At 71.4% G+C, this 56705-nt stretch carries 51 protein-coding genes and 3 pseudogenes (2 of these 54 cut by a window edge); 33 read left to right on the plus strand and 21 right to left on the minus strand.

Going from position 1 to position 56705, the window contains the following annotated elements:
* A protein-coding gene (locus tag V1J52_RS24135) for an NAD(P)H-dependent oxidoreductase (RefSeq protein WP_330142081.1) crosses the window boundary here: on the minus strand, window positions 1-89 show its start. 1198 nt of this gene lie to the left of the window's left edge; the window shows 89 of its 1287 coding nt (coding positions 1-89); the start codon lies at window positions 87-89; the stop codon falls past the left edge of the window.
* Window positions 90-562: 473 nt separating this feature from the next.
* Here V1J52_RS24135 and V1J52_RS24140 point away from each other — a divergent pair, with 473 nt between their 5' ends.
* The 6 genes from V1J52_RS24140 to V1J52_RS24165 all read left to right on the plus strand — a co-directional run bounded on the left by V1J52_RS24140 (window position 563) and on the right by V1J52_RS24165 (window position 7290).
* Window positions 563-2263 carry an ABC transporter transmembrane domain-containing protein gene (locus tag V1J52_RS24140; protein WP_330142082.1) on the plus strand — a complete coding sequence of 567 codons (1701 nt, stop codon included), beginning with the start codon at window positions 563-565 and terminating at the stop codon, window positions 2261-2263.
* Window positions 2260-4002 carry an ABC transporter ATP-binding protein gene (locus V1J52_RS24145; protein WP_330142083.1) on the plus strand — a complete coding sequence of 581 codons (1743 nt, stop codon included), beginning with the start codon at window positions 2260-2262 and terminating at the stop codon, window positions 4000-4002. Before V1J52_RS24140 ends, V1J52_RS24145 begins: the two co-directional genes overlap by 4 nt.
* A 68-nt stretch (window positions 4003-4070) precedes the next feature.
* Window positions 4071-4832, plus strand: a complete 762-nt coding sequence (locus V1J52_RS24150) for a class I SAM-dependent methyltransferase (RefSeq protein WP_330142084.1) — start codon at window positions 4071-4073, stop codon at window positions 4830-4832.
* Between the two features lie 91 nt (window positions 4833-4923).
* Window positions 4924-5613: a StsF protein gene (locus tag V1J52_RS24155; protein ID WP_330142085.1), complete on the plus strand. Its 690-nt coding sequence runs from the start codon at window positions 4924-4926 to the stop codon at window positions 5611-5613.
* The gene (locus tag V1J52_RS24160; RefSeq protein ID WP_330142086.1) at window positions 5610-6602 is read left to right on the plus strand and encodes a phosphotransferase family protein; all 993 of its coding nucleotides are present in this window, start codon (window positions 5610-5612) and stop codon (window positions 6600-6602) included. Before V1J52_RS24155 ends, V1J52_RS24160 begins: the two co-directional genes overlap by 4 nt.
* 43 nt (window positions 6603-6645) lie before the next feature.
* Window positions 6646-7290 carry an HAD family hydrolase gene (locus V1J52_RS24165; protein WP_330142087.1) on the plus strand — a complete coding sequence of 215 codons (645 nt, stop codon included), beginning with the start codon at window positions 6646-6648 and terminating at the stop codon, window positions 7288-7290.
* 6 nt (window positions 7291-7296) lie between these two features.
* Here V1J52_RS24165 and V1J52_RS24170 read toward each other — a convergent pair whose 3' ends face one another.
* On the minus strand, window positions 7297-8571 hold the full coding sequence (locus V1J52_RS24170; RefSeq protein WP_330142155.1) for a DegT/DnrJ/EryC1/StrS aminotransferase family protein: 1275 nt from the start codon (window positions 8569-8571) through the stop codon (window positions 7297-7299).
* A 232-nt stretch (window positions 8572-8803) separates the two neighbouring features.
* On the opposite strand from V1J52_RS24170, the gene V1J52_RS24175 reads away from it, so the two are divergent.
* Together V1J52_RS24175 and V1J52_RS24180 are read left to right on the plus strand one after the other, a co-directional pair.
* Window positions 8804-10327: a GMC family oxidoreductase gene (locus V1J52_RS24175; protein ID WP_330142088.1), complete on the plus strand. Its 1524-nt coding sequence runs from the start codon at window positions 8804-8806 to the stop codon at window positions 10325-10327.
* A gap of 43 nt (window positions 10328-10370) precedes the next feature.
* On the plus strand, window positions 10371-11606 hold the full coding sequence (locus V1J52_RS24180) for a DegT/DnrJ/EryC1/StrS aminotransferase family protein (RefSeq protein WP_330142089.1): 1236 nt from the start codon (window positions 10371-10373) through the stop codon (window positions 11604-11606).
* A gap of 49 nt (window positions 11607-11655) precedes the next feature.
* On the opposite strand, the gene V1J52_RS24185 is transcribed toward V1J52_RS24180, so the two are convergent.
* The gene (locus V1J52_RS24185; protein WP_330142090.1) at window positions 11656-12429 is read right to left on the minus strand and encodes an inositol monophosphatase family protein; all 774 of its coding nucleotides are present in this window, start codon (window positions 12427-12429) and stop codon (window positions 11656-11658) included.
* A 128-nt stretch (window positions 12430-12557) separates the two neighbouring features.
* On the opposite strand from V1J52_RS24185, the gene V1J52_RS24190 reads away from it, so the two are divergent.
* Genes V1J52_RS24190 through V1J52_RS24200 form a run of 3 tightly spaced genes read left to right on the plus strand, consistent with a single transcriptional unit; the run spans window position 12558 to window position 15215 of the window.
* Entirely contained in the window at window positions 12558-13490 is a 933-nt protein-coding gene (locus V1J52_RS24190) for a phosphotransferase (RefSeq protein ID WP_330142091.1), read from the plus strand.
* Window positions 13491-13545: 55 nt separating this feature from the next.
* Window positions 13546-14598 (plus strand): inosamine-phosphate amidinotransferase 1, encoded by a 1053-nt coding sequence (locus tag V1J52_RS24195; protein WP_330142092.1) that lies wholly within the window; start codon window positions 13546-13548, stop codon window positions 14596-14598.
* A 14-nt stretch (window positions 14599-14612) separates the two neighbouring features.
* The gene (locus V1J52_RS24200; protein WP_330142093.1) at window positions 14613-15215 is read left to right on the plus strand and encodes a dTDP-4-dehydrorhamnose 3,5-epimerase family protein; all 603 of its coding nucleotides are present in this window, start codon (window positions 14613-14615) and stop codon (window positions 15213-15215) included.
* Window positions 15216-15294: 79 nt separating this feature from the next.
* Here V1J52_RS24200 and rfbD read toward each other — a convergent pair whose 3' ends face one another.
* The 3 genes from rfbD to V1J52_RS24215 all read right to left on the minus strand — a co-directional run bounded on the left by rfbD (window position 15295) and on the right by V1J52_RS24215 (window position 18410).
* Window positions 15295-16209, minus strand: coding sequence for a dTDP-4-dehydrorhamnose reductase (gene rfbD / locus V1J52_RS24205; RefSeq protein ID WP_330142094.1), 915 nt, complete (start codon window positions 16207-16209; stop codon window positions 15295-15297).
* Window positions 16210-16303: 94 nt separating this feature from the next.
* Window positions 16304-17293, minus strand: coding sequence for a dTDP-glucose 4,6-dehydratase (rfbB, locus tag V1J52_RS24210; RefSeq protein ID WP_330142095.1), 990 nt, complete (start codon window positions 17291-17293; stop codon window positions 16304-16306).
* A 49-nt stretch (window positions 17294-17342) separates the two neighbouring features.
* Entirely contained in the window at window positions 17343-18410 is a 1068-nt protein-coding gene (locus tag V1J52_RS24215) for a glucose-1-phosphate thymidylyltransferase (protein WP_330142096.1), read from the minus strand.
* Between the two features lie 481 nt (window positions 18411-18891).
* Here V1J52_RS24215 and V1J52_RS24220 point away from each other — a divergent pair, with 481 nt between their 5' ends.
* From V1J52_RS24220 to V1J52_RS24265, 10 genes are all read left to right on the plus strand, one after another.
* Window positions 18892-19938, plus strand: a complete 1047-nt coding sequence (locus V1J52_RS24220; protein WP_503676895.1) for a ParB/RepB/Spo0J family partition protein — start codon at window positions 18892-18894, stop codon at window positions 19936-19938.
* Between the two features lie 165 nt (window positions 19939-20103).
* Window positions 20104-21027 carry an APH(6)-I family aminoglycoside O-phosphotransferase gene (locus V1J52_RS24225; RefSeq protein WP_330142097.1) on the plus strand — a complete coding sequence of 308 codons (924 nt, stop codon included), beginning with the start codon at window positions 20104-20106 and terminating at the stop codon, window positions 21025-21027.
* Between the two features lie 579 nt (window positions 21028-21606).
* Window positions 21607-22653, plus strand: coding sequence for an inosamine-phosphate amidinotransferase 1 (locus tag V1J52_RS24230; protein WP_185014835.1), 1047 nt, complete (start codon window positions 21607-21609; stop codon window positions 22651-22653).
* A 40-nt stretch (window positions 22654-22693) separates the two neighbouring features.
* Window positions 22694-23539, plus strand: coding sequence for a glycosyltransferase (locus tag V1J52_RS24235; RefSeq protein WP_330142098.1), 846 nt, complete (start codon window positions 22694-22696; stop codon window positions 23537-23539).
* A gap of 9 nt (window positions 23540-23548) precedes the next feature.
* Window positions 23549-24148, plus strand: coding sequence for a streptomycin biosynthesis protein StrG (locus V1J52_RS24240; protein ID WP_330142099.1), 600 nt, complete (start codon window positions 23549-23551; stop codon window positions 24146-24148).
* A gap of 41 nt (window positions 24149-24189) precedes the next feature.
* Complete coding sequence (locus V1J52_RS24245) at window positions 24190-25347, plus strand: dTDP-dihydrostreptose--streptidine-6-phosphate dihydrostreptosyltransferase (protein WP_330142100.1); 1158 nt, start codon at window positions 24190-24192, stop codon at window positions 25345-25347.
* Window positions 25348-25408: 61 nt separating this feature from the next.
* Complete coding sequence (locus V1J52_RS24250) at window positions 25409-26455, plus strand: Gfo/Idh/MocA family protein (RefSeq protein WP_330142101.1); 1047 nt, start codon at window positions 25409-25411, stop codon at window positions 26453-26455.
* Window positions 26452-27840 (plus strand): alkaline phosphatase, encoded by a 1389-nt coding sequence (locus V1J52_RS24255; protein WP_330142102.1) that lies wholly within the window; start codon window positions 26452-26454, stop codon window positions 27838-27840. The genes V1J52_RS24250 and V1J52_RS24255 overlap by 4 nt, the downstream gene beginning before the upstream one ends.
* Window positions 27841-27910: 70 nt before the next feature.
* Window positions 27911-29053 (plus strand): DegT/DnrJ/EryC1/StrS family aminotransferase, encoded by a 1143-nt coding sequence (locus V1J52_RS24260; protein WP_330142103.1) that lies wholly within the window; start codon window positions 27911-27913, stop codon window positions 29051-29053.
* Between the two features lie 106 nt (window positions 29054-29159).
* Window positions 29160-30107, plus strand: coding sequence for an aldo/keto reductase (locus V1J52_RS24265; protein ID WP_330142104.1), 948 nt, complete (start codon window positions 29160-29162; stop codon window positions 30105-30107).
* Between the two features lie 832 nt (window positions 30108-30939).
* Here V1J52_RS24265 and V1J52_RS24275 read toward each other — a convergent pair.
* Window positions 30940-31896, minus strand: a complete 957-nt coding sequence (locus tag V1J52_RS24275) for an MBL fold metallo-hydrolase (protein ID WP_330142105.1) — start codon at window positions 31894-31896, stop codon at window positions 30940-30942.
* Between the two features lie 68 nt (window positions 31897-31964).
* Window positions 31965-32819: an MmyB family transcriptional regulator gene (locus V1J52_RS24280; RefSeq protein WP_330142106.1), complete on the minus strand. Its 855-nt coding sequence runs from the start codon at window positions 32817-32819 to the stop codon at window positions 31965-31967.
* A gap of 167 nt (window positions 32820-32986) precedes the next feature.
* On the opposite strand from V1J52_RS24280, the gene V1J52_RS24285 reads away from it, so the two are divergent.
* From V1J52_RS24285 to V1J52_RS24295, 3 genes are all read left to right on the plus strand, one after another.
* Window positions 32987-33811, plus strand: coding sequence for a helix-turn-helix domain-containing protein (locus V1J52_RS24285; RefSeq protein ID WP_330142107.1), 825 nt, complete (start codon window positions 32987-32989; stop codon window positions 33809-33811).
* Between the two features lie 42 nt (window positions 33812-33853).
* Window positions 33854-34558 (plus strand): beta-ketoacyl-ACP reductase, encoded by a 705-nt coding sequence (locus V1J52_RS24290; protein WP_330142108.1) that lies wholly within the window; start codon window positions 33854-33856, stop codon window positions 34556-34558.
* A gap of 384 nt (window positions 34559-34942) precedes the next feature.
* Entirely contained in the window at window positions 34943-36091 is a 1149-nt protein-coding gene (locus V1J52_RS24295) for a hypothetical protein (protein WP_330142109.1), read from the plus strand.
* A 228-nt stretch (window positions 36092-36319) separates the two neighbouring features.
* Here the strand turns inward: V1J52_RS24295 and V1J52_RS26200 are convergent.
* Window positions 36320-36400: pseudogene (locus tag V1J52_RS26200) on the minus strand (IS5/IS1182 family transposase); the annotation flags it as partial.
* Window positions 36401-36542: 142 nt separating this feature from the next.
* Here V1J52_RS26200 and V1J52_RS24300 point away from each other — a divergent pair.
* From V1J52_RS24300 to V1J52_RS24310, 3 genes are all read left to right on the plus strand, one after another.
* A complete protein-coding gene (locus V1J52_RS24300; protein WP_443075914.1) occupies window positions 36543-37826 on the plus strand; it encodes an IS701 family transposase in 1284 nt (427 codons plus the stop codon).
* 252 nt (window positions 37827-38078) lie between these two features.
* Window positions 38079-38414 (plus strand): hypothetical protein, encoded by a 336-nt coding sequence (locus tag V1J52_RS24305; RefSeq protein ID WP_330142110.1) that lies wholly within the window; start codon window positions 38079-38081, stop codon window positions 38412-38414.
* A gap of 58 nt (window positions 38415-38472) precedes the next feature.
* A complete protein-coding gene (locus tag V1J52_RS24310) occupies window positions 38473-40803 on the plus strand; it encodes a tetratricopeptide repeat protein (protein WP_330142111.1) in 2331 nt (776 codons plus the stop codon).
* 554 nt (window positions 40804-41357) lie between these two features.
* Here V1J52_RS24310 and V1J52_RS24315 read toward each other — a convergent pair.
* Together V1J52_RS24315 and V1J52_RS24320 are read right to left on the minus strand one after the other, a co-directional pair.
* Window positions 41358-41807 carry a hypothetical protein gene (locus V1J52_RS24315; protein WP_330142112.1) on the minus strand — a complete coding sequence of 150 codons (450 nt, stop codon included), beginning with the start codon at window positions 41805-41807 and terminating at the stop codon, window positions 41358-41360.
* Window positions 41808-41837: 30 nt separating this feature from the next.
* Window positions 41838-42686 carry a helix-turn-helix domain-containing protein gene (locus V1J52_RS24320; RefSeq protein WP_330142113.1) on the minus strand — a complete coding sequence of 283 codons (849 nt, stop codon included), beginning with the start codon at window positions 42684-42686 and terminating at the stop codon, window positions 41838-41840.
* 1145 nt (window positions 42687-43831) lie between these two features.
* On the opposite strand from V1J52_RS24320, the gene V1J52_RS24325 reads away from it, so the two are divergent.
* On the plus strand, window positions 43832-43999 hold the full coding sequence (locus V1J52_RS24325) for a hypothetical protein (RefSeq protein ID WP_330142114.1): 168 nt from the start codon (window positions 43832-43834) through the stop codon (window positions 43997-43999).
* Window positions 44000-44417: 418 nt separating this feature from the next.
* Here the strand turns inward: V1J52_RS24325 and V1J52_RS24330 are convergent, their stop codons facing one another.
* Together V1J52_RS24330 and V1J52_RS24335 are read right to left on the minus strand one after the other, a co-directional pair.
* The gene (locus tag V1J52_RS24330) at window positions 44418-45062 is read right to left on the minus strand and encodes a hypothetical protein (protein ID WP_330142115.1); all 645 of its coding nucleotides are present in this window, start codon (window positions 45060-45062) and stop codon (window positions 44418-44420) included.
* Window positions 45063-45885: 823 nt separating this feature from the next.
* On the minus strand, window positions 45886-46491 hold the full coding sequence (locus V1J52_RS24335; RefSeq protein ID WP_330142116.1) for a hypothetical protein: 606 nt from the start codon (window positions 46489-46491) through the stop codon (window positions 45886-45888).
* Here V1J52_RS24335 and V1J52_RS24340 point away from each other — a divergent pair.
* Both V1J52_RS24340 and V1J52_RS24345 read left to right on the plus strand, forming a co-directional pair.
* A complete protein-coding gene (locus V1J52_RS24340; protein WP_330142117.1) occupies window positions 46490-48586 on the plus strand; it encodes a pentapeptide repeat-containing protein in 2097 nt (698 codons plus the stop codon). The genes V1J52_RS24335 and V1J52_RS24340 overlap by 2 nt on opposite strands.
* A gap of 190 nt (window positions 48587-48776) precedes the next feature.
* Window positions 48777-49049 (plus strand): annotated as a pseudogene (locus tag V1J52_RS24345) (Tn3 family transposase); the annotation flags it as partial.
* A gap of 64 nt (window positions 49050-49113) precedes the next feature.
* On the opposite strand, the gene V1J52_RS24350 reads toward V1J52_RS24345, so the two are convergent.
* The 3 genes from V1J52_RS24350 to V1J52_RS24360 are packed head-to-tail and all read right to left on the minus strand — an operon-like array spanning window position 49114 to window position 51380.
* Complete coding sequence (locus V1J52_RS24350; RefSeq protein WP_330142118.1) at window positions 49114-49821, minus strand: B3/B4 domain-containing protein; 708 nt, start codon at window positions 49819-49821, stop codon at window positions 49114-49116.
* 45 nt (window positions 49822-49866) lie between these two features.
* Window positions 49867-50514, minus strand: coding sequence for an FMN-binding negative transcriptional regulator (locus tag V1J52_RS24355; protein WP_330142119.1), 648 nt, complete (start codon window positions 50512-50514; stop codon window positions 49867-49869).
* Window positions 50515-50543: 29 nt separating this feature from the next.
* The gene (locus V1J52_RS24360; RefSeq protein ID WP_330142120.1) at window positions 50544-51380 is read right to left on the minus strand and encodes an EamA family transporter; all 837 of its coding nucleotides are present in this window, start codon (window positions 51378-51380) and stop codon (window positions 50544-50546) included.
* Window positions 51381-51502: 122 nt separating this feature from the next.
* Here V1J52_RS24360 and V1J52_RS24365 point away from each other — a divergent pair, with 122 nt between their 5' ends.
* Both V1J52_RS24365 and V1J52_RS24370 read left to right on the plus strand, forming a co-directional pair.
* Window positions 51503-52078 (plus strand): helix-turn-helix domain-containing protein, encoded by a 576-nt coding sequence (locus V1J52_RS24365; protein ID WP_330142121.1) that lies wholly within the window; start codon window positions 51503-51505, stop codon window positions 52076-52078.
* Between the two features lie 202 nt (window positions 52079-52280).
* Complete coding sequence (locus V1J52_RS24370) at window positions 52281-53198, plus strand: recombinase family protein (protein WP_330142122.1); 918 nt, start codon at window positions 52281-52283, stop codon at window positions 53196-53198.
* A 12-nt stretch (window positions 53199-53210) separates the two neighbouring features.
* On the opposite strand, the gene V1J52_RS24375 is transcribed toward V1J52_RS24370, so the two are convergent.
* The 4 genes from V1J52_RS24375 to V1J52_RS24390 form a co-directional block, all read right to left on the minus strand.
* On the minus strand, window positions 53211-53711 hold the full coding sequence (locus V1J52_RS24375; RefSeq protein ID WP_330142123.1) for a hypothetical protein: 501 nt from the start codon (window positions 53709-53711) through the stop codon (window positions 53211-53213).
* A 35-nt stretch (window positions 53712-53746) separates the two neighbouring features.
* Window positions 53747-54493 carry a phosphotransferase family protein gene (locus V1J52_RS24380; protein ID WP_330142124.1) on the minus strand — a complete coding sequence of 249 codons (747 nt, stop codon included), beginning with the start codon at window positions 54491-54493 and terminating at the stop codon, window positions 53747-53749.
* A gap of 458 nt (window positions 54494-54951) precedes the next feature.
* Window positions 54952-55263: a replication initiation protein, RepL2 gene (locus V1J52_RS24385; RefSeq protein WP_142197592.1), complete on the minus strand. Its 312-nt coding sequence runs from the start codon at window positions 55261-55263 to the stop codon at window positions 54952-54954.
* Window positions 55260-55712 carry a MarR family transcriptional regulator gene (locus V1J52_RS24390; protein WP_330142125.1) on the minus strand — a complete coding sequence of 151 codons (453 nt, stop codon included), beginning with the start codon at window positions 55710-55712 and terminating at the stop codon, window positions 55260-55262. The genes V1J52_RS24385 and V1J52_RS24390 overlap by 4 nt, the downstream gene beginning before the upstream one ends.
* 83 nt (window positions 55713-55795) lie before the next feature.
* On the opposite strand from V1J52_RS24390, the gene V1J52_RS24395 reads away from it, so the two are divergent.
* A complete protein-coding gene (locus tag V1J52_RS24395) occupies window positions 55796-56017 on the plus strand; it encodes a hypothetical protein (protein WP_330142126.1) in 222 nt (73 codons plus the stop codon).
* A gap of 590 nt (window positions 56018-56607) precedes the next feature.
* On the opposite strand, the pseudogene V1J52_RS24400 reads toward V1J52_RS24395, so the two are convergent.
* Window positions 56608-56705, minus strand: a pseudogene (locus tag V1J52_RS24400) (hypothetical protein) (its annotated part continues 138 nt past the right edge of the window); the annotation flags it as partial.

Here is a 56705-nt window from a genome sequence, read left to right on the forward strand (position 1 = left end):
CGCCCCATGTAGCCGGCGCCCACCATGCCGACCCTGATCGGCCGATCCTCTTCCGCGCGGCGGCACAGCGCGGTGTCGACGATGATCATCGGCTGCCCGCCGGAACCTCGGCCGACCCGGGTCGGCGGGCGGGGCGCGGGGCGCCCGCGCGGCGGCCAGGCGACGCGTCACACCGTTCGCCCGAGCGGAGAGGGCGTAAGGAGCGGGTGGGTATCCCGCGGTCGTCATTCGGTTGTTTCCGCTCGATGAGCGCCGCACCCGTCGGCGGAGTGGCGTGAACCAGCATGGCGAATCTCCGATGCCTGTCGATGCGTCAGGGAATTGCGAGGCTAGGTCGGTGGCACGAAGCTGGGCAACAGCCGCCGGAGCGCGTCACGCCGAAAGCGGCGTGGGGCTCTGGTGGTCGGCCTTTCGACTGCTTACCGTACGCAGTCGAACAACGAACAAGGTCACTGTGCAACGGAGTTGACGGTCCGACTGGCGCACTCGATATCGTCGCGCAATGCGTCCGCTCCCCGTCGCAGACCCAGGTCATCCCGATATCCGATCGGCCTCGCGCTATATGCTGTGGCTCGCCGGCCGTATCGCCGGGCCACTGAGCGCGGCGGCCTTCCTGGGCCTGCTCTGGCTCGGCTCGCAGGCACTCATGCCGGTCGTCGTCCGCGAGGCCATCGACGAGGGGCTCGTTCCCGGCGACATGCGCGCCGTGCTGCTGTGGTCCGCCGTGCTCCTCGGCCTCGGCGTGGTGCAGGCGGTGTCCGGCATGATCCGGCGCCGGCTGAGCATGCACAACGCGCTGGCTGCGGGCTTCCGCACGGTGCAACTCGTGGTCGGCCACGCGGGCCGGCTCGGCGCGGACCTCGAACGCCGCGTCGACGACGGTGAACTCGTCAGCGTCGGCACCTCCGACATGACGACCATCGGCAACGCCTTCGACGTCGTCGGCAGGGCCTTCGGCGCCGTCGTCTCGACCCTGCTGGTGGCCGTGGTGCTGCTTGACCAGTCGCCCTCCCTCGCCGTGCTCCTGATCGTCGCCCTGCCCGCGATCATCCTCACCATGGGCTACACCCTGCGCCCGCTGCACCGCAGACAGAGCGCCTATCGGGAGCTCCAGGGCGAACTGACCTCCCGGCTCACCGATGTGGTCACCGGCCTCCGGGTCCTGCACGGCGTCGGCGGCGAGACCTCCTTTGCCCGCTCCTACCGCGAGCGCTCCCAGCGGGTGCGCGCCGCCGGCTCCCGGGTCGCCGGCGCCGAGGCCCTGATCCGTGCCGCCCAGGTGCTGCTGCCCGGCCTGCTGGTCGGCACCGTCACCTGGATCGGCGCCCGCGCCGCGCTGACCGGCGCGGTCACGCCCGGCGAGCTCGTCGCCTTCTACGCGTACGCCGCCTTCCTCGTCGAACCGCTCGCCATCTTCACCGACACCGCCGACCGGTTCGCCCGCGCCCATGTCGCCGCCCGCCGCGCCATCGCCGTGCTCGCCCTGCCGGCCGGTCCGCCCGACGGCACGCACGGCCGCACCCCGGTACCCGCCGGTCCGCACGACCTGGTCGACGAGCGCACCGGACTGGTCGTGACCGCCGGCTCGTTCCTCGTGGTCGTCGCGCCGCCGGCCGACGGCGTACACCTGGCCGACCGGCTCGGAGGCTACGCCCACGGGCCCGTCCGCTACGCCGGGCTGCCGCTGACTGAGCTGCGCCGCGACGACCTCCTCAAACGCGTCCTCGTGGTCGACAACCGCTCCCGGCTCTTCCGCGGCCCCCTGCGCGACAGCCTCGACCCGCACCGCACCGCCGGCGACGACGAGGTGCTCGCCGCGCTGCGGGTGGCCGCCGCGGAGGACATCGTCGAGGCGCTGCCCGACGGCCTGGACACCGAGATCACCGCCGACGGGAGCCGCTTCTCCGGCGGCCAGCGCCAGCGGCTGGTCCTCGCCCGCGCCGTGCTCGCCGACCCGGACGTCCTCGTCGTCGTCGACCCCACCTCCGCCGTCGACGCGCACACCGAGGACCGGATCGGCCGTCGGCTGCGGGGCGCCCGCGAGGGCCGCACCACCGTTCTCGTCAGCTCCAGCCCGCTGCTGCTCGACCACGCCCAGCAGGTCGCCCTCGTCCACGACGGCTCGGTCGTCGCCACCGGAGGCCACCGCGACCTGCTCGCCACCAGCGCCCCGTACCGCCGGGTCATCCAGCGCGAGACCGGCGCGGAGCCCACCGGGGACGCGCCCGCCACCAGCCTCGTCACCCGGGAGAACACGGAATGAGCAGGGCAGCACTGCCGGTCGCCGACACGGCCGAGGTGCGCCGGCACGCCCGCGCCCTGGCCCGCCGTCACACCGGCGACCTCGGCCGGCTGCTGGCGCTGCACGGACTGGCCGCGGCGTGCGGCCTGGTCGCCCCCTGGCTGATCGGCCGGCTCATCGACGAGGTGGTCGGCGGCACCACGGCCGGCACCGTCGACCTGCTCGCCCTCGGCCTGCTGGCCTCACTGGTCGCCCAGGCAGCGCTCACCTACGGTGCGATGCAGCGCTCCTGCCGGTTTGGCGAGAAGATCACCGCCGAGGTCCGCGAGGACTTCGTCGACCGGATGGTGGACCTGCCGCTGTCCACCGTCGAGGACGCCGAACCCGGCGACCTGATCACCCGCGCCTCGCGCGACACCGACGCCCTCACCAACACCGTCCGCTACGCCGCGCCCGAGACCCTGATCGCCTCGCTGACCTGCCTGTTCACCTTCGGAGCCCTGCTGCTGACCGGCCCGCTCACCGCGCTGCCCAGCCTTCTCGTCATCCCGCCCCTGTGGATCGGCACCCGCTGGTACCTGCGGCGCTCCGGCATCGCCTACCGCAGGCGCGGGGCCAGTTACGTGGCGCTCGGCGACAGCCTCGCCGAGACGGTGCCAGGGGCCCGCACCGCCGAGGCGTTCGGCCTCCAGCAATGGCGCCGCCGGGCGCTCGACCGCGACCTGGGCACGGCCTACCGGGCCGAGCGGCACACCATGTGGCTGCGCAGCTCCTGGTACCTGCTGGTGGAGCTCAGCTACGCCGTCCCGCTGGTCGCCACCCTCGCCATCGGCGGGCTGCTCCACACCCAGGGCCTCGCCTCGCTGGGCCAGGTGGTCGCCGCGACCCTCTACGTACGGCAGCTGATCTTCCCTCTGGACGACGTGCTGAGCTGGATGGACGAGCTCCAGATCGGCTCGGCCTCGCTGGCCCGGGTCCTCGGGGTGAGCAAGCTGCCCGCCGACCGCGAGCCCACCGGCGCCCGGCCCGCGGGCCAGGACCTCACGGCCCGCGCGGTCACCTACTCCTACGTGCCAGGGCGCCCCGTCCTGCACGGCGTCGACCTGGAACTCGCGCCGGGCGAACGGCTCGCCGTGGTCGGCCCCTCCGGCTCCGGCAAGTCCACCCTCGGCAAGCTGCTCGCCGGCATCTACCACCCCGGCTCCGGCACGGTCCGCCTCGGCGGCGTACCGCTGGTCGAGCTGAGCACCCGCGACCTGCGCGGCCGCATCGCCCTGGTCACCCAGGAACACCACATCTTCCGCGGCACCCTGCGGGAGAACCTCACCCTCGCCCGGCCGGTCGCCGACGACACCGAGGTGCGCCGCGCCCTGAAGGTGGTCGGTGCTGGCGACTGGGCGGCGGCCCTGCCGGACGGCCTGGACACCCCGGTCGGCTCCACCGGGCACGACCTCACCGCCGCACAGGCCCAACAGGTGGCACTGGCCCGCCTGTTGCTCGCCGACCCGCACGCCCTGGTGCTCGACGAGGCCACCGCGCTGCTCGACCCGGCCACGGCACGGCACACCGAACGAGCCATGGCCGCCGTCCTGAGCGATCGGTCCGTCATCGCCATCGCGCACCGGCTGCACACCGCCGAGGACGCCGACCGGATCGCGGTCGTCGAGAACGGCCGTATCACCGAACTGGGCAGCCACCACGAACTGCTGGCCGCCGGCGGCGCCTACGCCGCACTGTGGCGGGCCTGGCACGGCGAATGAAATAGCGGTACCCGGACGGCGATTGAAATCGTTGCGGCGAATACGGCTCCGGCCCTAGCCTGAGGAATATGAATCCAAGGAAGCCGCATGTGGATTGGGGCGCCCTTTTCGGCGACGCCTACGACTACTTCGATCTCCCCGATCTCACACCGGAACTGAGTGAGAAGGAAGCGTCCAGCATGGTCGCACTCGGCGGATTCGAATCGGGGATGGACCTCCTGGACGCCCCGTGCGGGCACGGCCGGCACGCCAACGTGCTGGCCTCGCACGGCTATCGGGTGGTCGGCATCGACCGCGACGAGCGCTTTCTCGCGATGGCCCGCAGCGAGGCCGGGGAAATGGGCATCCAGGTCGATTACCGGCACGTCGACCTGCGGGAGATGTCCTTCGAGGCAGAATTCGACGCGGCCGTCTCCTGGTACAGTTCCTTCGGCTACTTCGACGACGAGACGGACCGCGACATTCTCCGGCGCTATCGCCGCGCACTCCGTCCCGGCGGCCGGTTCCTGCTCGACATGCATTCCCCCTACCGGCACATTCCGAGCGTGCTCGCCAATCACGAGATGCACGTCGACATCCTGCGCCGGGGATCGGACATGGCCGTTGACATCCAGGAACTGGACGCCGAGGCCAGCCGCTACTACGCGGAGAAGATCACCATCCGCGACGGCAAGGCGGAGCGGGCCCGCTACAGCGTCCGCATGTTCACCGCCCCCGAGATCCTCGAGTGGTTCCGGGCCGCCGGCTTCTCCCAAGCGCGGGTCATGAACGAGTCCGGCGGCACCTTTACCGTCAGCAGCCGCCGCCTGGTGGTCCTCGGCACCGCCTGACCCACCCCGCGCCCGTCCCCGCCGGGTCACGCGTGCCCGGCCTCGTCCAAGACAGCCCACCGTGACGACCATCCGCGAAAGAGGGGTTTTTGTGGACGTCCACTCCGCCCATCCCGTGGCCTCGACCGGCCGGTTCCGCACCGAGGGCGCCGACATCGGCGTCGACGCCCTGCGCGCCCACTACTCCGCCCACCGCTGCGCCCAGATACCGCGGGTCACCGACGTCACCGAGCTCAAGGCGGCGGCCCTGTCGGCCTACCGCGAACTGGGCGACGAGGTCGAGCTCGACGCCCAGAAGCACACCTCCGCCGACGGCGCGCTCGGCTACGGCTTCCGGCTGCGGCGCATCGACGCCAAGACCGACTCACCGGCCCGCGCCGAACGCGTCACCACCGTCCTGCGGGACCACGGCCTGCTCGACTGGGCCGAACACGCGGCACACCAGCTGCTGCCCGTCGTCGACACCATCACCGGCCGCCGGCTGCACTACGAGCGGGTGTTCGTCCTGGTCTACCGCGAGGGCGACTACATCGGCCCGCACGGCGCCGAGGAGGACACCGACCTCGACCGGTTCAACCTCCAGTTCCCGCTCTGCTACGGCACCGTCGGCTCCATGCGCGTCCTGCGCGAGGGCTTCCTGGAGCCGATGTACGACCGCGACGGCGACGCCCGCCTCCTCGGCCCGCGCATGTGGCACGAGGTACCGCCGCTGCTCCGGCTGCCCGACGGTCCGGACCCGCTGCGCCTGGTCGTGTCGCTGCGACTGAGGGCGCACGGATGACCGGCATCACCAACGGCGCCGAACGCGCGGCGCGCGCCGCCGAGACCGCCGCCGTGGCCGCCGAGGTCTTCCGGCGCCACGGCGCGGACTTCGCGGCCGCCCGCCGCGCGGCCGGCTGGACGAACGCCACCTGGCTGGGCGGCGGGCTCGCCGTACGCGTCGCTGGTTCCGCCGGCGCCCGGGACCTGGTCCGCGAGACCCGGCTGGCCGCTCTGCTGCCCCCCGAGGTGGGCTACCCGACGGTGCTGGACTCCGGCGCGACCCGCGGCTTCGAGTGGGTCGTCACCCGGGAGATCGCCGCGACCAGCCTGGACGAGGCCTGGGACACCCTGGACGGCGAACGGCGCGTGGCCGCGGCCCGCCGGCTGTGGGAGCGCGCCCGGGCGGTGCACCGGGTCGACCCGGCCGCCGCCGCGGCCGTGGCCCGGCCCCACAACCCCTTCTACGCGCGCTCCCCGGACGAGGCCGGGGCCGCCCTCCTGCGGCTGCACACGGCCGGGGTGCTCACCCGGGACGAACGCGCACGGCTGAGTGCCGCGCTCGACCGCCACTGGGCGGCCCTGCCCGACGCCCCCCGGGTGCTCAACCACGGCGACCTCTCCCCGGTCAACGCGCTGTGGGACGGCACCGACGTGGTGGCTCTGCTGGACTTCGAGTTCGCCGTGCTCGCCCCCATACAACTGGACCTGAACGAACTAGTGAAGCTGGCCTTCGCGCCCCAGCCGGCCGGCGCCGGGCCGACCGCCCGGGAACGCGTCGACCGGGCACTGCTCCAGGAGGCGGTGGCCGAACTGGCCCGGCCCCTGCTGCGCACCGACGCGGACGACGACCTGCTGATCGGCCACTCCATCCAGCTGGAGACCTGGGGGCTGGAGCGCGAGCTGGTCAAGCCCGGCAGGAAGTCCTACGAGGACTGGGAGCCGTACCGGATGCTCGTCGCCTGCGCGCACACCGACGGCGGTCATTACGCCCCCCTGCTGGGGCGTTGAGCCCGCGGGGCCGTCACCGGCCCCCGGGGAAAGGGTCTGAAGCATGATTCGAGCGCTGTTCGTGGACGCCGGCGGCGTGCTCTACAACAACATCAACGAGGAGACGGACTTCCTCGACCGGGTCGCCGACCGGTACGGCGTGGACCGCGCCGAACTCGCCCGGCGTGTCGAGGCGTCGGCGCCCCGGTACGAGAGCGGCACCCGCCATGTGCACCAGGTGCTGAGAAGCCTCGTCGCGGACGGAGCGGGGCCACCGGCCGGCACACCCGAGGAGGCGCGGTGGCTGGACCGCGCGTACCTGGATTCCGTCCGTGCCCACCGGGACAACTTCCGCGCCCTGCGCCGCCTGCGGCAGGAGCGGCCGGGCCTGACGACGGTCCTCACCAACAACGAGGCGGAGCACTGGGACCGTATGAAGGACGCCGCCTACGGGCACTTTGCCCTGTTCGACGCGCTGTACTCGTCATGGCGCGTGGGCCGGGTGAAACCAGCGCTGTCGTTCTTCACCGAGGCCCTGCGGGGCTGCCGGGTGGCGGCCGCCGAGACGCTGCTCGTCGACGACCGCGTCACGGTGCTGCGGGTGGGAGCGGAACTGGGGATGCACACGCTGCACGTGTCCACCCCCGAGGTCCTCGCCGAGCGGCTCGGCCCGGCGATCCGTGGGGACGTGCTGCCTTCCATTCCGTGACCCCCTTCAGCGGTGGATCTCCCGGACGTTGTCCAAGACCTTCCGGAACGCCCGGGCGATGTCGTCGATGGCGTCGAGCGGGGCCAGCAGCACCTCGTGTCCGAAGCTCACCACGCTCTCGTGGATGCGCTTGGCGACCGGAAGGTCGAACCGCGCCGGGTCCACCCGCTGCAGGTAACGCGCGTCGGTGGCGAACCGCCGGCGCGAGGCGGGCCGGTGCAGCGGATTGTCGTTCAGCGGCCGGTGGGTCAGCATCACCGGGAAGCCCAGCTCGGCGGTGAGCGCCCGGGCGATCCGGTCCACCGGCGCCACCGCCAGCACCTCGTCGGGCAGCCGCACCATGTAGCGGTAATAGGCCCGGGCGGTGGTCCCCGGTGAGGTGTCCTGCACCGTCATCCCCATGTCGGTGAGCCGGCCGGTCAGATGGTCGGCGGCACGCACCCGGCGGGCGTTCTGCCCGTCGAGCAGGGCCAGCTGGTCCAGCAGCACAGCCGCGTGGAACTCCGACAGGCAGGCGTTGCTGCCCATCAGCCGGCCGGTCTCCTCCAGCTCCATCTCGCCCACACCCACCGGTTCCTGGCGCAGCACCCGCCCGTCCGCCCGCAGGTGCTCCGCGCGGTTGGAGATCTCCGCGTCATCGGTCACCAGCGCACCGCCCTCGCCGCAGGTCAGCAACTTGCTGCCCTGCATGCTGAACACCCCCGCCGCACCGAACGCACCCACCGGCCAGTCGCCGTAACCGGCGCCGTGCGCGTGCGCGCAGTCCTCGATCAGGGGCAGACCGTGCCGCTGGGCGATGTCCAGCAGCGAGTCCAGGTCCGCCACGGCCGAGTACGCGTGCACCACGGTGATGGCCCGGGTCCGCTCCGTGATCGCCGACTCCACGGCCGCCGGATCGAGGCAGTACGTGGCCGGATCGACGTCCACCAGCACCGGTACGGCGTTGATGCCGAGCACGGCCGACGCGGACGCCACCCAGCTCAGCCCGGGCACGATCACCTCGTCCCCGGCCCCCACCCCGCACGCCTCCAGCGCGATGGCCAGCGAGGCGGTTCCCGTCGCCATCGGCACGCACATCGCCGAACGGCAGTATTCCGCGAATGCGGCCGCGAATTGGCGCTCGTAGGACTGCCGCCCCTGATATGCGCAGCTGATGGTCCAACGGCCGCTGGCCAATACGTCCTCGAGGCTTTTCAGTGCCCGCTCGCCCGACTGTGGCCAACGGGGCCACTCCCGCTCCGTCAGACGCGGTCCACCGGAGATCGCCAGTGCATTTCCCATGATTGCCCTCGCTTTCGAGAATGCGACGGATGGGCATAGGAATTTACGCACCCCCACCAGCCGTACGCCACAGTGCGTACGGTACGCACGGACCACCAGGAACTTCCGGCCGTGTTCGACCGGGGAAGGCACGCAGTCGAACGGGATGGGTACGCTGCGGCGAACCGGCCGCCCGGATATCAGGTCGCCTCTCCGCGGCCGGAGGCGGGAAGAATCAGGCGAGGAGTCAGAGATGTCCGGCAGTCCCCCGTCGCACCGCGACCCGGCCGCCTCCCGTGCCGATGGACCAGGCCCGTGGGGGCCCCTCCCGGGGCACGCCCGGACGGTCATCGTCGGCGGCGGCCTCGCGGGCGTCGAACTCGCCGCCGCGCTGGCCGGCCACGGCGCTGAGGACGTCCTGCTGCTGGAGGCGGGCCCCGGGGAGGACCTGGCCCACATCCACATGACCCACCCGCGGGGGGCCGCCACCGAGGTCGTCTTCGCGCCGGAGCGCGACCCGCACTTCCACCGGCCCTGGCGGTCCGACGCGCCCCCGCACTACACCGGCATCTCCGGGCTGCGACGCCGGCTGGGGGGCCGGTCCCTGTACTGGCACGGCGTCATCCTGCCGCTGGAGGACTGGGCGCTGCGCCCGCCCGCGTGGCCCGCCGAGGTCGTGGCCGACCTGACCACCGCCGCCGCCGGAGGGCCGTCCTGGTACGACCGGGTCACCGCGGACCTGACCGCCTGGAGCGGCGGCGTCCTGTGGGACCCCGCGCAGCCCGCCCGGACCCCGTTCGGCGGCCGGGAGTTCCGCCCGCTGCCCCGGGCCTGCCGGCACCTGCCCGGCACCGGCCGCTGGGAGGCGTACACCGCGCTGGCCGCCTGGCGCGGGCCCGGCGGCCGCCCCGCCCCGCCCCCCGGTGTCCGGGTGCGCTGCGACACCGACGTGCTCGCCGTGGACGTGCGGGACGGACGGGCCCGCGGGGTCCGGGTGCGCGCCGCCGACGGCACCGTGGCAACGGTCGCCGCCGACACCGTGGTGCTGTGCGCGGGCACCGTGGAGAGCACCCGGCTGGCCGCGCACGCCCTCACCGAGGCGGGCGCACTGCGCGCCCCACGGCTCGGCGGCCTCGCCGACCACATCGTGCAGGGCTTCGTGGTCCGGCTGCCCGCCGACCGACTGCCCGCACCCAGCTCGTACCACCTCCCGGCGGACCCCGTGCTGCGCTCCTACCTGCGGATGGACGTGTACGACGAGGGTCACGGCGAGGCGCTGCTGGACGTGCGGGTCACCGGCGAGCAACTCCCCAGCGATGACAGCGTGGTGGAGTGCCGGCCGTCCGCCGGACAGCCCTGGCGGGCGCACGTCCGCACCGAACTGCTGCCCGAGGACCGCAAGATGATCGGCGGACAGCGCGACCTGCTGCGCGACTTCTGGGCGGCGGCCGCCCGGGAACTGGGACTGCCCGCCACTCCGCTGGAGTTCACCGGCTTCGGCGACGCCGACCGCGACAACACCCGGGTGCTGCCCGACCACACCCGCGGCCAGTCCACCGGCCGGCCCGAGACCTGGGCGAGCCTGCTCGGCACCGAGGACCACGAGGGCGGCAGCCTGCCGCTCGGCCGGCTGCTCGACGCGCGCCAGGCCTTCCCCGCGCTGCCCGGCCTGTACGCCGCCGGGCCGGCCGTGTTCCCCCGGCTGGGCGCTGCCAACCCGTCCTTGACCACCATCGCGCTGTCCCGTCGCCTCGCCGCCCTGCTCGCGGCCGGCTGACACCGCACCCCGGACCACGGGGCGACACCCAGGAGGGACCACAGTGCCGGGACCGGGCTACCGCTTCTTCGGCAACGAGGAGCGCGCCAATGTGATGGCCGTGCTCGACCGCTGGTACGCGGGCCGAGAGGCGTTCGACGACCCCGGCGAGGGGGAGTGGGTACGCCGCTTCGAACGGGCGGCGGCCGAGCGCTTCGGCGCCGCCCACTGCCTCGGCGTCAACAGCGGGACCTCCGCGCTGGTCGCCGCCCTCGTGGGCCTCGGCATCGGACCGGGTGACGAGGTCATCGTGCCCGGCTACATGTTCGTCGCCTCGATCGCCGCGGTACTGCACTGCGGTGCCGATGTGGTGCTCGCCGAGATCGACGAGTCCCTCACCCTGGACCCGGTCGACGTACGGGCCAGGATCACCCCCCGCACCCGGGCGATCATGCCCGTGCACATGCTTGGTGCCCCTTCGGACATGGACGCGCTGCGCGCCCTCGCCGACGAACACGGCCTGCTCCTGCTGGAGGACTGCGCCCAGAGCGCCGGCGGCAGTCACCGGGGCCGCCCGCTCGGCACCCTGGGCAGCGCCGGCACCTTCTCCCTCAACCACTACAAGGTGATCACCTCGCTCCAGGGCGGGTTCGTGCTCACCGACGACGCGCTGGTCTTCCAGCGCGCCTACTCCTTCCACGACCAGGGCTGGTTTCCCTACCGCCAGGACAGTGGCCGGGGCGACCTACTGCTCGGCATGAACCTTGGACTCGGCGAACTGCACGCCGCCCTGGCGCTCGCCCAGCTCGGCAAGCTCGACCGCATCCTCGGCCGGGTCCGCGACGTCAAACAGCGGCTGGTCCGGGCCGTCGGCGAACTGTCCGGAGTGCGCCGCAGGCACCTGCACGACCCCGAGGGGGAGTGCGGCACGACCGCCGTGTACGTCTTCGACGACGCCGCGCACGCCCGGGACGTCGCCGCCCGGCTCGGCACCCGGACGCTCCTCGACTCGCCGACGCACTACTACGGCGGGCTGCCCGCGCTCACCGCGTTCGGCCGCGGCGACCGTTCCACCGTGCCCTTCCGCGCCCCCGGAGGGCGCCCCGCCCCGCACGCGTTCGAGCCCGGCGCCCTGCCCCGCACCGACAGCGTCCTCGCGCGTTCCCTCGCCCTGGCCACCGGCGTCTCCGACGGCTACCTCGGCCCCGGATTCGGCGTCCACCCCGGCTCCTCGGACGCCGAGATCGACCGCGCGGCGGACACCTTCCGCCGCGCCGTCAAGGGCGAGGCGCTGACCTGAGCGGTGCGGGCCGCCCGGGACCGGCCGGCGGCGGTGCCGGCCGGTGACGTCACACCCCCGCGTCCCGCAGCAGCCCGGTCAGCCCGTCCGCGACGCCGTCCGCCGCGTACACCAGCCAGCGTCCGTCCAGCCGGCTGCCGCCGCACAGGTCGTCGACGCGCCCCCCGGCCTCCCGCACCAGCAGGGCGGCCGGGGCGCGGTCCCAGACGTGGCCGCCCTCGTCGACCACCGCGTCGGCCCAGCCCTCCAGCAGGTCCGCGACCAGGCACACCGAGGACTCCACCCACCGGACCCGGCCGCGCACCGGCTCGACGGGGGAACCCGGCATCAGGAAGCCGCCCACTCGGGCCTCACCCAGCGGCACCGCGGCCCCGGGGATGCGCAGCGGACGTGCCGCCGACAACGGCTGTCCATCGGTGGACGCGAACGCCCCCCGGCCCTGGACCGCCCACCACCTCACACCCTCGGTGGGCCGGCTCAGCACGGCGGCCCGCAGCGCACCGTCGACCTCCAGGGCCACATGGGTGCCCCAGTCGCGCGCCCCGGCCAGGAACGGGATCGTCCCGTCGATGGGGTCCAGTATCCAGCGGCGCCGCGACGTGGTCCTCAGCGCGCCGCACTCCTCGCTCAGCACCGCGTCCCCGGGCCGTTCCGCCGCCAGCACCGCCAGCATCGCCTGCTCCACGGCGAGGTCGGCATCGCTGACCGGGCTGCCGTCGCTCTTGTGCCGCGCGGCCAGCCGCCGTCCGAAGAATCCCAGCGCCAATTCACCCGCCAGATCGGCGAGTCGGTGCGCCAGCAGTACGTCACTGTCATTCTCCATCGGCCCACCATATCCACGGATGGATTACCGGCGGCGCGCCGCATTCCCCGCCGCCGTTTCCCGGCACCGGACAGTTGAACACCCGCGAGGAAAAAGTCCCGTGGCCGTTCCCGGTGTTAGCCTCTGGCATGCTGTTGGAGAACAAGCTCGTGGATCGCCGGAGCCTCGTCCGGCTTGTCGAGGAGAACTTCCAGGAATACATACCGAGCGGCCGGGAATTGCCCGAGCCGGAATTCTTCCCGCTCGGCGAGGACAGTTGGTCCTACCGCTGTGGACCCCTGTGGATCAGTGTCCGCCGCGATCTGGACGGGCATTCCCCCGGGGCGTACGAAGTGGCGCTCCTGCTGCGCGAGAGCGGCAAGGAGTACGTGCTCGCCCCGCTCGCCGGGCGGGACGGACGGGTGGTGCACCGGATCGCCGACTTCCCCGTCGTAATCTTCCCGTACGTGGAGCGTGCCACCGCCTCCTCGGCACCACCCAGCCCCGCACAACTGGACCTGCTGATACGCCAGTTGCGTGACGTGCACGGCTTCGAGCCGCCCGCCACCCGGCACGTCGACGTACCCACCGAGGACTTCCGCTTCCCCTTCGAGAACGACCTCGACAAGGCGCTGGAGGCGGCCCTGAACGGCGGCGCCGCGGAGTGCGGCCCCTACGGCGGCCGGCTGGCCGGTCTGGTGGCCCGTCGGTGGGACCACCTCACCGCGCTGCGCGAGGAAGCCGCCCGGGTGGCCGCCCGGTGCACCGCGCAGTGGCGCGGCGAACGCCCCGCGCTGACCCACGGCGACCCCAGCCCGGCGAACGTCCTGTTCGGGCGGGGCGTGGACATCATCGACTGGGGCGGGGCGATGTGGGCCCCGCCGGAACGCGACTGGGCCGCCCTGACCCGGGTGTTCGGCGCCGCCCCCGAGGGCCGCCCGGTGTTCCTGCGCTTCTACGAACTGCGCTGGACGCTCGCCGAGATCGCCGAGTACGCCAGCCGCTTCGCCGGCCCCCACACCGGGGACGCCGACGACGACGCCATGTGGGGCCGGCTGGCCCGCTACCTGCCCGCCGCCTGAAGCCCCGTACACCACCGCAAGCGTCCCGTGACCGACTCGTACCGGAGGGTTGGCCGTGAGCCTGGTCAGTGTCCACAACGAATGGGACCTGTTGGAGGAGGCCGTCGTCGGCACCGCCCTCGGCGCCCGGGTGCCGGTCGCCGACCGGAGCCTGCTCGCCGTCGAGTACGCCGAGTACGCCGGGCCCGGCCGCTGGCAGGACGTGCCCACGGGCCCCTACCCGGACCGGGTCGTCAAGGAGACCGAGGACGAACTGGAGGAGCTGTGCGAGGAGTTGCGAGGCCTCGGCGTGACCGTCCGCCGCCCCCGCGCCCGCGACCACGCCGCCCGCGTGCGGACCCCCGACTGGGAGAGCGACGGGTACCACGACTACTGCCCCCGCGACGGGCTGCTCACCGTCGGGAACACCGTCATCGAGGCCCCGATGGCACTGCGCGCGCGGTACCTGGAGTCGTCGGCCTACCGGGAGCTGCTGATGGAGTACTTCACCAGCGGCAGCAGATGGGTGTCCGTGCCCAAGCCCCGGCTCGCCGACACGATGTACGACCCGGCCGCGCCCCCCGGCGAGCGGCTGCGCGAGCTGGAGCCGGTGTTCGACGCGGCCAATGTGCTGCGGCTGGGCACCGACCTGCTGTACCTGGTCTCCGACAGCGGCAACGAGCTGGGAGCCCGCTGGCTCCAGTCGGCCCTCGGCGAGACGTACACCGTCCACCCCTGCCGCGGCCTGTACTCCTCCACCCATCTCGACTCCACCCTCGTCCCCCTGCGGCCGGGCCTCGTCCTGGTCAACCCCGCCAGGGTGACCGAGGACAACCTGCCCCATGTGCTGCACTCCTGGGAGCGGATCGAGTGCCCCGAGCTCATCGGCCTCGGCTACGCCGGGGCCGTACCGCACTGCTCCCCGTGGATCGGGATGAGCCTGCTGGTGCTCCGGCCGGGCCTGGTCGTCGTGGACCGCAGGCAGCGGGGGCTGATGCGGGTGCTGGAACGGCACGGCGTGGACGTCCTGCCGCTGCGGCTCACCCATGCCCGGATGCTCGGAGGGGGCTTCCACGGCGTCACCCTCGACGTCCGCAGGACCGGAACCCTCGAGACCTACCGCTTCTGACGAGAGGAGAGCGGATGCGTCCGCTGAGTGTGGACGGCGCCTGGCTGGCCGAGACCCGTGCGTTCGCCGACGACCGGGGCGTGTTCCAGGAGCTGTACAGCGGCCGGGAGCTGAGCGCAGTGCTCGGTTACGAACCCGGCGTCGCCCAGGTCAACCGGTCCGTCTCGCGGCGCGGGGTGCTGCGGGGCGTGCACTTCGCCCAGGTCCCGCCCGGCCAGGCCAAGTACGTCACCTGTCTCAGCGGTGCCGTACTGGACGTGGTGGTCGACATCCGCGTCGGCTCGCCCACCTACCGTGCCTGGGACGCCGTCCGACTCGACGACCCGCACCGCAGCCTGTACGTCGAGGTCGGGCTCGGCCACGCGTTCATGGCGCTCACCGACGACGCCGTCGTTGTCTACCTCACCTCGCGGGGCTACGCCCCCGGGCGGGAGCACGGCGTGCACCCGCTCGATCCGGACCTCGGCATCGCATGGCCCGAGGACATCGAGCCGGTGCTCTCGCACAAGGATCGGCAGGCCCCCGGCATCGCGGAGATGGAGCGGCGCGGCCTGCTGCCGGCGTACGGGGAGTGCGTCGCCTTCCACCGCTCCCTGCGCGAGCGGTCCGTGGCCTGAGCGCACGACCGGACGGCCCGCCGGTGGACCTCCACCGGCGGGCCGTCGTCCGCGTGCGCCCCAGGCCGGGGGCGGCACCTCACCGCGGGGGCACCGCCGAACGGCCCACCGCACCGCACAGCGTGGGGAACGCCTCCGCCAGCGCGGCGCGCCAGTCCCGCAACGGCTCCATGCCCACCTCCCGCCAGCGCGGCTGGTCCAGCACGCTGTAGCCGGGCCGCGTGGCCGGCCGGGCCAGCGCCCGGCTGGTGGTGGGACGGACCCGGTCGGGATCGGCGCCGAGCAGCCGGAACGTCTCGCGGGCCAGGGCGTACCAGGTGGTGGTACCGGTGTTGGTCGCGTGGTAGACACCGGCGGGCGCCGCACCGGCGAGTGCCGCCGAGCCCAGCGCCGCCAGCCGGTCGGCGAGGTCGGCAGTCCAGGTCGGCTGGCCGTGCTGGTCGTCCACCACGAGCACGGTGTCCTGCTCGGCCTCCAGGCGGATCATCGTGGCCACGAAGTTGGGCCCGCCCGCCCCGTACAGCCAGGCGGTGCGGACCACGTAGCCGGCCTCCGGCAGGGTGCTCAGCACCGCCCGTTCCCCGGCCCGCTTGGTGTAGCCGTACACCGTGCGCGGAGCGGCGGGGTCGTCCTCCCGGTACGGCCGCGCGGCCGACCCAGCGAACACGTAGTCGGTGGAGAGCTGGAGCAGGACGGCGTCCAGGGCGCGGCAGGCCCCCGCGAGATGACGCGGCCCGTCGCCGTTCACCGCCATGGCCCTCGACGGCTCCGACTCCGCCGCGTCGACCGCGGTCCACGCCGCGCAGTTGACCACCACCGCCGGCCGGTGGCGTGCCAGTGCGGCCCGCACGGCCGCGCCGTCCGTGATGTCCAGGGCACCGCGGCCGAGCGCGGTCACCGCCGCACCCCGGCGCAGCAGCAGGGAGGTGAGTTCGCGCCCCAGCATGCCGGACGCACCGGTGACGAGCCAGCGCGGGCGAGGGTACGGGGACATGGTGTCGGTCTCCGGGGGATGCGCGCCCGGCGTCGGGCGGAGGGAACCCAGGGGCGTGCTTTCGGATCGTGCCGGGCGCGGTCCGAAAGACGCCCTAGGCGGGCAGCGAGCCGGCCGGGAGCAGCGGCTCCCACCAGGAGCGGTTCGTCCGGTACCAAGCGACGGTGGCGGCCAGCCCCTCGGCCAGGCCGGTGGCCGGCGCGAAGCCCAGTTCCCGCCGTATCCGGGTGGAGTCCACCGAGTAGCGCCGGTCGTGCCCCTTGCGGTCCTCGACGTGCACCACGCTGCTCCAGTCGGCACCGCACGCCTCGAGGAGCAGCCCCACCAGCTCCCTGTTGCTCAGCGTGGTGCCCCCTCCGATGTTGTACACCCGGCCGGCCCGGCCGCGGGTGCGGACCGCCTCGATGCCCCGTACGTGGTCGTCGACGTGCAGCCACTCGCGCACGTGCAGCCCGTCCCCGTACAGCGGCACCCGGTGTCCGTCCATCAGCAGGGTGATGAAGCGGGGGACCAGCTTCTCCGGGAACTGGTGAGGCCCGTAGTTGTTGGAGCAGCGGGTCACCCGCACGTCCAGGCCGTGGCTGACGTGGTGGGCCAGCACCAGCAGGTCGGCGGACGCCTTGGAGGCGGAGTAGGGGCTGTTGGGCCGCAGCGGTTCGTGCTCGGTCCACGAGCCGTGCTCGATGGACCCGTAGACCTCGTCGGTGGACACCTGGACGAACGGCGCCGCCCCGTGCCGCCGCGCCGCGTCCAGCAGCGTCTGGGTGCCGTGCACATTGGTGCGTACGAAGGCGGAGGCGTCGACCAGGGAGCGGTCCACGTGGGACTCGGCGGCGAAGTGCACGACCTGGTCCTGGCCGGCCATCACCCGGTCGACCCGCGCCGCGTCGCAGATGTCGCCGTGCACGAACCGGTACCGAGGGTGGTCGCGCACGGTTGCCAGGTTGGCCGGATTGCCGGCGTAGCTCAGGGCGTCCAGCACGGTCACCACCACATCGGGCGGGCCGTCGGGGCCGAGCAGGGTGCGGACGTAGTGGGAACCGATGAAACCGGCTCCCCCGGTGACAAGCAGATGTGTGGTCATGGGAACGGGCTTCCGCCTTCCGGTCGGAACGGGTCGGGGTCGGGAGGCATCAGGAGGAGATCTGCGCCTTGCTGTGGTCGCCGAGCACGAGGCGATGGGCGTGCGGCACCGGCGGCGCGGAGGTCACCCGCACATGGCGGCCGATGAGCGACGCCTTGATGCGCCGCACCCCGCTGATGGAGGCGCCGCGCAGCACGATGGAGAACTCGACCTCGCTGTCCTCCACGAGGCAGTCCTCGGCGATGGAGGTGAACGGTCCCACGTACGAGCCGGCCACGACCGAGCCCGCACCGATCACGGCGGGGCCCACCACCCGGGAGTTGCGTACCTCGGCGCCCTCCTCGACCCGGACGCGGCCGATGAGGTTGCTGTGCTCGTCCACCAGGCCGTCGCAGCGCGGCTCGGTCGCCTCCAGCACGAGCCGGTTCACCTCCAGCATGTCGGCCACGTTGCCGGTGTCCTTCCAGTAGCCGGTGATCTGCGTGGAGCGCACGTCCCGGCCGGCGTCGATCAGCCACTGCACCGCGTCGGTGATCTCCAACTCCCCGCGCCACGAGGGCCTGATAGCCCGCACGGCCTCGTGGATGGCGGGGGAGAAGAGGTACACCCCGACCAGGGCCAGGTCGCTCCTGGGGTGGGTGGGCTTCTCCTCCAGCCCGCACACCCGCCCCGAGGCGTCCAGTTCGGCCACGCCGAAGGACCGGGGGTCGGACACATGGGTGAGCAGCAGATGCGCGTCCGGCCGGGCGGCGCGGAAGTCCCGGATAGGTCCCTCGATGCCCCCCACCACGAAGTTGTCGCCGAGATACATGATGAAGTCGTCCTCGCCCAGGTAATCGCGGGCGACCAGGACGGCGTGCGCGAGTCCCAGGGGTTTCGGCTGCGGTATGTAACTCACGTCGAGACCGAATTTCGAACCGTCCCCGACGGCGTCGGTGATTTCACCGAAGGTGTCGCCGACGACAATACCGACATCGGTGATGCCGGCCGCGGCGATCGCCTCCAGCCCGTAGAACAGGACGGGTTTGTTGGCCACCGGCACCAACTGCTTCGCGGACGTGTGCGTGATGGGCCTCAGGCGCGTGCCCGCTCCGCCGGCCAGTACGAGCGCTTTCATGTCGTTCTCCCTGTGTGGTCTTGGGAACACGGGGGTGTGGGAACACGGGTGCGCGGCGCTGCCGCGGGGAAGGCCGCGCCGCCGGACAGCGGCGGGGGGCGGCGGACGGTGTGACGTTTTCCCGCCGCGCGATGAATCCTTTTGCGTTAAGACCGCGTTGACGAGGACGACTGATCGATCGTCGGCAGTGGCCGGAAAGGAGTGCATGGCCCGGGCCGTCGTCCCCGCGGCCCTGTCCGGCACCCCCTGTCCTGCCGGTCCGCCCTGCGGCGACGGTGCCCGCGCCGGTGAGGGCCCGTCCGCCCCGGGGTCGCCTTTCGGCCGCTTAGGGTTACTTTACTTAAACGTTCATGGATGCTAAGCATATGCCAGGTGAAAGAGAGAAGGCCCTGACCCGTGCTGCCGTGAATGGCCGGCGACCTAAGGATAGGTAATGGAGCCTGTTTTAGGTAACAGTCCTGTTCAAGCGCATGACCAGCCAATGGGGTGCCTGGGAGAATCCGACGAGAACAGCTTCCAATTGTCCGACGTGGTCATGGTGCCGATCGATTCGCTCCGGGCCTCCGACTCCCCCCGCAGCTCCGGCGAGGATGCCGAACACATTCGTACTCTCGCAGAATCCGGAGCGGAACTTCCTCCCATTGTGGTGATGCGCTCCACGCTGCGGGTGATCGACGGCATGCACCGGCTGCGGGCCGCCGGACTCCGCGGCGCCACCGAGATCGCAATCCGGTACTTCGAGGGGGAGGAGAAAGAGGCATTCGTCCTCGCGGTCAAAGCGAACATCGCCCACGGCCTGCCGCTCTCCCTCGACGACCGAAAGGCCGCCGCGAGCCGCATCCTCACCAGCCATCCGCTCTGGTCCGACCGGGCCATCGGACGGGCGACCGGCCTCTCGGCGAAAACGGTGGGAACCCTGCGGTCCTGTTCGACCGCGGGAGTTACACAGTCGAACGTACGGGTCGGCCGGGACGGGCGGACCCGCCCCCTGGACGCCACGGAGGGACGGCAGTTGGCGGGCCGTCTGATCCAGGAGAACCCCACGGCGCCGCTGCGTCAGATCGCCGCCCAGGCCGGGGTGTCCCTGGGCACCGCCTCCGACGTCCGCAAGCGGCTGCGCCGGGGCGAGAGTCCGCTGCCCGGACGCGACCGTGCGCGGGAGAGGCCGGCGGTTGCCGAACAGCCACCGGCCCGCGCCAAGCCGGCCGAGGAGGCCGCTCCCTCACGGGTGCTGATGCTGCGTCACCTCAGCCGCGACCCGTCCATACGGTTCACCGAGGACGGCCGGGTGCTGCTGCGCTGGCTCAACGTGGTGGCCGTGCGCAGCCAGGACTGGGACCGGCTGCTGGGCAACGTGCCGCCGCACCGCGCCGAGGTCATCGCCGAACTCGCCCGGGGCTGCGCCGAGATATGGCAGCGCGTGGCCGAACAGCTCGAGCGGGCCGACGCCGACAGGACCGACGAGCGGGCTCCGGACGTCACCGACGGCGACACGGACGCCCCCCTGCACCGGGCCAGCCTGCGGTGAGGTGCCCGGGCACGGCCAAGGACGGCGTCCCCGAGAACCCCGGCCCCGTGGCCGGCCACGCGCACACCGCGCGACCCTGGTAGACCGCCCGGCCCCGCCGGCGGGGCCCGATCGGGTCACCACGGCCGGGCCGCGGCGGGCAACTCCCCCGTGAAGGAAAAACCGATGAGTACGCCGGAAACAATCGAAGTCCCCGACGCCCTGGCGGCGTCCCTGACGAGGAACGGTGGTGAGGAGGAACGGGCCTGGATCACCGCCCTGCCCGCCCTGGTCGCGCAACTGCTCAGCCGGTGGGAGCTGAAGCGGGACGGCCGCGTCGCCTCCGGTGAGGCCTCGCTCGTGGTGCCCGTACGGCGCGCCGACGGCACCCGGGCCGCGCTCAAGCTCCAGATGCCCCGCGAGGAGACGACCGCCGCGCTGACCGGGCTGCGCGCCTGGAACGGCAACGGCGTCGTGCGGCTGCTCGACCACGACCCGGTGAGCAGCGCCATGCTGCTGGAACGCCTGGACGCCTCGCGCACCCTGGCGTCCGTCGAGGACGACGACGTGGCCATGCGCACCCTGGCCGGCCTGCTGGAAAGGCTGCACTCCGTCCCGGCACCCGACGGGCTGCGCGGTCTCGGCGGGATCGCCCGCGAGATGCTGGAGGCCGTGCCCGAGGCCGTCGGCTCGCTGACGGACCCGGCCGACCGGCAGCGCCTGCGCGCCTGGGCGTCGGCCGTCACCGAGCTGGTGGGCGAGCCGGGGGACCGGATGCTGCACTGGGACCTGCACTACGACAACGTGCTGGCCGCCGAGCGTCAACCATGGCTGGCCATCGACCCTGAACCCCTGGCCGGTGACCCGGGCTTCGACCTGTGGCCCGCGCTGGACACGGGCTGGGAAAAACTCGTGGCGGCCGGGGACCCCCTGCGGGTGGTCCGCCGGCGATTCGACCTGCTGACCGAGGCGCTGGGACTGGACCGCGAACGCGCGGCCGGCTGGACCCTGGGCCGGCTGCTCCAGAACACGCTGTGGGACCTCGAGGACGGGCGGACCACGATCGACCCGTCGCAGACCGCCGTGGCCAACGCGCTGTCGCGCCGCTGACCCGGCACACGCACCACGGCACACCGACCGCACGAGCCGTACGCCGCTGAACGCGACGCGCACCCACCCGGATGCGCGTCGCGTTCTTCGCGTTGGCCGGACGCCCCAATCGCGTTGCCCGGACCCCCGTGCACCGCGCGCCGCCCTCCCGGTGCCCGCGGAAGGCGGCGCGCTGCGCGGGCGTTGACCGCGTGCCCGGGAAAGCCCAGGTGGCGATCTCGTCCGAGACAGCGCGGAGCGGCAGCGGACACAGTCGCGGATCGAGGCGGCGGTTGTTAGCCTTCAGGCGGTCCGGTGGTCCGGGCGGCACCACTGAGGAACATCACACCGGAATCCCGCGCGGTCCCCCGGAGCGGGGTCCGAACGCCCATCGGCACCGTCGAGGCCGTTCCCGCCGTTCCTTCCGTACCTCCCGTCGTACGCCGTGCCTGCCGGGCCGTTCCCGGCGGGCCGGCACACGTCCCGGCCCGCCTTCCGCCCACCGCCGCGCCCCGGGGCCGGCGGCCCACGCCGCGGGCCGGCCCACGCCGCACCGGTCACCGGTCGTCGCACCCCCTGCCCATCCACGTGAGGAGTGTCATGAGCCTTGTCAACGTGCACAACGAATGGGACCCGCTGGAGGAGATCATCGTCGGCACGGCGGTGGGCGCCCGCGTCCCCCGCGCCGACCGCAGCGTGTTCGCGGTGGAGTACGCGAGCGAGTACGACAGCCAGGACCAGGTCCCCTCCGGCGCCTACCCGGACCGGGTGGTGAAGGAGACCGAGGAGGAACTCCAGATCCTGGTGGAGGAGCTCACCAAGCTCGGGGTCACGGTGCGCCGGCCCCAGGCCCGCGACAACGCGGCACTGATCAGGACCCCCGACTGGGAGACGGACGGCTTCCACGACTACTGCCCGCGCGACGGGCTGCTGTCCATCGGCCGGACCGTCATCGAAACCCCGATGGCGCTGCGCGCCCGCTTCCTGGAGTCGCTCGCCTACAAGGACATCCTGCTGGACTACTTCGCCAGCGGGGCACGGTGGCTGTCCGCGCCCAAGCCGCGGCTGACCGACGCCTCCTACGACCCGCAGGCCCCGGCCGGTGAGCGGCTGACCGACGTGGAGCCGGTGTTCGACGCCGCCAACGTGCTGCGCTTCGGCACCGACCTGCTCTACCTGGTGTCCGACAGCGGCAACGAACTCGGCGCCAAGTGGCTCCAGTCGGCGGTCGGCGACACCTACACGGTGCACCCCTGCCGGGGGCTGTACGCGTCCACCCACGTGGACTCCACCATCGTGCCGCTGCGGCCCGGCCTCGTGCTGATCAACCCCTCGCGGGTGAACGACCGGAACATGCCCGACTTCCTGCGGTCGTGGGAGACCATCACCTGCCCGGAGCTGGTGGACATCGGCTTCACCGGCGACAAGCCGCACTGCTCGGTGTGGATCGGCATGAACCTGCTGGTGGTGCGACCCGACCTGGCCGTCGTGGACCGCCGACAGACCGGCCTGATCAAGCTGCTCGAGAAGCACGGGATGGACGTGCTGCCGCTCCAGCTCACCCACTCGCGCACCCTCGGCGGCGGTTTCCACTGCGCCACGCTCGACGTCCGCCGCACCGGCTCGCTGGAGACCTACCGGTTCTGATGTCCCGCCACGTCCGCTACCGCCAAGGGAGATTGACCACGTGATCGGTTACGGCGTCTGCGTAGGCCCGGGCAATCTGTTCGAGCGCATCTGCCTGCCGGGTATCGAGCGGGTCCGGGCACCGGGCAGCCCGGTGTTCACCATGCGCAACCAGCGTTCACTGTTCTCGGCGTACAACGCCATGTTCGACCAGGCGGCCGCCAACTCCGACATCACCGGGCTGGTGATGCTCCACGACGACGTCGAGCTGCGGAAGAACCCGGCCGAGGTGGCACAGCCGGTGTTCGAGGACGACTCCGTGGGGATGCTCGGCTCGGTCGGCGGCTCCGACACCGTCTCGCTGGCCTGGTGGAACGAGAAGGAGACCAGGCGCGGCCGGGTCACCGACTACGACAAGGTCCACGACTACGGGTCGGACCGCTACGAGGTCCACGCCGTGGACGACGTCATTCTGTGCGTCAACCGCTGGACCATCGAAAACATCCGCTTCCCCGAGGGGCACTACCGCGGTTTCGAGGGGCTCGGCGTCATCCTCGCCACCCTGGTCCGTGCCGCCGGCAAGCGCGTGATCGTCCAGGACCTCCAGGACGTCATGCACCACAACGACGGCCGCGGCTTCAACGGTCTGAAGGACTGGCGCCACAACGAACTGCGCTGGCAGCGCGAGTTCTTCGACCTCAGCACGCTCGAGCGGCTGGGCAACCACCTGGAGCGGCTCACCATCCCCACCATCCCCCTGCGGCTCGCCGCCCGCCGGCTGGCGGTGCGCGCGGCCGGCCGGGCCCACGAGGTCAGCGACGGGGAGACGGGCGACCCGGTGATCGACGAACTGGTCGGCGGCTGGTACCGGCGGTGCAAGCGCCTGCGCGGCCGCATGCTGGTGTGAGGAGAACACATGGCCAAGTACACAAGGCTCCGCTATGACGTGACCCAAATCCCCCTCGCCGACCTCGTGCGCGAGGTGCTGAAGGTGGACGACCTGGAGGGCCTGGCGGCCAGTGAGTGGCTCGCCACCCGGGAGACCGACCAGAGCACGCCGTACCACAAGCAGTTCTACGACAACTTCGACATCGTCTCGCCCGCGTACCGCACGCTGGCACGGCACCTGCTCGGCGACACGGTCGACGACGTCTACCTCCAGCGGGTGCCCACCTTCCGCGTGCACCTGCGCAACTCCGTCGCCGTGGGCTCCTGGCACCGCGACCGCGACTTCGGGCACGACCCGGCGGAGGTCAACTACTGGGTGCCGGTCACCCGGGCCTTCGCCAACAACACCCTGTGGATCGACAACGAGCCGGTGCACGCGGAGTACGGCGAGGTCATCGTCTTCGACGGCGCCAACTCCTGGCACGGGAACGTTGTCAACGACACCGAGATCAGCCGGGTCAGCATCGACTTCCGCACGCTGCCCCGGTCCGCGTACCAGCCCAACGGCAAGAAGTCCGTGTCCTACGGACTGCCCTTCCTGCTCGGCCAGTACTGGGACGTCGTCTGAACCCCCGGCCGGCTCCCGCGCCACGACGAAATGGCCCTGACATGGTGATGACCTCCGATCCGACCGGGAAGCCCCCGGGCGACACACGCCCCGGGGAGTCCCTGACACACCTCGACCACAGCTTCCGGGAGTTCCTGGCCGGGCTCCCGGCCGACCGCCCCCCGTGGTTCTGCTTCTTCTCCTCCGGCCTGCTGCACGTCGTCCACCACTTCCTGCGTTTCGTCCCCGAGCGGCTGAACTGCGTCTTCGTGTGCTCCGCGCTCAACGCCGAGGAGACCGCGCTGCGCGACCGCATGAGCGGTGGCCTGCCCGTCTTCGACATGGACGACCGGGTCGGCAGCCACGAGATCTTCGAGCTCCTGCTGCGTAACGTGGACCGGCCGTTCGGCATCGTCGACGTCGACTGCTTCGTCACCGACACCGACTGGTTCGACCGCTGCACGGACGGACTGGAGCCGGGCGTGGCGGTCAGCGGCCCGCTCAGCTACGGCCCCATCCCCCTGGCCGCGCCGCCCTTCCTGGCCCTGGACCCCCGGGCGCGCCCCGAGATCGAGCGCGCCATCGGCGGCACCGTCACGCCCGCCGCGTACGCGTACGTCCCCCCGGGGCCGGAGAAGGAGATCGACGGCGCGACTGTGCGGCTCATCGAGCCGCACCACGAGCGGGCACTGGCCCGGGTGATGGCCCTGGAGGGTCCCCGGCTGCCCTTCCCGCAGGGCGGAGTGGTGGACGTCCTCGACGACGGCCGGGAGGTGCGCAGCCATGAGCGCCATCACCACCTCCACAACGGCAACGAGGTGATCCGCGTCGTCTTCGACGGGCTGATGTTCTACCAGCTGATGGCCCTGGCCGCGGGCCTGCGGATCGCCCACTTCCACCAGTACCCGGGCACCAAGGTCTTCGCCCCCCAGCTGGTCCACGCCGGCGGCATCTCCTACTGGCACCGGCTGCGGCCCAGTGAGATCGCTGCGGGCATCCCCGAGCTGCCCTGGTCGGCGCATCTCGACGCCCTCCTGCTGGAGGACTTCAACAAACGGCCGGACGCCCCCTCGGGCTACCGGACCCGCAGCACCCGGCTCGCCGCCAGTCTGCGCCAGTCCAAGGCCGACCTGGCGAGGCTGCGCGAGGAGCTGCGCACCAAGCTCACCTCCTCCGGCGTGGACGTGACCGACCCCCGGTGGGCCGCCGTACTTGACTGACGCAGAACCTCATACCGGCACTCCTCCCGGGGGCGCCGACGGGCTGTTACGGAGACTTTCGATGAGAGTGGGAATCGTCGGGGCCGGCCGCATGGGCCAGCTGCACGCCCGTACGCTCCTGAAGCTTCCCGACCCACCGGCCGTGGTGGTGCACGACGTCGACCCCGACGGCGCCCACCGGCTGGCCCGCGCCTTGGCGGAGGAGACCGGGGCCCGCGTGACGGTGCGGCGGACACTCGCCGAGGTCGTCGCCGGCGTGGACGCGCTGGTCGTGGCGACCCCGGCTACACAGCGGCGGGCCCCGCTGCTGGCCGCGGCACGGGCGGGTGTGCCGGTGTTCTGCGAGAAACCGCTGACCGCCGACGTGGCCGAGGCCCGCGAGCTGGCCGGCGCTCTCGCCCCCGCCCGCGTGCACGTCGGCTTCCAGCGGCGCTGCGACCCCGCCTACCGGACACTCCGCGAAAGGATCGTCTCGGGCCGGCTCGGCCGCGTCCTGCTCGTGCGGTGCACCGCCTTCGACCACGAACCGCCGGCCGGCGCGTACGAACGGACGGCCGGCGACATCTTCACTGACTGCCTCATCCACGACATCGACGCCGTGCACTGGCTGACCGGACAGCCCACCGTGGCCGTGCAGGCCGACGGGGCCCGGCTGCTGGGCGGCGCCGGGTACGACGTGGCCACGGCCGCCCTGACCCTCGCCGACGGCGCCCGCGCGGTGCTCACCGCGTCCCGGCTCGACCCGCACGGATACGACCACCGGGTCGAGGTGCTGGGCACCGAGGGCTCCTACGCGGTCGGGCTCGACGCGCGGACCCCGCTGCGCCTGCTCGGCCAGGACGGCACGGGCCGCCCGCCCACCCCCGGTGAGTACCCCCCGTACCAGGACTTCACCGACCGCTTCGCGACCGCCTACCGGCAGGAGATCCATGACTTCATCGGCATGGTGACGCGGGGTGCCCCCAGTCCCTGCACCGCCGAGGAAGCGCTGCGCGCGCAGGAAGTGGCCGCGGCCGCCGGCCGTGCCGCCGCGACCGGCACCCGTGTCGTCCTGGACCCCGCACCGGCCGCCGACGCGGCCACGCCCGTGGGGGGCAGGGCCGGATGAGCCGCACGTCCACCCGCCGGGGACGCCCGGGGCGGCGTGGCGCCGCCCTGGCCGCGGCCCTGCTGGTCCTCGTCACCCTGCCCGCCGCCTCCACCGCTGACGGGGCGGGCGGAGCGGACCAGGACCGCGCACCGACGGACACCGTCCAAGGCCGCGCACCGGCGGACAACGTCATCCTGCTCATCGGCGACGGCATGGGCGACGCGGAGATCACCGCGGCGCGCGACTACTCCGTCGGCGCGGCCGGCAGGCTGGCCCTGGACACACTGGACACCAGCGGGCGGCGCACCACCTTCTCCGTGGACGAGCGGGGGCGGCCGGTCTACGTCACCGATTCCGCCGCCGACGCCACCGCCTGGGCGACGGGCCGGCGGACCGTCAACGGACGGGTCTCCAAGACCCCCGGCACCAACCGGCCGCTGCCCACGCTGCTGGAGAAGGCCCGCCGCCACGGCTACGCGACGGGCAGCGTCACCACCGCCTCGGTCTCCGACGCGACCCCCGCCGCCCTGACGGCCCACGTCACGGACCGGTCCTGCAAGGGCCCCGCCGGCATGGCCGAGTGTCCGGCGGACACCCGGGCGGCCGGCGGCGCCGGCTCCGTCGTGGAGCAGACGGTCGCCGCCCGCCCCGACGTTCTCCTCGGCGGCGGTGCCGACCACTTCGCACAGACCGTCACGGACGGCCCGTACCGCGGCCGTACGGTGCTGGAGCAGGCCCGCGCGGCCGGCTACCAGGTGGTGCGCGACCGGGCGGAACTGACGGCGGCCCGCACCGACCGGCCCGTGCTCGGGCTGTTCGCGCCCGACTACCTGCCCGTGGAATGGACCGGGACACCGGCCGCGCCCGGTGGCACCGCGCCCCAGCGGTGCGCCGTCCACAACCCCGCCCGGCCCGCCGGCACACCCACCCTGGCCAAGTCCACCCGCGCCGCTCTCGGCCAGTTGACGGCCCGTCGCGACCGGGCCACCGGCAAGGGCTTCTTCCTCCAGGTCGAAGGCGCCTCGATCGACGACCGGGCGCACGAGGCCGACCCCTGCGGGCAGATCGGCGAGACTGTGGCGTTCGACAGGGCGGTCGCGGTCGCCCTCGCGTACGCCGGACACCACCCCCGTACCCTCGTGATCGTCACCGCCGACCACGGCCACGCGACCCAGATTCTGCCCGAGGGCGCCCGGTCGGCCGGGCTGTCCAGCACCCTCGTTACCGACGAGGGCGGCCGGATGCTGCTCGGGTATGCCACCGCCGGACCCGGCGGGACGCAGGAGCACACCGGGGTCACCGTGCCGGTCGCCGCCCGCGGTCCGCTCGCGCACCGGGTGCTCGGCCTCCGCGAGAACACCGAGCTGTTCGGCACCGTGTGCGCGGCGCTCGGACTGCGATGAACCACGGCCGTGCCCGACGGCCCCCCGGACCATTCCCGACCCTTCCCCTTCCGAATCGAAAGGTCATACCTTGAGCTCCTTCCAGGAATTACCGCGGTGGCCCCAGCTGACGGACGACGACATCGAGGCGGCGGTGGCGGCCCTGCGCTCCAACCGCCTGGTGGGGCAGGGCAACAGCACCGTCCAGGAATTCGAGGCGGCCCTGGCCGCCGGCCAGCGCGTGGAGCACGCGGTCGCGGTGTCCACCGGCACGGCGGCCGTGCACCTCGCGCTGCACGTCCTGGACGTCGGGCCCGGCGACGAGGTCATCGTGCCCGCCCACACCTTCATCGGCTCGGCGAGCCCCGTCGTGTACCTCGGCGCCCGCCCGGTCTTCGCCGACGTCACACCGGACACCCACTGCCTGGACCCGGACTCGGTGAAGTCGCTGATCACCGACCGGACCAAGGCCATCGTGGTCGTCCACATCAACGGCATCGCCGCCGACATGGCCGCTCTGGCCGCCGTCGCCGCCGAGGCGGGCGTCCCGGTCGTCGAGGACGCGGCGCAGGCGCTGGGCACCGAGATCGGCGGCCGTCCCATCGGCGGCTTCGGCGACCTCGCCTGCGTCAGCCTCTTCGAGCAGAAGGTGATCACGTCGGGCGGCGAGGGCGGCGCCGTGCTCACCGACAACTCGGACCACGCGGAGCGGCTGCGTCGCCTGCGCAGCCACGGCGAGGGCCCCATCGAGGGCCGCCCCGGCATGATCTGGGCACACGAGGTGGGCTACAACTACCGCCTCACCTCGGTCCAGGCCGCCATCGGCCTGGCCCAGCACAAGCGGCTCGGCGAGATGGTCGAGGCCCGCCGCCGCAACGCCGCCCGACTCTCGGAGCGGCTGGCCGGTGTCGAGGGCCTGGAACTGCCGGTGGAGCCGGAGGGCACCACCCACGCGTTCTGGAAGTACGCGGTGCGCGTGGCGCCGGGCGGCGGCCGCCGCCCGGCCGGGGAGATCGCGGCCGAACTGCGCTCGCGAGGCGTCCCGGTGCTGCTGCGCTACCCCTTCCCGCTGCACAAGCAGCCCGCGTTCGCCGGACACAAGGGGGTCTCCCTCCCCGTCGCCGAGCGGCTGTCCCAGGAACTGCTGGCGCTGCCGTCCCACCCGGGGCTCACCGAGGGGCACCTGGACCACATCGCCGACGAGGTCCGCCGCGCCGTCGCCGTCACGGTGTGACCCGCGCCCTGTCCGCCGACGGACCCACGGGCGCCGCACCGGCCGCGTACCACCGCGGTGCGGCGCCCGCCGCCTCCCGACGAACCCGACACACCAGGAGAGCCACATGACCACCGCCCCCCGGCCCGCCTCCGCGCCGCCCCCCGGCCCCGAGGGCCCGCCGCTGCTCCTCGGCACCTCCGCCTTCGGCCAGAACGAGCGCGGCTTCCCCGTCTACGACGCCTACTGGGAGGGCGGCGGCCGCGCCTTCGACACCGCCTGGCTCTACGGCCATGCCTACGGCCCTGGCTGCTGCGAACGCACCTTCGGCGCCTGGGCCCGGTCGCGCGGCGTCGAGAAGGACGTCTGGGTGCTGGCCAAGGGCGCGCACACCCCGGAGTGCCTACCCGACCGCGTCGAACCCCAACTGACCGAGAGCTTCGAGCGCATGGGCCGCGACGACGCCGCGCTCTACATGCTCCACCGCGACAACACCGGCGTCCCCGTAGGGGAGTTCGTCACCGTCCTCGCCGACCTCGTTGGCCGCGGCCTCATCGGCGCGTACGGCATGTCCAACTGGACCCTCGAACGGGTCGTCGAGGCCGTCGCCTACGCCCGCGTGCACGGCCTGCCGCTGCCCGTCGGCATCAGCAACCAGTACAGCCTGATCAACATGGTCCACCCCATCTACCCGGGCACCGTGACCTCCAACGACCCCGCCTGGCGGGACTGGCTCGCCGAAGGGGCCGTCCGGCTGTACCCCTGGGCCAGCCAGGGCCGCGGCGCGCACGCGCTCGCCGACCCCGGCGAGTTGCGCACCGGTTCGCTCGCCGAAAGCTGGTACAGCGAGACCAACGCCGCCCGGGTCCACCGCGCCCGCCTGCTCGCCCGGCGCACGGGGATCTCCGCCACCGGCATCGCCCTCGCCTGGACCCTCTCCCAGCCTTTCCCGGTCGTCGCCCTCATCGGGCCCCGGTTGCCCGAGGAGGTCCGCGACTCCCTGGCCGCCGCGGCCCACCGGCTCACCGACGCCGAGCGCGACTGGCTGGAGACCGGCGAGGGCGACGGGCCTTGACCCGGAATCTTGGACACGGGTTATGCGGCTTGTGTCAGCGTAGGCGATGTCGTTCGGAAGGTGTTCTCGTGGTCGATGGGGCTGCGGTGTCCGAGGCGGGAGTGACGGCGTCGGGTGTTGTAGCGGTGCAGCCAGCGGAACGCGTCGAGGCGTGGCGGATCTTCCGCAGAGCCCGCCGCAGCCCCAACCGCATGACGGCCATCGCCGCTGCCGTCCTCACCCTGGAATGCCAGTGCTCGGCATGCAGCAGGACCCGCTGCCAGGCTGCGGCGGTGTGCACCGAAACATCGGTGGCCATGGTGGGGTGCCGGCGAGCTGAGCTTAGGAGGCTGTGAGCTCGAAGGCGCGGAGTGTGTAGTTGTGCGAAGGGCCGTGACTCTCGGCGAGTTCCTCGCTATTGGTCCGGGCGAGCGTCAGGCCCTCCTCACGTCGTCCGGTGCGCAGGGCGTGGCGTATGGCTTCGACCTGCGGGGCGAGGAACGGGGACGGCGGCGGGGGCCGGCAAGGTGGGAGCGGTGTGCCTGAACTCTCCCCTGGATCGTTGGCGGCTTCGAGCGGGTGCCGCCGCCGGGGGGCCGGCGGCGGCACCTGGAATCAGACCAGCAACGGTGTGCTGCTTGACCGCGCACGTCAACGGGCGTGGGAGGGCCCTCGGTGCTGGGCGACGTTTCCCTGTGCGTGCAGGGTGCGCCGACAGGGGTAGTCCACCGTGCCGAGGTGGGCGGGAGCAAGTCCGACCGCCGGGAAAGCGGTGCATATTCCAAGGACTGGAATGGGGGTGCACCCGTTGTTCCGCTGTCCGGAATAAGGGGGTGCGCCGGAATGCGGGTGGTCAGCGTGTGGAGCGCTCCCAGGCGATGCGCGCCGCGCGGTCCATCAGCTCCAGCAGGTCGGGGGCGGTGGAGTCCTGGTCGAGGTGGCGGTACTCCGTGCTGAGGGTGATGGCGAGCCGTTCGGGAAGGCCGAGCCCGGCGTACCGGTCTTCCCTGATCAGGATGCGTGCCGCCTCGACGGCGGTCCGGCCCTGGCCGTGCATCAGGGAGGCCTGGCCGGCGAGATCGTCGAGGTAGGCGACGTACTCCTGTAGGTCGTCCGGCGTCATCAGCTGTCCGTGGCCGGGTATGATCCACTCGGGTTCGAGGTCCAGAATTCGTGCACAGGCGGCGGATACCTGCTCCAGAGGGCCAGCCCAGTGCGAGGGGTGGTCCCCTGCGAAGACGATGTCGCCGGCGAAGACTACGCGCTGCTCGGGAAGATGGACGATGAGGTCGCCGACGGTGTGGGCCGGTCCCACCTCGTGCAGCTCGGCGGATATCCGGCCGATCGCGAGGTCGTGGCGGCCGGCGAACGTCGTGGTCGGCGGCAGGACCTGTATACCGGCGAAGTCGAAGCTGCCGAAGTGCTCCCGGAAGTACCACCCGAGCGGCTGGCCGGGGTCGGTGTCGTGGATGAGTGCCTGGAGCTGTTGCGGCTTCGGCTCCAGGCACTGGTGCTCAAGAGTGGCGTGAGTGGCGAAGACCTCGGCGCCGGGAAGTTGCTGGAGACCCCAGGTGTGGTCGCCGTTGGCGTGGGTGACGGCGACACGGTTTAGCGGGACGTCGCGGCCCGCGGCTGTGCGGACCGCGGTGAGGAAGGCGTCGGTCAGTGCGGGCGTGTAGGGCGTGTCGATGACGAGGGCCTGGTCCCCGGAGACGACGAGACCGCAGTTGGCCATACCCCAGGCCGCCTCGTTGCCGGGCTGCCAGGCGAAGACGCCAGGAGCGATCTGCTTCAGGTCAGTGGTTGCCATGAACATGCATTGTGCGTGCCGCGGTCGCTCTGGGGGAATCGCTCCTGGAGCGACCGCGGGGGACGACGTCAGTGGTGGGGCACGAAGGGCAGGAGGAAGAACCGGGCGCCCGGACTGCCGAACGGCTGGGCCGCGCACATGGTGACGGTGCCCAGCTGGGACGGCGCGTGCCGTTCGCAACACCGGGTGCGGCGGTCCTCGCGGCGGCGCGGGGGCACGTAGCCGGCATGCCGCATCGGCCGCGCGTCGCCATCCGGGTGGATGTACGCGAGGCTGTGGTCACGGTAGATCGGCCCTGCCACCGGGTCCTCGCTGACCTCCCTGTCGAGCAGCTGGAGGTCCTCGTTTTCGGAGTGCGCGGCGACGGCCGTGCGTAATTGGGCCGCGACCTGCGGCGCCCAGCGCGTGTCCCAGTCGACTAGGTGGTGCTCGCGCGCGTCCTCTCGCAGGAGCATCCACCGGATCAGGTTGCGCTCGGGCAGCTCCGGGGCTTTCCCCTCGGACTGCGGGAACATCCGCTTGAAGTCGTCGTTCGCGGCCAGTACGTTCCAGGCGACGTCGTTGATGTAGCAGGGCTGACCGGACACACTGTCGACGGCCACCTGCCACGCCGGGGCGACGTTCGTCCCCGCGCATGGATCCATGGGGAAGGGGGGCTCGTAGCCGAGTGCGTAGACGTAGAGCACGTTCCTCTCGCGCTCGTTCATCCTGAGCACCGTGGCCACGTTGTCGAGGAACTCGGTGCTCGGCTGGGACGTTTTTCCACGCTCGAACTCGGCGTAGGTCCTCTCCGTCACGAACAGGGCCTGCGCCACCTGAGCCTGCGACAGTCCACGCGAGCGCCGGCCCCGGCCGACGCGTTGGGGCCGGCCGAGCTCGGCCGGGTCTATCTGCCCACGCTTCCGTTGCAGCAGTTGCTGCAACGCCTCCTTTTGATTCAACTTTCAACCCTTCCCCGTGGAGCCATCCCCGTAACGGCCCGGTGATATACCGGAAGCGTTAGCTCCTGAAATTCAAGGACCGGAAAAATCAGAGCCTGGCGAGCGGGATCTTGGTCGGGAAGAATCGACCGCCGGATCGAATCCGCGTTGTGGGAGACGCGAAGGTCCTCCACAACCGCGAGGGGGAGTTCGCGTTGCTGCAGCCAGTTGCCACTCCGTCCGACCGCACCGATGGGTCCGTGGCACGCACCATGGCGGTGCTCAGGGCGCTGATCAGTCTTGGACCGGGTGAACAACATCCCCTGACTGTGGTTGCCGAGTCCGCGGGTCTCCCCGCGGCGACTGCCCATCGGTATCTGCAGGCCTTGATCCGGGAGGGCGCCGTCAAGCAATGCGGGCCGCGTGCTCGCTACGCGCTGACTGACGCGCTGCACGGTCCCCCCTCGTCGACACCCGCCCAGCCCCTCCAGGCCGGCCCGCCCTCCCCTGCGGTGAGGGCCGAGATTGTCACACTACAGTCGAGAACAGGGCAGCTCGCGTTTGTTTACCGACCGCACCTGATCGGCACACCGATGAGGATCTGCACGGAACGGGCATACGGGCCACACGATGACGAGGTCCTCACATCGCCTCAGATCGTCTTTCGCTCTCTTGAATCAGCGCCTCTCGATGCTGACGCCGCCGGCCTGGCGATCCTCGCCTGCCTCGGTTCGGTGGGCGACCACAAGATCGACATCGCGCACGTCCGCGAGGAAGGTCACGCCATCGGGCCGTCTCCCCTGCCGGACCGAACCATGATCGCCGCGCCCATCTGGTATGGATCGGCCGTCGCCGGCTCCGTCGCGCTGCTGGCCAAGGGTGGCGCGCCCATGCGACGGGCCACGACCCGCGCCCGGTACGTGACCGCCGTCATGGACACTGCCGCAGTGATAAGCGGACACCTCACCCGTTCCGGCACACGCCAGACCAGTTAATACACAACAAACCATACGAAGCCCCACAGAAAGGCGCCACCCGTGTCCCGTTCAGTCCTGATCACCGGCGGCAACCGCGGCATAGGCCTCGCCATCGCCCGTCACCTCGCCGAGGCCGGCGAACGCGTCGCCATCACCTACCGCTCGGGCGAACCCCCCGAGGGCCTGCTCGCCGTCCGCTGCGACATCACCGACGCTGACCAGGTCGACGCCGCCTTCAAGGAGGTCGAGGCGCAGCACGGCCCCGTCGAGGTCCTCGTCGCGAACGCCGGCGTTACCAAGGACCAGCTCCTGATGCGCATGAGCGAGGACGACTTCACCTCCGTCGTCGACACCAACCTCACCGGCGCCTTCCGCGTCACCAAGCGCGCCTCGCGCGGCATGCTCCGCGCGAAGAGGGGCCGCGTGGTCTTCATCTCCTCCGCCGTCGCTCTGCGCGGCGAGAGTGGCCAGGCCAACTACGCCGCCTCTAAGGCCGGCCTCGTCGGCTTCGCCCGCTCCATGGCCCGCGAACTCGGCTCCCGCGGCATCACCTTCAACGTCGTCGCCCCCGGCCTCACCGAGACCTCCATGAGCCAGCAGCTGAGCGACGAGCAGCTCGAGAACCTCAAGACCCAGATCCCACTCGGCCGCCTCGCCCGTCCTGAGGAGATCGCCGCAACCGTCGCCTTCCTCGCCTCCGAGCAGGCCGGCTACATCACCGGTGCCGTGGTGCCTGTCGACGGCGGCGCCGGCATGGGCCACTGACCTCCTAGCCGCCCACAATCACTGGAGCTCATTGAGCACATGATCTGACAGCGGGGCAGTCCCCATGGACTGCCCCGGCGGCGGCAAGCCCCTGGTGTGTCCAGCACCTCGGCCCACCCGCCGCCCCTGCCACCACCAGACGAGTATCCAGCCCGCCTGGTGAAGAACCCGGTCCGCAGACCGGGCAACACCGCCCCTGCCAGGGCGGATCTCTTGGTTCCCGAAGAACCCGGCCCCACCAAAGCGGGGCCCTGTACATGCCCGGAAGGAGGGCGTGCCCTGTCCATAATGCAGCATGCCCGCGCCCCGGTCCACGATGGCGCCGCCCCACCGCGCCCATCACAGGGTCACCACCGATTATCCCCGGACAACCGATTCGTCCTGGTGCGCGACCATGAGGACCAGGAAATCGACACGACCACGTCCCGGCGCACCCGCCGTGGCGACTTCCTGCGCGCCGCCACCTGGGCCGTCACCCAGCGTCTGCACCCGAAAGCCAACGACACCACGCTGCACGTCGCGAAAGACCTCGCCGCCCGCCTGAACGCGGACGGGCACGTCGCCTACTGCCGCGACAGCATGTGGAAGCGCCTGAGCATCAGCCGACGCACCCTCGAGCGGCACATCGCCGTCCTGCGTGAACTGGGCCTCCTCGTCTGGGCCGTCCACGGAAGCCGGACCAACACCCGCCCCGCCGGGAGCGGGGACTGGGCGGGCACCGCCACCATCTACGCAGCCGTCGTCCCCCGAGCATGGGACGATGCCGCCGGCCACCGCGTCCAAGGCCAGGGCTATCACGCCCGGCACATCGGTTTCACCGAGCACGGGCGCCAGGCGGCCATCGCCGACGCCCGCACACGCAGCAGCCGAGCCCGCCGCCGTGACACCCCTTCCTGTAAGACCAACCCCCTACGTCCTACAGCTAAGGGAGAGGGAAAGAAGAACAACACTCGCGCACCACGGCGCGCACGGCCACGGCGCGGCCGCCAACGGGAGATCCCCGAGCCCTACCGCGCCAGTCCTGAGCAGGCGTCCCACGCCGTGTCGGTCGCAGCCTGGGTGCGCCCCCGGGTGCCGTGGACCCAGACCGAGGACCTACGGCGGCTGGCCTTCGCCCTGCGGCCATGGATCAACACCGGCCGCTCCGCCGCGGACATCGCCGCCGAGCTGTCGGTCTGGCGCGTTCCCCGACGGCCGGACTCCCCGGCAGGTCTGATCATGGCCCGCTGGCGCGACGAGCTTGCCGAACAGGCCCAGCTACTTACCGACACGGCCGCCCCCGATGTGCCGCCCGCCGGCGACCCGCCCAGCCAGGCCTTCCTGGACGCCATGGCCGCTTTGCGGGCACGCCTTCAGGTGCTGCACCCGCCGGCCGATCCGGAACCGGATCCGCCGGCCTTCGTCATCCGCCACCAGATTCTCGCCTCGCTCGCGGAGGCCGACCGGGCCCGGCGGGCCCGCAGGCCCCAGCAGTGCCTCACCCTCGCCGAGTGGGAGGCCGTCTGCGACGCCAGGGAACGCGCACCGTGGTGACGCCACTCCGCCTCGGCGACCCATGCCGCGCACCCACTCCGTCGACTACGTCTCGCCCGCCACCGGAGCGGCGAGCCCCGCTTTACCGCCCCGGGCTGGGCGCGTCCTGTCGAGGGCGACTTCACGGCGGCTCGGCACGCTGTGGTGCGCGGGACAGCGGAGTGCCGCGCAGGTTCTGCCTGCCGGGCGGCGCGTTCGGCCTGGGCCTGGTGCAGTGCCAGGGGCCGGGGTGAGCGCTATGCCTACGAAGGCCAGGAAGTGTTCGGCCTTTCGCTCGTAGCGGCGGTGCAGCCTTCGGCATCCGGCTAGTACTCCAGTCTGGTTTCGCGATCTTGTCGCGGACCCGGCTGGGACGGGTGCGGCCGCCGCGTGATCATCGGGGGTTGTGTGGACTCCTGAAGATCGTGCGGTGGCCGCGGGCCATAGCGTAGACCCTGCTCGCTGGCGGACGATGTTCGACCAGGTCATGGCCCGGATCGCGGGCCGCTTCGGGCGAGTTGAGCCGCGGGCCGCGGCCCGTGCCTACCTGCTCGGGCTACTGTCGAACGTCGAGCGCAAGAACTGCTGGCAGCTGGCCGAACAGGCCGGCCACAGCCGACCCGGGCCGATGCAGCGCCTGCTGCGCTACGCCCGCTGGGACGCCGATGCGGTCCGCGACGACCTGCGCGCGTACACCGCCGAACACCTCGGCGCGGACGGCGCCGGTCTCGTCGTCGACGAGACCGGCTTCCTGAAGAAGGGCCGGGCCTCGGCCGGTGTGCAACGGCAGTACACCGGCACCGCGGGACGCATCGAAAACTCTCAGGTCGGCGTCTTCCTCGCCCTGGCCACCAGCCGCGGACGGGCCCTGATCGACCGTCGGCTCTACCTGCCCGAGCAGTCCTGGTGCTCCGATCCCGAACGCCGTCACGCGGCCGGGATCCCCGAGGACATCCAGTTCACGACCAAGCCCCGCCTGGCCGGGGAGATGATCGCCGCCGCGCTGGACACCGGGATCACCGCGTCCTGGGTGACCGGCGATGAAGCCTACGGCCAGGACCCCCAGCTCCGCGCCGCCCTCGAGGCGCGCGGCACCGGCTACGTGCTGGCCGTCGCCTGCTCGATGCGGGTGAGAATCAACCACGGCCGCACTGCCGTCCGCGCGGACACCGTCGCCGGCCGCCTGCCCGCCACGGCCTGTCAGCGCCACAGCGCCGGAAACGGTGCGAAAGGCCCGCGGTACTACGACTGGGCCTGGTTCCACATCGGCACCGACTGCCACCGCCACCTGCTCATCCGACGTAACCGGACTACCGGTGAACTCGCCTTCTACCTGTGCTGGTCACCCACAAAGGTGGCCCTGTCCGAACTGGTCCGCGTCGCCGGTGTCCGCTGGAGCGTCGAGGAGTGCTTCCAGGCCGCCAAGGGCCAGGTCGGACTCGACCACTACCAGGTCCGCAACTGGACCTCATGGCACCGGCACATCACGCTCGCCATGCTCGCGCTGGCGTTTCTGACCGCACTTGCCGCCGACCCGGCACCACAACGGCCCGTCGATCCGCTCCACCCCACCCGCGGCAGCGACCCGATCACGTTGACCGTCCCCGAGATCCGCCACCTGCTCGCCGCCGTCCTCACGGCACCGGCCGTGACCGCGGGCAGACTGCTGCACTGGTCCCACTGGCGCACACGCCACCAGGCAACAGCCCGCCGCAGCCACTACCGACGACGATCCGCCGACAAATCCGCTGGGTAGATCACGAAACCGCACTGGAGTACTAGCTCCGCGCCACGTCTCCTACCTTTCGCCTCGGTTCGCGGAGCCGACGTCCGGCCCCGCGCATCGACTCTGGCACGACCCTCGGGCGCACTTCCTTCCTCTGGGCCCGTGCCGGGGCCGTGGTGCCGAAAAAGTGCGTTTCCTGATGCAGGCGAGAGCTGCACGGCACAATGCGAGGTGGCGGGCCGTCAACCATTGACGGGCGTGTCGGGGCGAGGGGGAGCCGCTGTGTCGCAGGGATGGAAGATCACGGTCATCGTGCTGGCGGTGGTCGGTGTCTTGTCTACACCGCTGATCTGGCTTCTGGACAGCCCCGGTGCAGGACAGCTGGCCGGGGCCACTGTCCAGGCCGCCGTCGGTATTGCCGCCCTGGTCTGGGCCCTGTTCCAGCGTCCGTCCTCTATCGGGCCCACAGATAAAGCCGTCCGGACCGGTAAAGCCAGCCGCGGTGGCACCACCGGAATCCGGCGGCCCGGCGGCCAGGGCCGGGGCTCGGCCACAGCCGAGCGGACGGGTGAGGCCAGCGGGGGGAACTCCGTCTCCGGCATCGACTACTCGAACTAGACCCCGCATGGCGAAGGCATCATCAGGCACGGCACGGGACGAGGAACCTGAGCCGTCAGTGACCGCGACGGACACCGGCAACGCGAAAGCCGTCGGCGATGAGATGGCTGTGACGGGCTATCGCGGCCCGGCCCCGAGAAGCGGCCCTGAGTCTCCCGCCTGGGTACACCTGTCCGGCACAGGAGACGCGACGGCTACCGACGGCGCAACCGTCAACACCGGCTATGTTCACACGCTGATTGTGCAGCCCGCGCCGCGGGAACCGGCGTCCTGGCCGCACCAGGTCGGTGTGGTCCCGTCCTCGGCGCGCTCCTTCCAGTACCGCGTCGAGGCAGAACAGCTGCGTGCGGCGGTCGAGGACGGGGGCACCGCCGTGCTGTCCCAGGTATTGACCGGGATGGGTGGGGTTGGCAAAACCCAGCTCGCCGCCGACTACGCCCGCGCCGCCTGGGCGGACGGTGGCCTGGACATTCTGGTCTGGATCACCGCGAGCGCCCAGGTCCCCGTGGTGAGCGCATACGCGCAGGCCGGCGTCGAACTGTGCCGGGCCGATCCCGCGGATCCCGAGCAGGCCGCGAAGACATTCCTGGCCTGGCTGGCGCCCAAGCCCGGGCAACGGCCGTGCCGGTGGCTGATTGTCCTAGACGATGTCGCCGACCCCAGCGACCTCGTCGTCCACCCCGAGGACCCCGGGAACCGCTACAGCCTGTGGCCGCCCGCCAGCCCACACGGCCGGACATTGCTCACCACTCGCCGTCGCGACGCCGCCCTGTTCGGAGACGGGCGCCGCCGAATCGAGGTCGGCCTGTTCACCCCTGCCGAATCGGTCAACTACCTCACCGCGGCCCTGAACGCCCAAGGCCGCACCGAGCCCGCGGTCCAGCTCACCGCCCTCGCCGCCGACCTCGGGCACCTGCCCCTGGCCCTGGCTCAGGCCGCCGCCTATCTCATCGACTCCGGCGAAAGTGCAGCGACCTACCGCAGCCTGCTGGCCGACCGCACCACGAAACTCACCGACCTCGCCCCCGACGCCCTGCCCGACGAACAGGCCACCGCCCTCGCCGCCGCCTGGTCCCTGTCCATCGACCGCGCCGACACGCTGCGCCCCGCTGGCCTGGCCCGGCCCATGCTCCACCTGGCCGCCCTGCTCGACGCCAACGGCATCCCCCAATCTGTCCTGACCAGCGAGAGAGCCCGCACCCACCTCGCCGCACACCGCACGACAGCCGGCCCCGGACGAAGGCGGCGAACGAAGTGGTGGCCGAGTAGACGGCAGCGCTCGGTGGTTCCTGTCCCACCGGACGAGGCTTTCGGTGCTTTGAGGGCCCTGGACCGGCTCAGCCTCATTGACCACCACCCGGGCAACCCCCATCAGGCCGTCCGCGTCCACCAGCTCACCCAGCGCGCCACCCGCGATATCCACACGCCCCACCAGCACCACCAGACCGCGCGCACCGCCGCCGACGCTCTGGTCGCCGTCTGGCCTGACATCGAACGCGACACTGATTTCGCCCAAGTCCTGCGCACCAACGCCGATGCCCTCACCCGCCATGCCGACGACGCCTTGTACTGGCCGGACGCCCACGTGGTGCTGCTCCGCGTCGGCCGCAGTCTCGGCGACTCCGGACAGGTCACCGCCGCCAACGGCTACTTCGAGCATCTCGCCGACACCACCTGCAGCCGCCTCGGTCCCGACCACCCCGACACCCTCATCACCCGCAACGAACTCGCCACCATGCGCGGGCGGGCGGGGGATGCGGCCGGTGCGGCGCAGGCCTTCACCGATCTGCTGGAGGACACGGTGCGGGTGCTGGGCTCTGACCACCCCGACACCTTTATCACCCGCAACAACCTCGCCATCATGCGCGGGGAGGTGGGGGATGCGGCCGGTGCGGCGCAGGCGCTCGCCGATCTGCTGGAGCACGAGGTGCGGGTGCTGGGCCCCGACCACCCCGACACCCTCACCACCCGCAACAACCTCGCCGGTTGGCGGGGGGAAGCGGGGGATGCGGCTGGGGCGGCGCAGGCCTTCACCGACCTGCTCGAGCGCATGGCGCGGGTGCTGGGCCCCGACCACCTCAACACCCTCACCACCCGCAACAACCTCGCCGGTTGGCGGGGGGAAGCGGGGGATGCGGCTGGGGCGGCGCAGGCCTTCACCGACCTGCTCGAGCGCATGGTGCGGGTGCTGGGCCCCGACCACCCCAACACCCTCACCACCCGCAACAACCTCGCCACCATGCGCGGGCGGGCGGGGGATGAGGCTGGGGCGGCGCAGGCCTTCACCGACTTATTGGAGGACACGATGCGGGTGCTGGGCCCCGACCACCCCGACACCCTCATCACCCGCAACAACCTCGCCTTCTGGCGGGCGGGGGCGGGGAGGTGATGCGGCCGGGGCGGCGCAGGTTCTTGCCGACCTGCTGGAGCACACGATACGGGTACTGGGCTCTGACCACCCCGGGGCGCACCGTCCGCTGCCGCGAGCGGCGAAGACGGCCCCCGGGTCACCGAACTCTGCGGACACCAAGGGCACGAGCAGGGAGCGTCCGCAGGGCCGGGCTCTTGCGGCCCCGGCATTTTGGCGACCCGCCGTTCCCCGACTGGTCGAGGAGGCTACCGGCGGCGGTGGAAGCACTCCAGCCGCGGAAGTCCATCAGCGACTTGAAGGCGTTCGCCGCACTCACGGGGTCCCGGCCGGAGCCGCGGCGCCCGGCGGTCTGCTGCAGCGGCGCCCGGCCGGCCGCCGCCGGGGGCATCACCGCCAGTGCGCCGGACGCCGACCACGGCCGCCGCCACGAGCTTGAGACGCCGCTGGCCGCGGTCGTGCGCGCGAACGGCGGGCGGCTCGCCACGGTGCGCTTCGTGCGCCTGCGTGGCCAGGCGCCGGGCTGTCAGCTTGGTCACGGGCTGACGCCCGTCGACGTGAGTTGTCTGGTCGGTTCAGCGGCGCATCGGCCCGTCGCAGGCCAGGCGGCGTGGGGTGTGGCTGGTGGGGGTGGGGTCGCTGGGGTGTTCGTGGTGGCGGGTGGCGAGCAGGGCGGTCACGGTGGCCGGTTCGGTGCCGGTGATGGTGGCGATCTTGTCGATGCTCAGGTGCAGGGTGTGGTGGAGCAGGACGGCGTCCTCGGCTGGGGTGGTGGGGTGTCCGGTGCGGTGGGCGACGGCGTGGACGTGCCGGGTCCACGCCCATGCGGAGGGGGAGATGCCGGTGACCACGGTGGTCCATTGGTCGGCCACAAGGTCGAAGAGCTCGGCGACGGCCGTCGCGGCCTCCTCGGGAGCGAGGAGGGCGGCGGCGTAGGCGTGGTAGGCGGGGCGGTGCAGGTCGTGGAAGGCGTAGAAGGCGGTGGCGAGCAGGGTGGGCAGGGTGGGCGCGGCGGCGAGTTTCATGCGGTCTTTCCCCCCGGGGGTTGGCCGGGGTCAGCCGAAGGCCCCGGCGGAGACGGAGCAGGTCTCGGTGTGGCCGTGTGCCCGGCTCCACAGGGCGAGGGCGGTGTCGGGCTGGCTCTGCAGGGTCACGGCGAGCTGCTTGACCACCGCGCGCGGGGGAACGCCAGGGCCTTCGAGGGCCAGGTGCAGGGCGGTGGCGCTGATGGTGTGCTGGGCGGAGGCCAGGACGGTCTCGCTGCTGGGCGAGCCGGCGGCGTAGAGGAGGGCCTTGAGGTAGGTCCGCAGGTCGCGTGCGGGGTTGTCGCTGGGGCGGGGCACGCCGTCGCCGTTGGCCGCGTCCCACAGCGACTGCATCAGCGCCGTGTCGGCCTGGCACACGTCGCAGATGAGCTTGACGTGCTTCCAGGAGGCGTCGCGCTCGCCGGAGAGCAGGCGGGAGACGTAGGAGGGGTCGATTCCCATGCGGTCGGCGAGGACCGCCTGGGTCAGGCCGCTGATCTGCCAGGCGCGGGTCAGGGCGCTTGCCAGGCGCTGGCGCGGCAGCCGCTGGAGGGGCTGCGGGTCCGGTGGGTCCGGCGGTTCGGTCGGTGATGGAAGTTTGCTGGCCGGGCGTCGTGGCCGGCTCCGCTTCGTGATCGTGCGGTCGATGTCCTGCGGGGGGTACTTCTTGCGCAGCCGGTCCGCGCTCCGCTCCAGGATGACCGCGAGTTCGTCGAGTGGTTTGCCCTCCGAGCGCTGGCGCACGACGAGCGTCGCGATCACGTCTTCGAAGAGGGCGTGAAGGCCGGCGGCTTTCTGGAGCAGTTCTTCCGCCGAAGCGTTCTCGCTGCTGGCCCGGTCCAGAAAGTCCTCGGACCGCACGATGGCATCCTCGGCCATGCCGCGGACGGCTTCGGTGCAGCGGGCGGCGCGGGCGGGGTCGGCCGTGGGAGTGGAGCGGGCCGCCCGGCCGGACGCGGACCGGGGGTTGTGAGGGGAACGGGGTGACACCGGTACCTCTTTTGGGGTGCCGGGGCGGGTATCTATGCCCGCCCACGAGGAAGGGGTTCGAGGAGATGCGCTGCGGCCGGGCGGCGAGGAGGCTGTCCTCGCCGCCCGGCTTGTCGCGTCAGCGACGGCGGAATCGGTGATGGATCAGCACAGATCCGTGCGAGGCCGCGAGACAGAGCATCAGGCAGGGCAGCACCCGGGGCGGAAAAGAGACCGGCAGGAGGAGGAGCGGCAGGGAAATCAGCACGATGAGCATGCTTGCGCGGGCCGTGACAACCGTGGCATGCCACCGCAGGGTTTGAACCCACGGCAGTGGCGGGATGATAGTTTCACGGCTCTGCTCCCGTGCAATTGCGGGAAGCAAAGTACGGCGTCGGTGACGAGTCATGAGGGACAACTCTCCTGGGTCGAACTGGCGTGAGAAGTGGCAAGACCCCGGCGCCGAGGCGACCAACCAGATGCCGGGGTCCTGCCGTTCCCGGCGATTGCCGGGGCATTGGACAGTACTACCTACCGGGCACCGGCAGCGCCGCTTAGTAGCGCTATAGGCATAGGTGCCCGTCACCACGGGCACGACCAATTTCTTCCCGGTCTGATCAGATTCTTTCAAATGCCGGTCAGAGATGATCAGACCGCACCCGGGAAAAGGACATTGGGTGCTTTTCGCTGAGAAAGTGGTGCGCCCGCGTAGCGCTCTTCACCTCAGTACGCCCTCCGCACGCCCCTCGCCCACCGGCCGGAGAGCCACAACTCTGTCAACAAACCTCTTGCCCTGCCGCCGGCCTACTGCCCCCATCGAGTGACAGGCAGGCCTTCACGCGAAAAGTTGTGCGAGCGGGCCTCCAGGCCGAGCCGCAAGACGCTGCCCGCAGAGCCCGGCTCGGCGATGCCGGAACGGTGGGCGACGCCCTCGAGCGGACGCGGCGAGTACGACGGCGGCCAGAACTCCGCGCCGGACGGCCGGGCGCGGTGGTCCCGACCGCCGGACCGGACCGACTGCACGAACCTGGCGGGCCCCGGCGCGGGGCGATCCGGTGGCACAACGCCGCGACGGCCGACGCGGCACGGCCGGACCCGCCGGCTTCGCCCTGTCCAACGCCCACACCGAGGTCCTGCGCCTGGTCGAGTACATCGACCAGGACATCGCCACCTGGCTCGGGCAGACCAGCCGCGTTCCCGAGCTGCTGCGCGCCCGGCCGTGACCATCCAGCGGCCCTCCCCTCACGCGGTCCTGCCCAGCGGCGCCGGGGCCCGGTACATCGCGGGGAGTGTGCAGCAAACCAACGAGCGGCGCTCGGCCCGCACACGGGGGCGCCGCCAGGGTCCCGTAGCGTTCGGCCGTACCCCTCCGCCTTTTCTGCGCGGAGCTGCTGAACCACTCCGTCGACTACGTCCCGTCCGCCACCGGAGCGGCGAGCCCCGCCCCACCGCCCCGGGCTGGGCGCGTTCTGTCGAGGGCAACTTCGCGGTGGCTGCTCCGTGCGCTGTGGTGCGCGGGACGGCGGAGTGCCGCGCAAGGTTCTGCCTGCCGGGCGGCGCGTTCGGCCTGGGCCCGGCGTAGCGCCCGGCGCAGTGCCAGGGGCTTGGGGCGCTTCAGGCGCGCGGCGCCGCGTCCCGCTGTCACTGGCCGGAGCCGCCGGATGAGTCCGGCGGCCGTTGCTGTCGCCTCAGGTTGTCCTCGGTGGCGCGTCGCTGGGCGTCCGGGGGTGGTGTGGCGGGGCTGTCGGCGCTGGGTGGTGGGGTGGGGTGGTGTGCGGCTGAGTCGCGGAGTGCCTGGCCGCAGTGGTCGGTGGTGCGGATCATGTGGGTGGGTGTTCGTGGGGCTGGCCAGCACTGGAGGAGGTAGTCCTCCACGGGGTCGCTCTGGACGGCTTGGTGGGGGGTGTCGCGGCCGCGGGCGTGGGCCCGCAGCCGGTACCAGCCGGGGCCGGCGTGGGCGAGTTCGGGGAGGGCGAGGTAGGTGTCGGGGCTGGCGGCCGGGTCAGGGACCTCGACGGCCAGCTGTCCGGTAGCGGAGTACACGCTGGCCTCGACGATGTCATCCCAGGGCCCGTCATCGAGGGACTGGGGCTCGCTGGGCAGGGGGTGGGCCCGGACGCGGACGTTCCCGGTGTGGATGCCCGTGTGGATCTTCGCGCCATGGCTCATGAGGACCACTAGGCCGTTGGAGTAGTCGGCCCACTCGGTGTCCAGGTACATAAGGTTCGAGTCCAGGACGTAGAACTGGTGATGGCTGACCGACACCTCGGTCCAGAAATCGTTCACGGCTCAGGTCGTCCCTTTGCGTTCGACACATGGTGCCCAACAGCCGCCGGGCCGACAGCCGCAGCAGCCTTCGAAGATGAGCGGGAGCGCGGGTAACGTCACCGCGGCGAGCCACAACCCGAGGCAGCGCGCCGGACCGTCCACCAGCGCCATCAGCACCCGGCGACACCGACGGGCGCGAGTATCTCCCACACCATGCCCCTCCCCCGCCGCTCCCCGGTTCCGCTGGGATGATCCTAGGTCGTGTGGCCCTCGCCCTTCCCCGGGCCTTCGCGGAGCTGTCCCCGCGGCGCATGTACGACATGGTCAGCAGGAGGCCCCCGCCGACCAGGAGCACCGCCCCCGCCGTGACCGCAGGACGCAGCACGTCAGACCATGACCCGTCCGATGCGGAGTGTTCCGCCGCCCGGTGGGCCAGGTACCAGCAGGGCAGGCTGCCCCAGGCGAGGAGGGCCGCGAGAGACCGCAGGCCCCGGTGCGGTTGTGCGGACGCGTCGCGGAAGGCCCGTACCGCCAGGAGCAGGTGGAGGAGAAAGTACAGCTCACCGACGGCTAGCCACATCCAGTACGGACCCAGTAGCCAGGCGGTGGAGGGCACGCCGAACAGCAGAGCCGCCGAGCTGCACAGAGCCCAGGCGGCGGTCACGATGCGCACCGCGTGCGCCGTAGGAGCAGGTCGGCCCGGACGTGCCCAGGCCGCCTACGCGGCATGGGCCTTTCTGTTGATCGTCATGCTGGTCATCTTCCTATCTGCGGGCGCTACGCGACCAGCTCGGGCTGAGCCGCAACCTTCCGCGCGGCTCGGACACCCTGCAGATCGCGCCTACAGATCTCCCTCGAGCCCAGCGACGGAAGGCGGTGTGACCTCGATGATCACGGCCGTGCCGACAACCGGCCTGCCTTCGTGCATGGTGATCACGTCGCCAGGCTGGACATCGCGCCACTGTTCGGGGCTGAGTGGTGCCAAACGGACCGTCGCGCTTTCTCCCGGCGCCAGGCCGGGTGCACCCTCCACCCACAGTCGCGCAACGTTCACTGCCTGCCCGCCATCGGGCGCCCGGTTGCCGATGTCCCAAAGCGGCCGCAGCTGCCCCTGCCCGGAGAAGGCGGTCTGACGTCCGCCCTCCTTCGTGCTCAGCAGGCTCAGCCTGGCCCGGAGGATGCCGTGCTGCATCTCCCCGGCCCGCCACTCGCACCAGTCAGCGCTGTGCTCCAGCATCATCTGGCGGGCTGCCTCCTCGAGTAGCGACCAGAATCGCAAGGAAACCGGCTGCTCGTCCGCAATCTCCATCAGGAGGTCGAGGACCAGCTCCCACTCCTGGTGCCGTTGATAGTCGCGCACGTCGTCAACCGACACACCGTTTTCAGCCCGGGCACCCTCGGGGAGTAGATCAGTCGCTCGCCGAAGGAGCGTGAAGGCATCGTCCATGAGGAACATTTTCCAAGGCCCCAGTCACGTCCTCATCGGGCACCCTTGCGAGAACCGGCTCGGCGACACGCCCGGAAGGCCGCCGATCCTCAAGAAAATCGGCCGCTACTCTCAGCGACCTATCGGCGGACAGACTGTCGGACCGCGCGGAAGATTTCAGGAGCGCACGATTCATTTCAGTACGTCCTTCAGTGCCGCACCAAAGGCTTCAGTGCCGCGGCCTCGACGGCAGGGCGCGGGCAACCATCCGGCCGCGCTCGATCGTCCTCCGGGCATGACACCCGCACCTCCCGAACCGCCTTCCAGCACGCCGCCGTCGTGGCCGCACTGCGGCCACGACGCCGCCCAGGCCGATCCGGTCGGCTGCCGCGGCATCCACGTTGGTGACCACACCGCCTGTCTGGCCCACCTGAGCGAGGCCGACCGCGCCGCCTACCTCGCGACGTTGTCACCCGGCACCAGCATCGACCACCGCGGCACCCCCTTCACCACGGAACTGCTGCACCAGTTACTCGCCGCCCTACGCAGCCCCACCACCGGTCTACCCCTCATCGGCGACGCCCGGTTCGGCGGGACGTCCTTCTCTGGCGACGCCTGGTTCGGCGGGACGTCCTTCTCCGGCGACGCCGAGTTCAGCAGGGCGTCCTTCTCCCGTGACGCCTGGTTCAGCGAGGCGTCCTTCTCCGGTGTCGCCTGGTTCGACGGTGCGTCCTTTTCCAGCGACGCCGGGTTCGACAGAGCCTCTTTCTCTGGCTTCGCCCAGTTCGGCGAGGCGTCCTTCTCCGGTGTCGCCGGGTTCAACGGAGCGTCCTTCTCCCGCGCCCAGTTCGGCGAGGCGACCTTCTCCGGCACTGCCCGGTTCGACGGGGCGGCCTTCTCTGACGACGCCTGGTTCGGCGGGACGTCCTTCTCAGGCGACGCTCAGTTCCACGGGGCGGCCTTCTCCGGCGACGCCCGGTTCAACAAGGCGCGATTTGAATTGACGTCGGGCATGGGACCGCTGGTGTGCGGTAAGCGGGTGGTATTGGACACCGCGGTGTTCCAGCAGCCGGTGACGTTGGAGATTGCAGCCCGTCAGGTGAGTTGTGCGCGCACCCGATGGGCGTCGACCGCCATGCTCCACCTGCGCTATGCCGAGCTGGACCTGAGGGATGCGGTCTTCGAGTACCCGGTGCTAATCGCCGCCCGTCCCACCCCTTTCCCCCTGTCCAGCTCAACTGGCTTGTTGCCAGAGACAAAGCTGTTCGGCCTGGAGCCCGGCGTGCACCTGGCGACGGTGGGCGGGGTGGATGCCGCGCACCTGGCGCTGCACGACATCGACCTGAGCAGGTGCCGGTTCGCCGGCGCCGTCCATCTCGACCAGCTGAAGGTTGACGGCTGGTGCACCTTCGCCACCACCCCCACCGGGCGGTACGGCCGATCTCCTTGGCGCTGGAGTCCACGGCGCACATTGATTGAGGAGCACCACTGGCGCGTCCAAAGCCGTCACAGACCCGACCAGCCCCGTGGTTGGACTCGCCCGCCCGAGGACGCCGCTGTGCTACAGCCGGCCGCGCTTGCAGCACTGTACCGACAATTACGCAAGTCATTGGAGGACGGTAAGAACGAGCCGGACGCCGCCGACTTCTACTACGGCGAATGCGAGATGCGCCGCCACGACGCCACCCGGCCCTGGGCGGAGCGGACACTGCTGACCGCCTACTGCACTCTGTCCGGATACGGTCTGCGCGCCACCCGCGCACTGGCCTGGCTGGCGGCGGCCATGGCCGCCACGGTCGCGGTGATGGTGCTGTGGGGGCTGCCTGCGGAGGATCCGAAGCCGACCATCACCGGCCGCCAGGTCGCCGCCGGGCAGGAGGTCGCCTGGACCACCGACACCCCCGATCCGGTCAACCCCACCGGCCCGTGGTCCGAGCGCGTCACCACTGAACGGTTCGACAAGGCCCTGCGGGTGGTGATCAACTCGGTGGTATTCCGCTCCTCCGGCCAGGACCTGACCACCGTCGGCACGTACACCGAGATGGCCTCCCGACTGGTCGAACCCGTCCTCCTCGGCCTGGCCGTCCTAGCTGTCCGCAGCCGCGTCAAACGCTGACCACCAGCCCATCCCGCAGAAGGACCGCCGACGCCACGGCCGCCGGACACCGAAGGGATCGGTGCGCTCGCACCATCCCGAGACACCGCACGGAAGATTTCAATGCCCAGGTCACAGAACCGCCCACTGAAATCTTCCGTGCGGCCCGACACAGACGGCCCCAAGCGGTCAACATGCCAAGTTCGGATAAGACCAGCTCGGCGCGCTCGGCCTGGTCCTCAACGCCATCGTGCTCTGGACGACGAAGTACATCGACGCCGCCGTCACCCAGCTCGCCGCCGAGGGCCACGAACTGCCGGACGAGGACATCGCCCGCCTGTCCCCGCTCAAGCACCGCAACCTGAACCTCCTCGGCCGCTACAGCTTCACCGCCTCGACCCCGGCCGCCGGCGCTCTGCGTCCGCTGCGCGATCCGGAGGCGCCGGAGCTGGACGAGGACGATGACGGTGGCGGCCAGGAGTGAGCGCCGAGGCCCGAACGAGGTGCTGCTCAACCTGTGCTGCCGCTGGGATACCAGGGGCGTGGAGTCAGAGGGTGACCTGCGGGTGGGCGGGGCTGAGGTAGTGGACGGCGCTCTGGGCGGAGTGTTCGGTGAGCAGGTCCTGCAATTCCTCGGCGGCAGTGGTCAGGAGGTGTCCGTCGCGGGTAGCGGTCAGGGTTTCCAGGACAAAGGCGACGTGGGTGGAGTCCTCGGTGACGCGGGTGCGGTGTGCGTCGCGGTGGTTCCAGTGGCGGGTGAGGACGTCGGTGGTGTCGGTGTAGACGATCTCGCCGGGCTTGGGGTTCTCGACGGTGTCGGGTTCGCCGAGCGGGGTGAAGGTCTCGGTGCCGTCGGCGTAGCGGATTTCGACGTCGCCGGTGACGTGGGCGAGGTCGAAGGCTCCGGCGGGCAGGCCGTGGCGGACGGAAACGGCGTTGTAGGAGTCGACGGCCGGGTTGATCCGGGGCAGGGTCCCCTTCTTCGCCATGCGGCGGCCCAGGGCATCGACGCTGGGGCGGATACGGCGGGGATTGGTGCCGAAGGAGCGATAGGCGGTGTGCCACGCCTTGATGCGCGGGTCGCTCTCGTCGGCCGGAGCCCAGGTGCCGTCGGCGAGTTGGGCCTCCAGGTTCTCCAGAGCCTCGGTGGTATGGGGCCAGGGCTCGCGGCCATTCAGGCCGGTGGCGGTGACGACGGCGATGAGGGTGTCGGGGAAGGCGTCGGCGACGTCGGGGCTGATGCGGAAGGCGGTCATCGTGGGAGCGTGTCCGTTCGGTGAGCTGGCCGAGGGTGGCAGTGGTCAGGACTTCCAGGTGCCGATGCGGTCCAGGCGGCGGAGCTGCTGGCCGGCGGTGGGTGCGTCCAGGGCCGTGCCGCGTTCGGTGAGCCGGCGGGCGGTTTCGGTGCGCTGCTCGACGGGTTTGTGGTCGTCGTACTTGAACTTCGCGCGGACCTCGGTGACGTCCAGGCGCAGGCCGCGGATGCCGGGCAGCATCCGCCCGTAGGGAGGCTGGTCGGGATCGATGGGGGCGTGGTCGCCATCGGGCTGGAAGTGGGCCATCTGCCGGCGCAGCAGCTCGGCCTTGGCCGCCGGGTCGTCGATGATGCCGGCCTGGCAGGTGAACTGGACGGCGGCGTAGTAGCTGGTGGGGACGCCGTCGATGGGCTCGGTGCCGGGCTTGGCGCGCCAGGGCCCGGGAATGAAGGCGTAGTCGCCGGTGACGGTGAAGGTGACGTTCGGGTCGGCCTCGATCGCCTTCCACACGGGGTTGGGCCGGGCGAGATGCACGAGCAGGGCCGTGCCGTCGACGGTGAAGTGGGTGGGCACGACGGCCGGCGGGTGTCCAGGCAGGCCGTTGACGCTGAGGATGCCGAAGTCGTGGCCCTCCGCGATCCAGGTCTGCCACTCGGCGTCGTCAAGGGCGGCGTCCCAGGGCTGGATGAACATGCCGGGTTCCTTCCGGGGAGGGTGGTGGTTCAGGTGAGGGCGAGGAGGCTGACGGCGACGGCGGCGGTGCCCAAGCCGATCAGCTGTCCGCGGTGGATGCGTTCGGAGAGGACGCTGCGGGCGAGCAGAACGGTGCCGGCCGGGTACAGGGCGGTGATCACGGCGACGACGGCCAGGTCGCCGCTGCGGGCGGCGAGCAGGAACAGCAGGTTGGCCACCGAATCCAGCACGCCGGCCGCCGCAGAGATCCCGTAGGCGGGCTTCTCCGTGCCCAGGCGGCGGAACATCACGCCGGCGGCAGCCAGGGTGACGGCGGAGGAGACGGCGCGGCCGACGATCAGCGGGCCGACGCCGCTGTCGGAGGGTGCCTGGTGCAGGAAGACCAGCTGCAAGGCGATCGCGGCGCCAGCTCCGAGGGCGAGCAGCAGCGCGGTGCGCGAGGGGCGGGCCGACTTCGCGCCGTGCCCGGCGCTGACCAGCACCACGGCCGCCAGCGCCAGCGGCAGGCCGACCAGCCCGGCCACCCCCAGGTGCTCGCCCTGCACCAGCCCGACGCCGACCGGCAGCATCGCCGACACCAGCGCGGTGACCGGGGACAGCACGTTCATCGGCCCGATCGCCAGGGTCTTGTAGAGCAGGGCGAACGCGGCGGCCGACGCCACGCCGGACGCGGCGCCCCAGGCCAGGGTCGCCGGGGCGAAGGAGGCGCCGAGGACGGGCCACAGCAGCAGCTCGACGGTCAGCGAGGCCGGGGCCGCGATCATCACGGTGCGCAGGACATGGGCCTTGCGGGCGCCCAAGCCGCCGAGGAAGTCGGCGCATCCGTAGGCCAGAGAGCTGCTCAGGGCCAGCAGCAGAGCGATCACAGGTAGTACATCCCTTACTATCAATGGAACGACTACACCGTACAACGCACCGACCGTAAGTCGTCAACCGACCGACCGCACGGACCAGTGCAGTGACCCACCTGCTTGGAGGGGTGATAGCGATGACGGAGACCGAGGCGGCGCTGCGGACGCTCGCGCACAACGTCCGCGCGGCCCGCACCCGCGCCGGACTTTCCCTGGACGAACTTGGCCGCCGGGCCAAGGTCAGCAAGGGTGCCCTCGTCGCCCTGGAGAAAGCGCAGGGCAATCCCAACTTCGCCACCCTGGTCCGCCTCGCCGACACGCTCGGCGCCTCCGTTTCCGCCCTGATGGAAGGCCGCCCCGAACAGCGGGTGCGGGTGGTGGACGCCGACACTGTCATGCCCCTGTGGAAGGGCGAGCACGGCAGTGAGGCCCGGCTCATGCTGACCACCAGCGGTCCGGCGGCCACCGAAGTCTGGCGCTGGACACTGGAACCCGGTGAGGAATACCCCAGCCACCCCCACCAGGCCGGCGTGACCGAGACCATCAGCGTCACCAGGGGCGAGATGGTCCTCGTCGTCGACGGCATCGACTACACCGTCGCCGCCGGACAGACCGCCACCTTCGACGCCGACACCACCCACACCTACCGCGGCACGGGCACACAGACCTGCCACCTGATCATGACCGTCCACCTGCCCCCGGGCCCCGGGTAGCGTCCCGATGACCCCAGGAGGCCGGACAGCATCCGGCTTCCTGTCGGCAAACGATCGTTTGGCGACAGGCAGGCGGCGCGTCCAATGAACCCGTGCAATCCGAGGGCTCACGGCGCCGCGAATCCAATCAGATCCGATGGTGATTGCTGACAGGGTTTGACGACAGCTAGGCTCCGATCCTCCGTACGGAAGGGGCCCCTCGGTGGCGAACCTGGTCTACAAGCGGGTCTCGACCGACCAGCAGTCCACCGCCCGGCAGAACCTCGTCCTGGACGAGGCCGGGATCGAGGACCCGGTCGTCTTCGAGGAGGACCCGGGCACCTCCAGCCGCCTCCACCCCCTCCAGCGCCCGAAGTTCCGCGAGCTGTTGACGTACGCGCGGCCGGGCGACACCGTGCACATCTCCGAGATGTTCCGCCTCGTCCGCGGCACCGGGCACATCCTCGACGTGCTCGATGTCCTCCACCGCGACCAGGTGGCGCTGCGCATCCACGACGGCGCGTTCTCCGCGATGGACCTCACCGCCCGCCACCCCCGCACCGGCGAGCTGCTGTCCACCGTGAAGTTCATGGTGCAGACCCTCGCCGCCGCCGGCGAACTTCAGCGCGACCTCCAGCGCGAGCTGACGTACGACGGGCTGCGTGCCGCCGAGGCCAGGGGCAGCAAGGGCGGGCGCCGCCCCGCGGTGGCGGCCGCGAAGACCGACGCCGTACGCACCGCGTACCTGGAAGGGCGCTCCATCGCCGCCCTCGCCCGCGAGCACCGGGTCAGCCGCGGCGCCATCCGCACGGCCGTCGCCGACCTCCTGCCCGACCACACCGCCAGCGAGGAGGACGCGCCCGCCCCGGAGCTGCCGGTCACCCTCGACATGCCGGGCAAGGTCGCCGACTACCTCCGCGCCACCGAGCTGGAGCCCGCCGAGCGTGCCGCGCTCGACCAGGGGACGACCGTACGGCGCGGCCAGGGCTACACCCTGCGCGTCAGCGCCGTCCCCGCCATGCACCGAGGGCTCCTCGCCCGCTGCCAGCCGCTCGACGGCGGTCAGGGCCTCCCCGCGGTCCCTGCCCAGCGCAAGGCCCGCCGCGAGTACGAGAACAGGGTCAGCGCCCTCACACCCTGAACAAGATCGTTCTCACCGATAACCGCTGTACCGATGTTCCCCGAGGCCGAAGTACCACCTGATCGTCGAGGCGCACAGCGCCCGCTCGCGGCAATCGCCACCGACGGCAACCGCAACGGCGTCACCCAACTGATCTCGCTGATCCAGGCCGTCCCGCCGAGCTGAGGCAAGCGCGGCCAGCCACTGCACCGCCCAGGTATCTGTACCGACCGCGGCTATGACCATGAGGTCTGCCGGGTCAAGGTCCGCCGGTTCCAGGTCACCCCGCACCTCGCCCGGCGCGGCACCGGGTACGGCTCCGGCCTGGGCGTGTACCGCTGGGTCGTGGAAGGAGCGATCGTGTTGCTGCACTGGTTCCGCCGCCTGCGTATCCGCTGGGAAGTCCGCGACGACATCCACCCCGCGTTCGTCCTCCTTGGCTTGCGCCGTCATCTGCTGGCGACGACTGCGCACCGCACTCTGCGGGGAGTAAGGGCGGGCGATCGCCCCCAGGGCATGGCCTGCTCGATGCATCAGAACGCATACGTGGCAGTCGGCCCCGCGCAGCCTCACATCCGGGATCTCAGCACGTCGACCTCACAGCCCGGTGCGAAGGGGTCGAAGCCGTGCTCGGTCAGCCAGCGAACTGCCAGCAGGCTTCGCAACGACCACCACGCGTGGATCACGTCGAGGTCGATGTCGGTGCCATAGCCGACGATGACGTCGTCGAGGTGCTCCTCGTGTCCGAGCGTGAAGGTGGCGAGGTCGTACAGGGCATCGCCCTGGCCCGCCTCGGACCAGTCGATGATGCCGGTGACCTCGTCGCCGTCGACGAAGACGTGCGCGATCTGCAGGTCGCCGTGTGTGAACGCCAAAGTCCACGGCCGGAGCGCGGCCTCGGCGACCTGGCGGTTGCGGGTGACCAGGTCAGCAGGCAAAACACCGTTCGTCACGAGCAACTCGCACTCGTCGTCGAGTTCCGCCGCTAGCGCGACGATGCTCCGGCCGGCCTGGCCCGGCCGGGGCGGCAGGGGTGCTTCGTGCAGCTTCCGGATGGCGGCGCCCGCCGCGGTCCACGCCGCCGGCGACCCGGTCGACGGCCCGCCGAGGCGCCCCAGCGTCGTCCCCGGGAGTGCGGCGATCGCGAGCACGGGCGGCTTGCGCCACAGGACCTGCGGGGTCGGGACCGGCGCGAGGGACATCGCTTCGACCTCGACGTCGATGCGCGCCTGATCGGCGTCCACCTTCAGGAACACGTCACCGACGCGCAGCGTCGCGCGCTCGGAATGGGCGACGACGACTTTGACCTCATCCATGGGCGACCACTATCCCGGGGGTGATCGCCGACGTCGCCGGGTTTATCGCCTGCGATGAAGCGGCTGACCGCGTGCCGCTACCCGGCGGCCTCGTGCACGGCATCTACCTCTGACCAGGTCCCACCACTTTCTTCAGGAGTCCTAAGGGTCCGCCTCGGGCAGTCCCTGTCCTTGCCCGAGAGCGGGCCTGTAGTCCGGGAGCCGCAGCGTTCAGAGCGAACAGCAGCAGCCGTACCTCTGCCAGGTGTCCCGTATCACCTGCAGGATCCGCTGCTGTGTGGCCGCCTTCGTTGGGCATGGCGGTCGACGTTGTTGAGGAAGGGCTGACCGGGGGCCTGGTTGGTCGAGTCCGCGTCTGCGGCGGGGTGGGGGCTCATGTACGTGAGGTCAATGAGCGCCGATCCTGGGAGCGATGCTCATTGACCTCACGTACATGAGTGCTGGTTTCCCGAAGTGGTTCAGGTCGCCCGGCGCAGGGGGACGACTACGTCCTCGCCGGTGCTCTTCTCGCTGAGCCGGTAGTAGCTGATGTGTGCGAGCCGCTCGGATTCCTCGAGCCATCCGGCTTCGACGACCTGGCGCCGGGTGCGGGAGAACACGGTCGGGGACATGCCGACGAGCTTGGCGAGGTTGGCGCCGGTCTCGATGACGGCGCCGGCGCGGTCGGTGGGGTGCATTGCGTAGAGCATGACGACCAGGCGCTGGTTGGCGGTCATGCCAGCGGTGCGGTGGAGGACGTCGAGGAGCTTTCGCTTGTCGTCGTTGTTCACTGGGCCTCCCACCGCGCAGGGGTCGTGTTGTCGAAGCCGGGGATGTCCGGCGGGTTGCACGTCTTGATCGCTTCCCGCTGTTCGATCCCGGTGCCGTGAAAGGCAATGTACGGGCTGATCCGGTAGAGCCTGTAGTTGCCGATCCGCCCGCGCTCGACCAGGATGCGTCGCTTGAGTAGTTTCCGGTTGATCTTGCCGACGGCGTCGGCCGTCATGCCGACCTTCTTGGCGATGTCGGCGCCGGTTGCCCTCAGGGGTGCCATGCCCTGGGGAGAGACTCCGATCCACCACAGCACCAGGTACTTCTGGCTCGGGGTGAACTCCTTGCTCTCGGTGATCGCTGCGACTCTGGCCTTGTCGACCTGGATGTGCTCGCCGGAGAAGGCGTAGGGCGCATAGGGGATGGCCTCGCCCGTGTCCGCATCAACGAGTCTGCGTACTGCTCCCAACGGGCCCTCCGTAGCTGGGCATTGCCTCGACGTGCATGAGCGGCGGCTCTCAGGCCGACCAGATGAACTTAACGTACATGAGCGTGGAGTTCATGGACTCCGTCTTCAGGGGCGTGTTGCTCAACCAGGTGTCGATCCCCTCTTCGGTGCCTGGCGCGGTCACGGCACCGGAGCTGATGAACCTGACGTCAATCTGGTCAGGTCCTGCAGCCGGGGTGATGGTTCGCTGGACATGGGTGTCCGGTTCCGCAGAGCAGCCTGCCCTGTTCTGTGAAACCGGATGCACGATGGTGGGCACTGGGTAGCAGATCGCCAGAACCCGATGCAAAAGGGCATTTTCGCAGGTCAGGCCACTTCTAGGGGTCTGTGCTCTCTTAAGCGGGGACCAGGCTGTCTCACCTGCAGCCGCCCCGCTCACACGCGCCGTGCCTTCAGGAAGGCGCGCAAGGCACGGTCAGCGTGTCCCTGCGGCGCTTTACATCCGTACCCCTGCCACTGGTCGACGAAGCCTTCACCCTTGCCTACCTCAGCCGACGAAAGCACGCCACGACGCGAGGGCAGTGGACGGAGCACCCGTCACGTGTGTCCCCGTCACCTCGTGCCGGCCCCGGCCACACCTCTTTCCAGCACCCTCACCAAGGCCGCAGTCGCCCGGCCACCCCGAGGGCCCCGGCGGTACCCCGGAGGCCCCCAGGGGCCGAGGGGGTACCGGCCCCTGGGCGTTAAGAGCCCGAGGTCAACCATCTCCTGTGGGTCGAGGCAGCGGCTGGCCGGCATCCCGAGTGATGGAGGCGGCACGACTTGGACGAAGGGCAAAACCGCTGTGTGGGCCAGCCCGGCAGCACAGCTCCTCCCAGCACGGTGCCCGGACCGTCGTCCACGACCAGACCCACCAGGAAGTGGTGACCGCGTGCTCGTTTCGCGTGGTGTCGCGGCGAACGACCTCGTAGCAGTCTTCGTCCAGGACGGCCACTGAGGCGAACCACTCAGGGC

Origin of the sequence: Streptomyces solitudinis (assembly GCF_036323765.1) — a bacterium.
Classification (GTDB): Bacteria; Actinomycetota; Actinomycetes; order Streptomycetales; family Streptomycetaceae; genus Streptomyces.

Coding starts and splice junctions, on each gene's coding strand:
- V1J52_RS24355 (WP_330142119.1), bottom strand. CDS start 50,514: ATGTTCATCCAGCCCTGGGACGCCGCCCTTGACGACGCCGAGTGGCAG.
- V1J52_RS24350 (WP_330142118.1), bottom strand. CDS start 49,821: ATGACCGCCTTCCGCATCAGCCCCGACGTCGCCGACGCCTTCCCCGAC.
- V1J52_RS24275 (WP_330142105.1), bottom strand. CDS start 31,896: ATGGCAACCACTGACCTGAAGCAGATCGCTCCTGGCGTCTTCGCCTGG.
- V1J52_RS24255 (WP_330142102.1), top strand. CDS start 26,452: ATGAGCCGCACGTCCACCCGCCGGGGACGCCCGGGGCGGCGTGGCGCC.
- V1J52_RS24245 (WP_330142100.1), top strand. CDS start 24,190: ATGGTGATGACCTCCGATCCGACCGGGAAGCCCCCGGGCGACACACGC.
- V1J52_RS24170 (WP_330142155.1), bottom strand. CDS start 8,571: ATGGGAAATGCACTGGCGATCTCCGGTGGACCGCGTCTGACGGAGCGG.
- V1J52_RS24340 (WP_330142117.1), top strand. CDS start 46,490: ATGAGGAACATTTTCCAAGGCCCCAGTCACGTCCTCATCGGGCACCCT.
- V1J52_RS24220 (WP_503676895.1), top strand. CDS start 18,892: ATGGGGTGCCTGGGAGAATCCGACGAGAACAGCTTCCAATTGTCCGAC.
- V1J52_RS24365 (WP_330142121.1), top strand. CDS start 51,503: ATGACGGAGACCGAGGCGGCGCTGCGGACGCTCGCGCACAACGTCCGC.
- V1J52_RS24145 (WP_330142083.1), top strand. CDS start 2,260: ATGAGCAGGGCAGCACTGCCGGTCGCCGACACGGCCGAGGTGCGCCGG.
- V1J52_RS24150 (WP_330142084.1), top strand. CDS start 4,071: ATGAATCCAAGGAAGCCGCATGTGGATTGGGGCGCCCTTTTCGGCGAC.
- V1J52_RS24240 (WP_330142099.1), top strand. CDS start 23,549: ATGGCCAAGTACACAAGGCTCCGCTATGACGTGACCCAAATCCCCCTC.
- V1J52_RS24375 (WP_330142123.1), bottom strand. CDS start 53,711: ATGCATCGAGCAGGCCATGCCCTGGGGGCGATCGCCCGCCCTTACTCC.
- V1J52_RS24140 (WP_330142082.1), top strand. CDS start 563: ATGCTGTGGCTCGCCGGCCGTATCGCCGGGCCACTGAGCGCGGCGGCC.
- V1J52_RS24300 (WP_443075914.1), top strand. CDS start 36,543: ATGTTCGACCAGGTCATGGCCCGGATCGCGGGCCGCTTCGGGCGAGTT.
- V1J52_RS24315 (WP_330142112.1), bottom strand. CDS start 41,807: ATGAAACTCGCCGCCGCGCCCACCCTGCCCACCCTGCTCGCCACCGCC.
- V1J52_RS24175 (WP_330142088.1), top strand. CDS start 8,804: ATGTCCGGCAGTCCCCCGTCGCACCGCGACCCGGCCGCCTCCCGTGCC.
- rfbD (WP_330142094.1), bottom strand. CDS start 16,209: ATGTCCCCGTACCCTCGCCCGCGCTGGCTCGTCACCGGTGCGTCCGGC.
- V1J52_RS24200 (WP_330142093.1), top strand. CDS start 14,613: ATGCGTCCGCTGAGTGTGGACGGCGCCTGGCTGGCCGAGACCCGTGCG.
- V1J52_RS24335 (WP_330142116.1), bottom strand. CDS start 46,491: ATGGACGATGCCTTCACGCTCCTTCGGCGAGCGACTGATCTACTCCCC.
- V1J52_RS24230 (WP_185014835.1), top strand. CDS start 21,607: ATGAGCCTTGTCAACGTGCACAACGAATGGGACCCGCTGGAGGAGATC.
- V1J52_RS24250 (WP_330142101.1), top strand. CDS start 25,409: ATGAGAGTGGGAATCGTCGGGGCCGGCCGCATGGGCCAGCTGCACGCC.
- V1J52_RS24190 (WP_330142091.1), top strand. CDS start 12,558: ATGCTGTTGGAGAACAAGCTCGTGGATCGCCGGAGCCTCGTCCGGCTT.
- V1J52_RS24225 (WP_330142097.1), top strand. CDS start 20,104: ATGAGTACGCCGGAAACAATCGAAGTCCCCGACGCCCTGGCGGCGTCC.
- V1J52_RS24265 (WP_330142104.1), top strand. CDS start 29,160: ATGACCACCGCCCCCCGGCCCGCCTCCGCGCCGCCCCCCGGCCCCGAG.
- rfbB (WP_330142095.1), bottom strand. CDS start 17,293: ATGACCACACATCTGCTTGTCACCGGGGGAGCCGGTTTCATCGGTTCC.
- V1J52_RS24380 (WP_330142124.1), bottom strand. CDS start 54,493: ATGGATGAGGTCAAAGTCGTCGTCGCCCATTCCGAGCGCGCGACGCTG.
- V1J52_RS24160 (WP_330142086.1), top strand. CDS start 5,610: ATGACCGGCATCACCAACGGCGCCGAACGCGCGGCGCGCGCCGCCGAG.
- V1J52_RS24215 (WP_330142096.1), bottom strand. CDS start 18,410: ATGAAAGCGCTCGTACTGGCCGGCGGAGCGGGCACGCGCCTGAGGCCC.
- V1J52_RS24185 (WP_330142090.1), bottom strand. CDS start 12,429: ATGGAGAATGACAGTGACGTACTGCTGGCGCACCGACTCGCCGATCTG.
- V1J52_RS24165 (WP_330142087.1), top strand. CDS start 6,646: ATGATTCGAGCGCTGTTCGTGGACGCCGGCGGCGTGCTCTACAACAAC.
- V1J52_RS24320 (WP_330142113.1), bottom strand. CDS start 42,686: ATGGCCGAGGATGCCATCGTGCGGTCCGAGGACTTTCTGGACCGGGCC.